Raw genomic sequence first — 54,969 nt, 5'->3', positions numbered from 1 at the left:
CACCCGCCGGATCACCGCGGAGCTGCCCGGCGTGGCCGTGGTGGTGCTGACAACGCTGGCCGACGAGGACAAGATCATCGACGCGCTGCAGGCGGGCGCCCTGGGGTATCTCACCAAGGACGCCGGCAGGACCGAGATCGCCCGCGCCATCCAGGCGGCGGTCTCCCGGCAGGTCACCCTCGACCCCGAAGTCCAGCGCCGGCTGCTCGCCGCAGCCGTACGCGGCCACCGGACACGGGGCCGCCGCGACCAGGACGACGAGACACGGCAGACACCGCCCTCAGCCCTCCAGCTCACACCCCGCGAGGAGGACGTGCTGCGGCTGCTTGCCACCGGACTGCCGAACGCCGCCATCGCCCGCCGCCTGTTCATCGGCCAGGCCACGGTCAAAACCCACGTCAACCACCTGTTCGCCAAACTCGGCGTCACCACCCGCGCCGAGGCGATCGCCTGGGCCCACAGCCACGGCTACGCCACCGGCAGCGCCGACTGATCGCGGCGACCACGGCAATCCACAACGGGCACCGCCCGTACGGGGTTGAGGAACGCTCAACCACCAGAAGGCCCGCCGGGCGAAGCCGACCCCGGGCCGGCTCGCGCAGCTCGCCGAGCACGGCGCGGAGTGGGCGTCCCCTACGTCCGTCGTCCCGGCCGAATCGCGCGACCTGCACCACCTGGCCACCGTCCTGGGCGTCAGCGAGCAGGCCGCCGTACAGCTCCCGCCCGTCACCGCAGAACTCAAGGGACGGCGGATCGCCGCGCTCAGCAGGGCCGACGAGGTGACGCAGCTGACCACCTGGGCTGCCCGGCGCGGGGCGGCGATCGGCGTGCGTCCCTCCAAGACGACCCGCCTGCTGACAGCCGACCCGGACCCAGAGGGGGCGGGTCTTCAAGGGGGCGGATGGCGGTGCTACTTTGAACGCGTTCAAGAATCTTGAACGCGTTCAAAGCATCCTTGGGGGTGGATGATGACCGGATCGTCGTCGTCGCGTTACGCCGAGCCTCGGCCATGGGGGCTCGCCGCGTGGGCCGGTGCCTCGTGGCTGATTTACGCGGTCGCGTACGTGACGGGTGAGGCAGGCGCCGACGGAGAAACCCTCGTCAGGTGGTGTCTGGCCGGCTTCAGCACCTTGATTCCCCTGGCGGTGCCGGGGCGTTGGGGTTTTCGTGTGGCCTGCCTTGTCGTCGGCTGGCTGCAGTTCGGCATCGAGATCCTGCTCTCTCTCGCGTTCCTGCTGATCCCGCTGCCGATCTTCGTGGCCGTTTTCCCGTCCGGCGTCGTCCTGCTGCTCGCAGGTCGGAGGAACGGCGGCCCGATCGGCAAAGTGATCGGTGTCCTGCTGAGTCTGGTCCCCCTCGTGCTCTTCCTGTTCGTCTGGGGAGGCAGGTAGCCGACCTCCCTCCGACTCGCCTGGATGAATGAGTCCAAGGGGTGCCGGTACGGTCAGTAGTCGGAGGCGATCAGTGATCGTCTGACGGGTCGGCCGGTCTGATCGTTGAGCGGACGATGACCTGATGCCGGGAACTGTGGCCGAGATCCGGCAGCACCGGCGTGTCGGCGGACAGGCTCCCAGGACGGGGCCGAAGAAGCAGGTCGAACCGTCATCCGACGGTTCCGCGGGGGCTTCCTGCCGACGCGGTCGGGTCACCCGGTGCGGTGCCGCGTCACCCTGTGTGGTGCTTGGGCGTGTTGGCGCGGATCAGGGTGTCGTCGGTCGGGGGATGGGCGAGGGGTTCGGCGGCCGGGCGGAAGCCGGCCAGCACGATGGCGAGGTGGCGGCGCCAGACGTCGGGGGCGCGGCCTTCGGTGTCGTCGATCAGGACGCGCAGCGCGAGGAGGCAGGCGTACACGTCGGTCGTGGTGAGTTCCTCGCGGACCTCGCCGGCGCGCTTGGCGCGGGTGAGGAGCGTGTCGAGCCGGGCGAGCAGCTCGATGCGGCGCTCGTCGGCCTCCGGTGGGATCGCCGCCCACAGGCGGGTGAGCCAGCCGTGATGGGCGGCCAGCACCTCGCCGGTGTCCCACAGCGCCTGTTCCAGTGCCCGGTCGGGCGGCTGCTGTTCGGCGGCGCGGCGGAAGCAGGCGAAGACCGAGTCGAGGATCTCGTCGCTGAGCGCGGCGAGCAGGGATTCCTTGGTGGGGAAACGGCGGTAGAGCGTGCCCATGCCGACACCGGCACGGCTGGCGATCTCCTCGACGCCCGCGTCGGGGCCGAGTTCGGCGAAGACCTCCCACGCGGCCCGCAGCAGTCGCTCCCGGTTCTGCGCCGCGTCGCGGCGCATGGCCTTGGGCGGGCTGGGTGCGGGCCGGTGGGGGGTGGTCATCCGAGGGTCGCGTCCTTGCGTTCGGTCACCGGCTCGCCATGGCGTGCCGGGGGCGTTCCCACGCTGTGGCCGCTCCGGTGCTGCCGGGCCGCCGGGATGGCGAGGGCCGCCGCGGCGGCGAGCACGGCGCTGCCGGTCAGGAACCAGAAGGTGCTGGTGTAGCCGGAGTCGTGGGGGAACGGGTGGGTGGCCGTGACCCCGGAGGATAGGATACTGGCCGCAACCGCGCTGCCGATGGCGCCCCCGATGGTGCGGATGTTGGCGTTCATGCCGCTGGCCGCGCCGGTCTGGGCCGGTGGGACGGCCTCGACGACGATGGCGGACATGGCGGAGAAGGCGAGGCCGAGGCCGACGCCGACCAGGGCCGAAGCTGTGTAGATCTCCCAGGCGCGGTCATGACCCGCGGCCAGCATCACGAACGGGGCGATGGTGACCAGGCTGCCGGCGATCAGCACGCGCTTGGAGCCGAAGCGAGCGGCCAGGGGACCTGCCAGCACGCCGAGGACGAACATGCCGGCCGTCATCGGCAGCATGTAGATCCCGGACCGGGTCACACTCGCGCTGAAGCCGTAGCCGGCGAGGTGCTCGGGCGTCTGCACCAGCTGCGGCAGGAAGGTCATCGTGGTGTACAGCCCGACGCCGAAGAGCAACGCGACCAGGTTGGCGGTCCACACCGCCGGGATGCGCATCATCCGCATGTCGATCAGCGGGGCGTCCGAGCGCAGCTCGACCACGATCCAGTAGGCGGCGAAGACCACGGCGGCGGCGAACAGGCCCATGATCCGCAGCGAGCCCCAGCCCCAGCTCTGCCCCTGGCTGACGGCCAGCAGTAGGGCGACCAGCCAGACGGAGAGCAGCAGCGCGGCACCCCAGCTGATCCGTCCCGGGGTGCGCACCGGGGACTCGGGGACGAACAGGTGGGTCGCGATGGCGGCGACGCAGATGAGGATCATCGGTGCCCAGAACAGCCAGTGGTAGTCCAGGTGGTCGACGATCGGCCCGGCCAGGATCAGCCCGAGTCCGCCGCCGACGGCGGTCAGCGCGGCCGTGACGCCGACGGCGCCGCGGACCTTCTCGGCGGGGAACTCGTCACGGATGATGCCGAACGCCAGCGGCACCACGGCGCCGCCCAGACCCTGGATGACCCGCGCGACGATCATCAGGCCGATGGAGTGGGAGGCGCCGGCCATCGCGGACCCGGCAGCGAGGGCGACGAGGGTGACGACCAGCATCCGCTCCTTGCCGGTCTTGTCGCCGATCCGACCCAGGATCGGCGTGGCCACGGAAGCGGACAGCAGGTAACCGGTCATCAGCCAGGTCACGGTGTCCTGGCTGGTGTGCAGGCGCTCCATCAGGGTCGGCAGGACCGGGACCACCAGCGACTGCAGCAGTGAGAACGCACCGACGCCGAGCAGCAGCACGGCGAAGGTCAGGTTGTAGTGCGGGCGATTGCTTGTTCGGGGCATGGGTGTGAGCTCCAGCGGAACACATAAGCGGAGATTCGATTCCGGATGCGAGGCTAGCAGAAGCGGAGATCGGATTCCGCATATCGGGTTCCGTGCAGCACCGCACCGAGACCAAGGCTGCCCTGTCACACCTGACGCAACGCAGCACCTCCGCACACAGGCCGCGCCGCGCGATACGGCACCACACGCCGTTGACACCCCCCGCCGGAGAGCACGGCCCGACAATCCGGTGCGCAGGCCACCGCGGATCTCCGCATACGGGCCGACCGCCTACCGTGAGCTGTTCCGTACCAAGGTCGGCGACAACGACCCGGCCCGCGCGGACGAGGAGAGCGCTGACCGGACGGTGCACTGGGAAGCTCCACCCGGCGAAGGACCGCCCCGGGGTGTGACCTGGCCGGGTCGGTGTGGCGGGTCAGTGAATCGCGGGACCGTACGTTGGACGGACGGCCCCCGGAATCACCCGTCGGACGCTGGGGTGGAGGTCTTTCCAGGTGTTCGTCCTCTGGCGATCTCGCGGAATCGCAGTGGTGCGTTTCCGTCGCGGTTGCGGAAGAACTTGGTGAAGTCGCTGGGGTCGTGGAAGCCCAGGCGACGGGATATCTCCGCAGAGGTGGCGTTGGTGTGTGCCAGCAGGCGTCGGGCCTCCAGGAGGATGCGGGCGTCGATGTACTGCTTGGCGGTGGAGCCCGTTGCGGCCTGCGTGGCTCGGGTCAGGGTGCGAACGCTGTAGCCGAGCGTGGCGGCGTAGTCGCTGGCGTGATGGGAGTGGGTGAAGTCCTGTTCGACGGCGGTGCGGAAGCTGCGGAAGACCTCGCCGGCCGCCCCGGGGGAGGCCGGCGAGGGCTGGGTGTGGGCCAGGCTCAGTACCAGGACGCTCAGGAGATGGCGCAGTGTTTCGATGTGGGCTTCGAGGGTGGGGGAGACCGGGTCGCGGTAGGCGTGGACCAGATGGCGCAGCGCGAGGTTGGCGTGGCGGGCATGGCGGCCCGTGGGGCGCATGACCGAGTTTTCCGATAGCGGTTCCGAGGGAATGAAGCCGGGCTGCCAGATGACGATGAGGCCTCGGGGCGTGGTGTGGTCCAGGGGCACGTACCGGTGAACCTGACCGGCCCGCACCCAGAGCCACGAACCGGCGTCCAGTGTGTGGTCGTGGAAGTCCACGGTGTGCCGCACCGGGCCGCGGCTGATGTGGATCAGCTGGTGGAAGGCGGGCCGGAGTGGCGCGGACAGGTCCAGTCCCCGCCGGGCTGCGCGCGCGGCCAGGTCTTCGAAGTCGAGGACGTCCATCCCTATGGGCGCGGTCAGCGCGGGCCGGTATGCCACGTCCGTAACGGAGAGCTGTCGCTTTTTTCCCATGACTCGTCTCCAGGCTACCGCTGGGTGTCGCCCGGCGGACCGTAGCGTCGAAAAGGACGGGGCGTGCAAGCGAGGAGTTGATCCAGATGCGGCGGATCGTGGGGATGGCCGGAGCGACGAGTGCCATGCCCGGGCTTCGGCCGCCGCAGCAGCTGGCCGATCTGCCCGAGGATGGACCCGTCTGATCCTCGGTCATGGGGCGCTGACCACAGTCGAGCTGGAGACCGGCCACCGCGCCCGCGACTTCGCTGAACTCGCCGACGTCGTCCACAACCCGGACGATCACGGGGCCACCATCGCGTCCGGCTCGTTCCGGACCGGGCCGTGCCGCCTACTCGCCGGAGCCGTGCCGCCTACTCGCCGGACCTGCCGCGGGGCCTGACCCCGCCGGTTCCGGAAGACCGCGGCCGACATCGACAACGCCCCGCTGGTCCCCGCACTGCCTCCCATGAAAGCCCGCTGACCGGCAGGCCGTCACAGCCCGCCGACCACGGGCGCGAATCCACCCTCTTTCCCTGACCTTCTGGAGCACTCGTGAGCTCGCACCGGTTCACCCATCGCAAGCTGACCATCCCGGCCGCCGCGACGGCGATCGCCGCAGCCGCAGGCCTTGCGGCCGTCGCCCTGCTGGGCCCGACGGCCCAGGCCGCCCCGGCCCTCACCCACCCCGGCGGGAAGGCCAAGCCGACCATCGTGCTGGTCCACGGCGCCTGGGGCGACGCCTCGGGCTGGAGCAAGGTCACCGAACGCCTTCAGCACGACGGCTACACCGTCATCGCCCCGGCCGACCCGCTGCGCGGCCTGGCCCAGGAGAGCACCTACCTCCACAGCCTGCTCAAGACCATCGAGGGGCCCGTCGTCCTGGTGGGCCACTCCTACGGCGGCGCCGTCATCTCCCAGGCGGCCGTCGGCGATCCGCAGGTCAAGGCCCTGGTCTACATCTCCGCTTTCGTACCGGACCAGGGCGAGACACTCGGCGCCCTGGCCGGCGAGTTCCCCGGCTCGCAGCTGCAGCCGGCCCTGCGACCGGTCCCGTTCGCCAACGCCGACGGCACCGGCGGAGCCGACCTGTACGTCAACCCGGCGGACTTCCGCGCCGTCCTGGCCGCCGACGTCCCGGCCGAGCAGACCGTGGTCATGGCCACCGGCCAGCGGCCCATCGACGCCGCCGTCTTCGGCCAGGCCCCGACAGCCGTGGCCTGGCACACCGTCCCGAGCTGGGCCCTGGTGGCGACCGAGGACAAGGCGCTGCCCCCCGCGCTGGAGCGGTTCGAAGCCCGGCGCGCACACTCCCACACGGTGGAGGTCGACAGCTCGCACTTCGCGATGGTCTCCCACCCCGAGCAGGTCACCGACCTGATAGAGGACGCCGCGCACGCGACAGCCGGGCGATAGGAGCCCGACGACGATCCGAGATCCCCACGGCATCCTTGGACGCCGGCCGGCAGCACTCAACGACAGCACGTCCACCCTCTTCGCCAGGAGCATTCACGATGAACATCGGTGACCTCGTCCCCGACTTCACTCTGCCCGACCAGACGGGCACTCCCCGATCCATGGGCGAGTTCCTCGCCCATGGCCCCGTGGTGCTGTTCTTCTACCCGGCGGCCATGAGCCCCGGCTGCACCAAGGAGGCCTGCCACTTCCGAGACCTCGCCGCGGAGTTCAAGGCCGTCGGCGCGCAGCGCCTGGGCATCAGCCCCGACGCCCCCGAGAAGCAGCACAGGTTCGCCCAGCAGCACTCCTTCGACTACCCGCTGCTGTCCGACCCCGACGGCAAGGTCGCCCGGACCTTCGAGGCGCACCGGGGCTGGGGTCCGCTCAACGCCAAGCGCAGGACCTTCGTCATCGGTACGGACTTCCGGCTGATCGAGTCGATCAAGAGCGAGCTGAACATGAACGTGCATGCCGACAAGGCCCTGGACGCCCTGCGTCGCGAACGAGCCTCTCGTTAGCCGGTGGCTTCGGACGGGAATACCGCTGAGCGGCATGAGACGTGGCGGATGCGGCTGCGCGACGACGACCACCAGGGGCGTCCGCGAGCTCACCCGCGACCTCGACCCCGCCACGCCACGCTGCGCCAGGTCATGAGCCGGCTGGAGCGCACCCGCACCGCGGCCCTCGCGCTGCGCGGCGAGCAGGTCCCGTCCGCTCGGCCCGGGGTACGCGGCAGCCGCCTCTGACCGTCCCCCAGGCCGCCGCGCCTCCCGGACAAGAAGCACCGGTCCACCACCACGGTTGCCGGTGCTTCTTGTCACCAGGCGAAGGACGGGTCACCGGGATCCCGGTCAGGAGAGCATCCGGGTGTAGGGCGGCCGCCAATGGACTCGCCGCCCCGGGGGCCGCTGCTGGTCCTGCCACCGGGATCCGCGCGGCCTCTGAACAATGGGCTAACGCCTGTCCAGCAGTCCGCGCTCGAGGGCCACGACCACCGCGTGCGTGCGGTCTCTGACGTCGAGCTTGGCGAAGACCCGCAGCAGATGGGTCTTCACCGTGGCCTCCGCGATGACCAGCCGCCGGCCGATCTCCACGTTGGACAGGCCGTCGGCGACCGCCCTCAGCACATCCACCTCCCGGGTGGTCAGTGCCACCGGAGCGGGTTGCCGCATGCGGGCGACCAGCCGCTCCGCGACCCTCGGGGCCAGGACGGTCTCGCCGCGGGACGCGGATCGGATGGCGTCGACCAGCTGGTCACGCGTGGTGTCCTTGAGCAGGTAGCCGATCGCGCCGGCCTCGACCGCGCGCTCGATCTCCGCGTCGGTGTCGTACGTGGTCAGGATCAGTACCCGGGTTCCCGGGTGGCGGGCGACGATCTCGGCGGTGGCACTCGCCCCGTCGAGGACCGGCATCCGCAGATCGACCAGTGCCACGTCCGGCTTCAGTCGCTCGACGAGTTCGACGGCCGCGCGGCCGTCGCCGCCCTCGCCGACGATGTCGATGGTGGGCTCGGAGGCCAGCAGGGCGATGACCCCGGCGCGCATGACCGTGTGGTCGTCGACCACGATGATGCGGAGCCCGTCCGTCTCTGTCTGAGCTGTCATGTCGTCACACCCGACTGTTCGTGGGAATCACGGCGAGGACCCGGGTGCCGTCGCCGAGGGAACTGGTGACGGTGAGTTCACCGCCGAGTTCGGCCAGGCGATTGCGCATGCCGTTGAGCCCGAAGCCGTGGGAGTCCTCGACCGTGAAACCCCTGCCGTCGTCGGTTATCTCCAGTTCGACGCCATCCGGAGACGGCGCCAGGACGATCTCCACGGTGGAGGCGGCCGCGTGCTTGCGGACGTTGGCCAAGGACTCCTGGGTGCAGCGCAGGAGCGCGATCCGGGTCGGCTGGTCGCATTCGACGTCCGGCAGATCTGCGGTGACGGTGAGGCCGGTGTCCTCGGCGAACCGGTCCAGGGTCCGGCGCAGGGTCCCCGCGACCGAGCCGAGGGCGGGACCGCTCTGCGGGGCGGAGCCGACGAGTACCCGCGCCTCGGCGAGGTTCTCGCGTGCGGTGTTCTCGATCGAGAGCAACTGCCGGGCGCTCCTGCCGGGGTCGGTGTCGAGGCCGGAGCGGGCCGCTTCCGCCAGCACGATGATGGATGCGAAGCCCTGCGCAAGGGTGTCGTGGATCTCCCGCGCGAGCCGCTCGCGCTCCTCCGTGGCGCCCTGGAGTCTGTGCGCCTCGGCCAGGCGGGACTGGGCGTCCTCCAACTCGGAGCCCAGGCGGCGGGTGCGCTCGTCGCTCTGCTCGACGATCCGGACCACCCCCAGTCCGAGCAGCACGCCCGCGACATAGCCGATGAGGGTGAAGACGATGTTGCCGGTGGAGAAGTCCTCCACGTGCCAGCTCTGATGGCGGACGATGCCGACCATGGTGGCCGCGGCGGCAGCGCCGCTGAGGACGATCGAGTACCGCGGGCTCCTGGCGAAGAGCCAGAAGTGGGGGAGCGACACGATGAACAGCGCCGCGCCGTCGCCGCGCAGGAGGGACAGCGCGCCGAAACCGAGGACGAGCACGCCCGGAAAGGTGTGGGGGTGCAGCACGGGATTGCGGGGAAAGGCCACGACGGTTGCGTAGCAGAGGGCGATCACGGCAAGCAGCGCCAACGACCCGTACCTCGTCGTTCCGGTGTGGTGCAGCGCGGAGACCACCGGGGGACACAAGCCGAGGAGCACCCAGGAGACTGCGTACCACCGGCGCAGGGTTCGGGTGCGGAACCGGTCGTCGGGCTGCGGCCGTTGAATCATGATCGTCAGCCTACGTTCTGCGGCATGCCGGCGGCAGGGGCAGCGGTCTGCGCCCGTCGCGCGGGGCGCAGCGGCCACCATGCCCGCTCGCCGAGGAGCAGCAGCAGCGACGGCAGGACCAGGAGCCGGATGACCACGGCGTCCAGCAGTACGGCCACCGCCAGGCAGAAGCCCATCTGCTTCATCTCGGTGAGGTGCAGGGCGACGAAGGCACCGAACACGGTCACCATCACGATCGCCGCGCTGGTCACCACCTTGGCCGACCGGCTGATGCCGTCCACCACCGCCTCGTGAGCCGACATCCCGTTCTGCCTGGCCTCCTGTATCCGGCTGACCACGAACACCTGGTAGTCCATCGACAGGCCGAAGAGGATCACGAAGAGGAACAGCGGTACCCGGGACGCGATGGCACCGAGGGAGTGGAAGGCCAGCAGGTGCTCTGCCCACGTTCCCTGGAAGAACACGACCAGCAGGCCGAGCGAGGCCCCGGCGGACAGCAGGTTGAGCACGACGCCGATCAGGCCGATGGCCACCGAGCGGAACGCCCACACGGTCATCACGAGGGTCATCAGCAGGAGGAACCCGATGACCAGCGGCAGCTTGCCGTTCTCGTGATCCACGTAGTCGCGGCCTCGGGCCACGTCACCGGTCACCCCCGTCTCCACGCCGGACAGCCTGCCGACCGTGGCGGGCAGATAGTCCTGACGGATGTGGTCGAGTGATTTGATCGCCTCGGCGGAGGGTGCGGGGAACGGGACGGCCAGTTCCAGCACGCTGACCCGGCCGTCGGCCGACGTACGCACCCTCGGCTCGGCGTCCCCGGCGAACAGCGGATCGGCCTGCGCCCGCCGGCCGAGGTCCGCCAGCGCGTGCTGCACCTGGGCCGCTTGGTCCGGAGTGGAGCGGGCGACAACCACGTGCTTGACCAGGAGCTCCGGGAAGGCCGCGTTGAGTCGGTCGTAGACCTGCATGGCCGGGATGCCGCGGGAGAAGGTGTCCTTGCCCGGGTCGACGAGCTTCAGGCCGAGCGTGGGCGCCGCCAGGGCGAGCATGACCAGCACCGATACGCACAGCGTGAGGGCGGGACGCTTCTGCGCGGGCCTCAGCAGGGCCCCGAACACCCGGCCCGTCCCGGCCTCCGCGCGCTTCGTACGGACCGGCATGCCGTGGCTCGCCCGGCGGGCGGCCTTGCCGGCCGCACGGCGCTCGGTCCGCCGGCCGATCTTCACCAGGAGTGCGGGGAGTACGGTCAGCGAGCTGGCCATGGCGACCGCCACGACCAGGATCGTGCCCGTCGCCAGCGAGGAGAAGATGACGTCCGTGGCCAGGTACAGGGTCGCGGTGGAGGCGATCACGGCGAGACCGGAGACCACGATGGCCCGGCCCGCGGTCGCCGCCGCCAGCTCCACCAGGGTCTCGGAGCTGAGCCGCCCCCCGGCGCGGGACCGTTCCTCGCGTTCGCGCTTGAGGTGGAAGAGCGTGTAGTCGACGCCTACCGCCAAGCCGATGAGCAGGATCATGTTGGTCCCGACACCGGGGTCGGGCAGGACATGGGACGCGATCATGGACAGCCCCAGGGCGGCGGCGATCGAGGAGAGCGCAAGCAGCAGCGGCACACCGGCCATGACCACCGACCCGAAGACGATCAGCAGGGTGACGAGCGTGACCGGCAGGGTGATGCGCTCGGAGAGCGTGAGGTCCTTCCCACGCTGGTCGTTGACGCCCTTGCTGATGGAAGGGGAGCCGGTCTCCTCCACGACCAGGTCCGGGTGGGCGCCCTGCACCTGGGCCGTCCGGGCGAGGACCGGGACGACGTTCTTCTTCCCGTCCAGCTCGGGGCCCTTCAGGACCACCGGGACCCTGAGGACCTTGCCGTCCTTGGAGCGGACCGGAGCCGCCACGCCGTCCACCTCGGGCAGCTTCCGCAGCCGCTCGGTGAGGTCCTGCGCCGCCGCTGCGGCGGCGGCCAGGTCCAGCGGCCCGGACCTGGCGTGGATGATGATCTGCTCGGTCGGCCGCTGCTGCATGCCGCCCGCGCTCGCGATCGCCTCGGCCCGCCCCGCCTCACCGACCCGGTAGTCCTCGGTAGTTGCTTCATGGGAGCCGACCGCGACGCCGACGCCGAGGCACAGGATGACAAACGCGAACCAGCCGGCGATCGCGCGCCATGCGTGCCGGGCGCTCCAACGGGCTATCCGCACAGGGAGTTGACTCATACCCGAGATCCTGGTCGGCCGGAGGCCGCGCCCGACACGCCCGGCCGGTTGAACCTCGGGTCCACCGGTCGGTGGACGCCGGGGGGGGGGTGGGGCTGCCGATGCCGACGCCCGCCGACCAGTCATCGTGTCCCCGGTCCGGATCCGACACGTGGTCGACGGGTGGCGGTCCGGCCTCAGCCGCCGTAGCGCCGCTGCCTGGCGGCGAAGCTGCGTACGGCGCGCAGGAAGTCGATCTCGCGGAACGCGGGCCAGTAGGCCTCGCAGAAGTAGAGCTCTGAGTAGGCGCTCTGCCAGAGCAGGAAGTTCGACAGACGCTGTTCGCCGCTGGTGCGGATGACCAGGTCAGGGTCGGGCTGGCCGGCGGTGTAGAGATGCGGCGCTATGTCGTCGACGGTCAGGGTGTCGGCGACATCGGTCAGTGACTCACCGGCTTCGGCCCGCGTGTACATCAACTCGCGTAGGGCGTCGACGACCTCCTGTCGGCCTCCGTAACCAACGGCGAGGGTGACATGGGCTCCGGTCGCGCAGGTGCGGGTCGCCTCGACCGCCTCCTTGAGCGCGCGAGCGGTGCTGTCGGGCAGGGCGTCGAGCAGGCCGGCGAGGTGAACCTGCCATCGGGCGTCCGGCCTGGTGAGGCGGTCGGCCACCACCTGCTCGATCAACTGCATCAGGAAGGCAACCTCGGTGTCCTCGCGGCGCTGGAGGTTCTCGGTCGAGCAAAGGAATACGGTGATGTGCCGGATTCCGAGGGCTTCGCACCAGGAAAGGACCTCCTCGACGTGCTCGGCGCCCACCTTGTGCCCGAGGCTGGGGTTGGCCAGGCCCATCTGCCGGGCCCAGCGGCGATTGCCGTCCATGATCAACCCGACGTGCCTGGGCAGGGGGCCCGCCGTGACCCGGCGGCGCAGGCGGCGAGTGTAGAGGGTGCGGAGCAGGTCGGGCATGAGCACCGTCCAAATGGTTGAGGGCACCCGGTAGCGCGGGCGGGACCGAGTGCGCGGTCTTCGCGGGGGCGGTCGGGCCCGTCGGGGTCGGAGACGGTCAGCCCGGGGCCGTGGCTGGGCGACCGACCCGACGACCGGCCGACCAGCGAGGGGTTACAGCTGTCGGCGCTGAACGGGGGTGCGGGGGCTTCAGTCGACTGAGGGCAGTTCGCGCAGGTCGCGCAGGGTGCCCGCGCACACGGCGGTCAACAGCAGCAGGCCCACGCCCACGGCGGCGCCGAGCGGATGGAAGCCGCCATCGGCTACCGCGGCTCCGAGGATGGTCGCGCCTCCGGTCGCGCTGGCGGCCGCCAGCGTCCAGACGCCGGCGCGCAGCCGTCCGGCGTGCGGCGGCACGACCGCGTCCGCACCGACGCCGGTGAAGATCCGGGGGATCTGGATCGCGCCCAGTCCCAGGGCGATCCACCAGCCGGCGAGCAGGGCGGCCCGCAGGGTGGGCGGCGAGGCCGTCGGGTCGATGCCGCCGTGCACGACCACCACCACGCTCGTGCCGAGCAGCGTCGGCACGGTGAGGCGCCGAACGCCCCACCGCAGCAGCGTGATCGTGGCACTCAAGGTCGGCCGGGGCCGGGGTGCGACCAGCGCGATCCCGATCAGCAACAGGGTGGTGCAGCCGTGCATGATCCCGCTGGCGACACTGGACGACAGTGGGTCGCCCTGTTCAGCCGTGATGTGGCTGAGGAACCAGGCGGCGAGCGCGACCGTGATGCCCATGGTCGCAACCCGCCGCTGCCGCTGGGCCGGGGCGTCGGCGGGCCAGAGCGCGGGGTGCAGCCACATATCGACGATGCCCACGATCAGGTTGGGCCACGACTTCCAGCCCGCGCCCCGGGCTTCGTCCTCCACCATGGCGCCCCAGCGCACGCGGAAGGCGTCCGGGTAGAGCCTGACCAGGCTTCGGGTGACAACGCTCACGCCGGGTTCACCCTCAGGCGCCGCAGCCCGGCGTTCGCCACCCGGGCCATGGTGCGCAGTTCGCGCTCCAGCACCTCCCGGCCCTGGGGGGTCAACTGTACGGGGCGCTGGCGCCCTTGCCCGTCGAGCGGTTCGATCAGCTGCTTGGACTCCAGCCGGGTCAGTGCTCCGTACAGGCTGCCGGGGCCGAGGCGATCCCCGGTCAGTTCCTCGATCGCCGCGTTGATCGCGTATCCGTGCAGCGGTCCGTCGGCCAGCGCGCAGAGCACCAGCGTTTGGGCATCGTTGGCTTGCATGCCGTTCCCTTCGTTCTGGCACCGCACCATACTACGCGGCATGAACTACGCGCCACGTAATACGCGGTGTGTACTATCGCCGCCATGTGCGAGCGACAGGGCGGCGTTTGAGTGACCTGTTGTGCTCTGTCACGCGCAGAACCTGCCCGGGTAGTGTCGGTGGCCAGCGGCAAGTGCCTGAATGTCCCCGGCAATTCGCCCGACAACGAGGTCCGGCTGGACCAGTACACCTGCAACGGCACTCCCGCCCGGCAGAGGAAGTTCGCCAAGCTCAGTTGACCCGTCCCTCCCCGGAACCCACCCACCTGTGGGCTCCTGGGCCCTCCCGAGGAGTCCGAATATCACTCCGGCCGATGCTGGGCCTGGGCGCCGCGCTCGCCCTCATCGCCCCCGCGGGCTCCGCTGCGGCGGAGCCCGCTCCCCAGCCCGCGTTCAAGGTGCTTGTCTTCTCCAAGACCGGCGGATACCGGCACGACTCGATCCCCATCGCCGTCCAGGGCATCGAGGACCTGGGCACCGCGAACGGGTTCACGGTCGACGCCACCGAGGACGACACCGTTTTCACACCTGCCAACCTCGCCGACTACCAAGCCGTCGTCTTCGCCCTGACCACCGGTGACGTCCTCAACGACACCGAAAAGGCCGCCTTCGGGGGCTACATCCGTGCCGGCGGCGGCTACGCGGGCATCCACTCCGGCACTGAGGGGCGGCCTCCAGGTCGGCGTTCCAGGTCGGCGTTCCAGGTCGGCGTTCCGGCTCGGGAGGGTGGCGAGGTAGGCGTGGCGTTCGGTACGCGCCGTGGCGAGAGCTCAGGTGGGGTTCATGCTGAAGAAGTCGAAGAAGACGGCCTGTGGGAGCGCGCCGAGTGTGTCATGGTCAAGGGATGAGTACGAGCAGCGAGGCGCACCATCCCGACGTGCTGGTCATCGGGGCGGGGGTGACCGGGCTGACCACGGCAGTGGTGCTGGCGGAGGCCGGCCTGGACGTCCGGGTGGACGCCGCTCGCCCGCCCGCCGCTACGACATCCGCGGCGGCGGGCGCGACCTGGGATCCGTTCCTGATCAACCCCTGGGCACGCGTCGAGCGCTGGGCGGAGGCGAGCCTGGCGGTGTTTCGGCACCTCGCCTCCGAGGCCCCCGAATCGGGGGTGCGGCTGGTCAGGGGTACACACCAGTCCTCGACTCCTGCCGCGGCGCCGGACTGGGCGCTCGCACTGGGAGCCCGCCCCTGCACGGGCACGGAGCTCCGCGCCGGCTACGTCGCCGGCTGGCGTTTCGAGGCGCCTGTCATCGACATGCCGCGTTACCTCGACTGGCTCGCGCAGCGCCTCGCGCGCGGCGGCGGGCGCATCCGCTCGCACGTTTACCGGTCCCTCGACGAGGCGCGAGGTCAGGCGCCCGTCGTCGTCAACTGCTCCGGCAGCGGCGCGGCCGAGCTGGTGCCGGACCCCGCAGTGATACCGGTGCGGGGCCAGGTCGTGGTGGTCCGCCGCTGCGGACTCGACGAGTTCTTCTGCGACGAGTCGCTCCACGGCGCCGAGCTCCTCTACGCCTTCCCGCACGGGGACACCGCGGTCCTCGGCGGCACCGCCGAACCCGGCGCCAAGGCCCTCACCGCTTCCCCCGCCACCGCCGCGGCGATCCTGCGCCGCTGCACCGCAGTCCTGCCCGAGCTGCGCGGCACGGAGGTCCTCGGCAGCCGCGTCGGTCTGCGCCCCACCCGCTCCCAGGTCCGCTTGGAGGCCGAGCCGGGGCCGCACGGCGTGCTGATCCACAACTATGGCCATGGCGGCGCCGGCGTGACGACCTCCTGGGGCTGCGCGTTCGAAGTGCAGCGGTTGGCGAGCGGGGATGGCGCATTCTGCGGCTGAGTGCCTCGGCGATCCGGTGCTGGCGCGGGCGTTCGGTGACCGATGTCGGGACCAGCGCTCACTTGCGGATCTGGAGCGTTCGCCGGAACTCGGAGATCCCCGACTCCGGGCCGCGCCGCAAGAGTGAGACGCCCGTGCGTCCTGCCAACGCGAGTACCAGCGCCGCAGTCCACGGCCAGCTCGGCGCACCGCAGGCCGCGAGCAGGGCCGAGCCGAGCGGGGCCAGACTGGTCGCCAGGGCGAGCGCACGCGTGAACGCGGACCGGCGGAAGCGGCTGGCGATGGAGAACTCGGAGCGCTCGTAGACGAGCAGTCCGAGAGTGAGCGCCGCGCCCAGCGCCACCGCCGTCCAGGCCGCGCCCGCGAGCTGCGCGTAGGTGATGGGGAGTGAGACCAGGAACGGCAGCACGCCACCGTACTCGGACACGACATTGCCCCACTTCATGATCCTGCCGAAGGCGTTGGCCCTGATCCGCGCCAGCTCGCCGGCCGCGCTCGCGTAGATGATCAGCGACATCGTCGTCGCGAAGGTCGCGGCGATCAGCAGCAAGCGGATGTCATCCGGGTAGCGCGCGGATGCGAACGAGAAACCCACCAGGAATGTGAGCGCGGCCAGGATCGCGCCCGCGAAGGCGATGCCCGCTTGAGCCTCACCCGACTGCAGCGCGGCCGGATCGTCCTGCTCGAACCGCGAGATCTCGAAGGCCGGGCCGCCGGCCAGCCTCGCCAGCGCGGTGACCACCCGGTCGTCGGGCCCGAGCGACTCCACCAACTGCGCGGTATCAGCGATCGGCACCAGATAGCGCGCCTCTGGATCGACGTACTCCGTGCGGGACTGGTGCCGCAGGTGCATCTGAACCCCGTCCCCGGCCACGCCGACGCGCAGGATTCGGTCCCCGATGAAGCCGCACGCCAGCAGGAGCTCGATTCCCGCAGTCTGCGTGGGCTCGACGACGGCCGAGACCGTTGTGCCCCCGTCCTCCTCGTCGTCCGGCTTCGTCAGCAGCCGCTCCACCAGGACACGCCCTACCCCACGGCGGCGGTGGCCGGGCAGGACGCCGATCCCGGTGAGCCGGACGTGGTTGGGTCGCGGCCGCTCCACGCAGAGGTACCCCACCGCAGTATCGTCCGCCTCGGCGAGCCAGACCTCTCCCTCGGCGAGGGCCCCCTCCACACCCCAGGAAGCATTGCCCCCGGCGCCTGACACCGACGCCGCGAGATCGAGTAGCAACTGCTCGTCGCTCCCGACAGCCGCGCGGACACGCAGACCCATGGCCGTCCCCCCTACGTCCCACGCCCGCCTGATTGGCTCAGCCTGCCTTTCCTGCAACGGATTTGACAACCTTCGTGCCGCGCTGGCGGGACGAGACAAGGCATGGTCCTGAGATCGGGGGACTCCGGTACGGCTATGGAGTGGTTGCCCGCGATGGCTCGGTACACCTGGCCGCCCGCCTCCGCCTCGATCTTCTCGTCAGGCCCAGCGGGCCTGCAAGTGCCGCAGGAGGATGGTCGCGGCGGCCGGCGCGGCTTTGACGAACCCCAGAAACGGACCGAAGTCCTGGGTGGCTGCGAATCCGGTGAGATAGAGGCCGGGAACGGTGGTCTGGAAGTTCTCGTCCAGTACCGGGAACCCGTTGCGGGTGGCGATCTGCTCCAGGAGACCGGACAGGTAGGGGACACGTGCCAGATCGGGTGCGTACCCGGTGGCGAACACCACCTGATCGGCTGTCAGGGTTTCGGAATCGGACAGCGTGACCTGCACGGTGTCACCGGTCGAGCCGCAGTCGGCGTGGACGACATCGGTGTTCGGCCAGAGGTGCACCACCGAGGGGTCCAGCCGGGCCGGCAGCCATGGTTCCAGAGTCGCCCGTCCGGCCCGCCAGCACCGCATGACGATCGCTTCCCGCTCCGTGGCCGTCAGCCGACGCCACCACCCGGTGACCTGCAGGGTACTGTCGATGTAGTCGTCGAAGAACGCCCAGCTCACCGGCTCGAAACGCGGAACGGGATGGCGGTGGACGATGTCGACGTGTTCGACATCGTGCTCGGCCAGCAAGGCCGCCCACTCGTACGCGCTCTGCCGACCTCCCACGATCAGCACGCGTCGGCCCGCCAGGGCGTCGAAACGGACCAGGTCACAGCTGTGGGCCGCCCGACGGGCCGGCACACCGGCCGCCCACGGAGGCAACTGCCGGAAATAGCAGACACCAGGAGCGGCGACCACGACCTCGGCATGCATCCGCCCGCCATCGGCGAGTTCCGCTTCGAACCCCGTCCCCCGCCGTGCGATGTCTCGCACGAGTCCGGACCGGACCGGCACCTGCTTGACGCGGCGGAACCACTCGCCGTACTCACGAAACAGTCCCACGGGGACCGGGAGGACCTCGTCACCGGTCAGCCCCTGCTCTTCCAGATAGGCCTGAAGTGTGTGCACTCCCGCGGCGTCCAGATGCCAGTCGACCCCCGAGCGCAGCAGCATCCCGTCGGGCATGTGCTCATGCCAAAAACCCATCGGCCGCCCGACCACCTGCGCGTCAATGCCGTAATCGCGGGCGAGGGCGGCCGCTGAGAGTCCGAACGGTCCCGCACCGATGACGAGCACATCGGTGGAGAGGGTTTCGTCCATGTCAGGCTCCCTTCCGGCCTGCGGATCAGCGGACACCCGCAGGTGCGTGTGACGCGGCCGAGCCGGGACAGGACACCTCGGCCCCGGGTCTGGCCTCTGCGTACCCGGCAGGGTCCGCCCCGGCCGAGACACTCCCGTTCCCTCCCGCCATTCCACCGCACACGGCGCACGCGGGCATCACGGCCGTCGCGGACCGGCGACCGACGAGACGGTGACGGGCTGATCAGCAGCCCGGTGTCCCGTACCACCTGGGAAAAAGCGCCCGTCGGGCCACGCCCCGGACCGCTCCGAGGAGGAGTCTTGTCCGAGTGGACGGTGCCCTGGTGGAGTCGGGCCTGGCCGGGCGCACCCGCGAGGGCCACCGGCCCCGTGGCGCTGGTGCTCACCGCGTCGGCGCCACGGCGCCCGGCAGCTGGGCGGCCGTGATCGGTGACCTGCGAGCACGGCCTGCTCGGGCCGGTGTGGTGGCGCCTCGGCCGTGCCGGCCGGCACTCCCTGATCGAGGCGCTGGACAACCCGAACACCCGCGCCGCCTACGACCAGCGCCAGGCCGTCCGCGAACGTGAGCAGCAGAAGGCCCATCGGGAGCTGATGGACTCCCTGGCCTGCATCGACTGCGGCGACGTACCCGAGCAGGAGAGCACCTGGGTCTACAGCGGCCACAAGTGGACCCGCCGCCCGCACGGCCGCTGCAGGCCCTGCCACCGGGAACGCAAGGAACGGCTGGAACGGGAGGCCGAAGAGCAATCTGTCCTTGTTTCGCGATGTCGTTCTGCTGCGCGTTCTGGCGGCTGGTCGGGTACAGCGAGAGCGAAGTGATCACCAGTGCGCCGAGTGCCGCGATCGACGTCGCCGCCTGTGTCCGGTTCCGATCCCGGTGCTTCGTTCGTTCGAGTCGCCTGCGGAGATGGGTGACTTCCTGGCACACGGAGTACCAGGTGCGAGGCGTGTCATAACTGTGCCGGCGCGCGGCTCAGGTGGAATGAGGACCCACGGGCTGTTCGGCCCGCGGACGTCTCGTCATGCCTTCGCTGCCCTCACACCGCGGCAGAGGCGGAAAGCGACACACATGAACAGTCAGAGTCCGACCTCCGAACGAGCTGGGGTGCGCCGAAGGGCCGCCCTCGCCTGCGTCGGGGCGGCGGTTGCGCTGACCGGGCAGTTGTTCGCCGCAACCGCGGCCACCGCGCAGGTGCCGGCCGGTCACGGGCCAAGACCCGATAAGGTCCGGCACGGCTTGCAGGAGTTCACCGGTAACGGCGTCTTCATGCCCCCTGACGGAGTCACCTCGGTCAACGTCCAGGCATGGGGTGGCGGTGGTGGGGGCGGAGGCGGCGGGGGAGGCGGCCCGGCCAGTGGCACCGTTGCCGGCGGCGCCGGCGGCAACGGTGGTGCAGGTGGTGCCGGCGGCTTCACCTGGTGTGTCATCAACGTCAGGCCTGGGGCGCAGTACACGGTGACCGTATCCCCTGTCGCAGCCTCGGGCTCTGGCGGCACGGCCGGCGCCACCGGTGGTCACAACGGAACCGCCGGCGGCGACGGAGGAACCACATCCCTGGTGGCGCCGAATTCCACGGTGCTGCTCAGCGCCACCGGTGGCGGCCGCGGCGAGGGCGGCGGGGGCGGTCAACCGGGGGGCACGCCCGGTGCCGCCGGCCTCAGCGGCACCGGCGGTACCGGCGTGTGCAGCACGGGCGGTATCACACGGTACGGCGGCTCCGGCTCCGGTACTCAGGGCGGCGTTGCCGTCAGTGGCATCGTCGGCCTGCCACCCGGCAGCAGCGCCGGTGGCGCCGGTGGCACCGGTGGCGTCGGTGGCCAGCCCGGTGTCGCGGGTGGCGTCGGAGGCCCAGGTGACGGCGGCGGCGTCGGCGGCAGTGGGTACCTCGTCGTCTGGTGGTAGGAACACCGCTGCGGGCACCCGGGAGGTGCCCGCAGCAGCAATGCGTTGGCACGGAGTCGAAGTCCGAAGCGAGCACAAGCCGGTCAACGGCTGCTTCGCGATAGCGCGCCCGGACACGGGCGGCCCCGGATCAACCTGCACAGGTGCGGTGTCTCTTCACGCTGCGGTGGTACCGCTGGGCGCGCGCTGGTGGTCGGATCAACTATCGGCCTGGACGGCCTGGAGGAGGAGTTCGGCCGCGTCGGTGCGCAGGTACAGGACCGTGCGGCCGGTGCGGTGGCGCGCGAGCAGGCCGGCGCCACGCAGGGCGGCCAGGTGGTGGGACACGTTCGGGGCGGACAGGCCCGTGCGCTCGGCGAGTTCGCCGGTCGAGGCGGGGGCGTCCAGTTCGGCCAGCAGCCAGGCGCGGGTACGGCCGATCACCCGCGCCAGCCCGTCCGGCACCGCGTTGCCCGCCGTCTCCCACAGCGTCGCCACCCCGCGTGGCGGGTACACCAGGCCCGGCTGCCACGGCGGGTTCTGCTGGGAGAACACGCCTGGCCAGGCGAACACCGTCGGTACCAGGACCAGGCCCCGCTCCCCGTCCAGCCGCCGGTGTGCGTCGACCATCCGGTAGCCGATCCGCAAGGTGTCCCGTTCCCATGTCACCTGCGGGTGCAGGTCGGCGAACAGCGCCGCCGGACCACCCGCAGACATCTGCCGGGCCCGGCGCAGGATCTCACCCTCGGCGAGCCGCTCGATCCGGTCCCAGTGCGGGGCGATCGCGGTATCCCAGTACGCCCGGATCTCCGCCACCAGCCGGGCCAGACCGCGCTCCGGATCACGCGCCAACTCCGCCACCAACGGGGACAGCTCACCCCCGATCCGGGCGAGGTCGCGGCGCACCGCCGCGGGATCGGTGGCGGCCAGGTCGGCCAGCGCCTGCTCGATCGTCGGGCTGGACGCCGTCGGCACCGGAGTCAGGAAGTCCGGCACGTACACCGTCGGCAGCCGCACCAGCTGGGACAGCAGTTCCCAGCCCACCCCCGCCAGCCGCGCTCTAGCCTGTCGCACCCACGGCAGATGGACCGCGTGCCGGCCCGGGTCCTTGAGTACCTCAACGCTCGTCGTCACCTCGCACAGCGGTGAGCGGGCGAACCGCGTCCGGGCGAGGTCTTGTGCGGAGAACTCCCAGGTGAGCACGGGCCCTCCGTGAGGATTCGATCAGGATGGAATATCTGGGCGGCAGTGATCATTCCAGAGAGCCTCGGTGCATGACCACCGCCACACCCCTGCCATTGCGCGACCGCCTCGGCCTGCCCGACACCGCCGGCCGCGCCCGTCTGATCGGCGCCCACCTCGTCGACAGCCTCGGCACCGGGTTGATCCTCGCCTTCGTCCTCGTCTACTTCACTCACACCACCGACCTCCCCCTCGCCACGGTCGGCGCCGCCGTCTCCACCGCCCGGCTGCTCGCCCTGCCCACCGCCCTCGCGGTCGGCCCGCTGATCGACCGCCACGGCGCCCGCGTCGTGGCGATCGGCGCCAACGCGCTCTCCGCGCTCGCCTACTGCGGGTTCCTGCTCACCCACCAGGCATGGCAGATCGTCCTGGTCTGCCTGCTCGCCCAGATCGGCCACGTCGGCTACTGGACCGCCAGCACCGGCCTGGTGGTCCTCGCCTCCCACGAGGGCGAGCGCACACGGTGGTTCGCTTTGGTGCAGACACTGCGCAACACCGGTATGGGCCTCGGCGGGGCGCTGGGAGCGGTCCTGATGACCGGCGGCGGTACCGGAGTGCTGCGGCTACTGGTGGTGCTCAACGCGGCCAGCTACCTGCTCGCGTCCATCCTGCTGGCCACATGGCGGCCCGCCGCCGCGCCCGCGCGGGAGGCCAGGACGGCCGAGCCGGGCGGCTACCGGGAGGTGCTGCGGGACCGGCGGTACCTGCTGCTGGTGGCGGTCAACCTCAGCTTCGTCTTCGCGTCGATGATCCTCAGCATGCTGCTGGCCGTCTACCTCACCGTCGGCCTGCACCGCGACGCCTCGGTGGCCGGCTCTCTCCTCGTCCTCAACGGCGTGCAGGTCGTACTCACCCAGAGCGTCGTCGCCCGCCGTCTGGAGGGTCGGCGTCCCACCCGGGTGGTCGCCGCCGGGGCACTGCTCAATGCGTTCGCCTTCGGCCTCTTCGCGCTGCTCGCAGCCGCCCCCGGCTGGGCCGTCCTGCCGGGCCTGTACACCGCGATGCTCGTGTACAACCTCGCCGAGACCGTCGCGACCCCCTGCCGAGAGGATCTGAGCGTCTCGCTCGCCGACCCGGCTCAGCGCGGCCGATACCTGGCCGTCTACCAACTCTCCTGGAACGTCGGCCAGGCCGTTGCCCCCGGCCTGCTCACCCTGCTGCTCGACCGCGGCGCCGCCTGGCCCTGGCTCTTTCTGCTCGTCCTCAGTCTGGCCGCGGTGCCCGGCCTCCTACGGCTCGGCCGGCGCCCTGACGCTTCATGTGCCCGACATGTCTGACGAGCCTTCGGACAGCCGTGAGGGACGGGGCGAGTCTCCGGCTCCTCAACTCAACAACCGCAGCCGAAGCATGAGCTCCCTGATCCCCACCCCGCACCCGGGCGACGCCCAGCGAAAAGGCCACCGCAACTCCCGCACCTGCGCACCGCGACCGCGCCCGTGTCAGCCCTGGCCGCGGCCGCCGAGCTGATCGCCTCGCCACTGGAGGACCCGAACCCGGCCACCCGAGAACGGCGCCTCTCGCTCAGCACCCGATTCCGCGACGCCGAGCTCGCTCGCCACGAAAGCCCCGACGCCGTCGAGGACACCGCCCCCTGAACCCGGTGGTCAAACTTCGCTGAGACTCGCCGAACTTCGGTGGGACGGGTCAGTTGGGGCACCTTCAGTCTGTGGACAGCACATTCACCTGCCCCCCTGGCTCACGACAGACGCGAACCGGGAGCGAGCAACCGACGCAGCACCGTGGGTGTGTGTCCCACGTGCTCACGGATGGTGCGAGTCAGGTGCGCCTGGTCGGCGAAGCCGAGCTGTGCCGCCAGATCGGCGAGGCTGGGCTCACCCTCGGCGATCCGGTCCATGGCCCGGGTGACGCGTACGCGGTTGCGGTAGCGGGTCAGCGAGACACCCGTCTCCCGTGAGAACACCCGGCTCAGTCGGTAGGGCGACACCTCCAGCAGCGCGGCCAGTGCGCAGAGCTCTCCGGCCTCCGGGACCTCGTCGGTGATCGCCTCCCGCGCTGCGGCGGCCAGCGCCCGATCGGCCGGCCGGGAGCGGACAGCCGGCTCACCGGCCGCGGCCGCCACGAGGCGGAGCAGTTCCTCCGTCAGCGCGTAGTCGATGTCGCCGGTGCCCGCGGCGGCAACCAGACGACGGTGGGCGAGATCGACGCGCGCGTCCACGTACACCGCCGTCACGGCGGGCGGGTACCCGAGGAGGGAGGGCTCGAAGCTGACCGACGTACAGACGTCACCGCCGAGCGGGTGCGCAAAGCGCTCCTCCTCACCGGGCGCGCCCAGGTAGGCCATGGTCGGGTCCAGATCGGCGTCGGTGCCGTCAGCCGATCGCCGGAACCTGCCGCGCTGCACCAACACCAGGCGGTGGTCGTCGCGGGTCTCCGGCTGCGACCACCGGGCGTGGTCGGAGCGGCACCCCACCACTGCCACGGTGAACTCCGGCCGGGCGGCGAGGATCGAAGCGGACAGCATGCCGCGAACGGTACCGGCCGGGTACGACAGAACGGCCCGCAAGGATCTTCAAGACCTTCGGTGCCGTTGCCCCGGATGCTGGGGCCCACGTGATGACACGAAGGGAGCCATCCATGGCCGTTCACGCGGAGCTCACCGCGATCACCATCGACTGCGCCGATCCCCGGGCCCTCGCCGAGTTCTACCGCAAGGTCACCGGCTGGGACGTCGGGCAGGCCGACGACGACTTCGTCCAACTCGGCAGGGGACCGGTCCGGTTGGCGTTCCAGCGGATCAGCGGCTACCGGGGGCCTGGCTGGCCCGACGCCGCGAAGCACGCCCATCTCGACTTCACGGTCGCCGATCCTGAGGTCGCGGTGAAGGAACTGCTCTCGGCGGGGGCGACCAAGCCGGAGTTCCAGCCCGGCGAAGGCGAGTGGACCGTTCTCGCCGACCCCGAGGGCCACCTGTTCTGCATCGCTTCGGCCTGACCAGGAGTCGATCACCCATGGCCTCGATCCACAAGGAACTCGTCATCGGCGCCCGCCCCGAAGCGGTGTGGTCGGTGCTCAGCGACTACGGCGCGGTGCACGAGCGGCTGGCGCCGGGGTTCGTCACCGACACCCGCCTGAGCTCGGACACCCGCACCGTCACCTTCGCCGATGGCACGATCGTGCTCGAACGGCTCGTCGACCTCGACCACGAGGCGATGCGGGTCGCCTATACGGTCATCGGCGGCAGCCTCCACCCGTCCCACCACCACGCGTCCATGCAGGCCCTTCCGGAGGCCGGCGGCCGCACGAGGTTCGTCTGGCACATCGATGTCCTGCCCGACGCTCTGGCCGCACCGATCGCCGAGTTCGTCGAGCACGGTTCGGCGGTGATCCGCCGCACGCTGGAGGCCGCTTCATCGGCCCCGCCCGGACCGGCACCCGCCTCGACCGCGGCTCGATGACACGACGGCTGAGCGCCGCCCCGGGATCGGAAACACCCTCGGGACGGCGCTCAGCGCATGTCAGTCGGTGAGCGGGAGGTGACCCGGTTGCCCCGGGCCTTGAACTCCTCGGACTTCGCCTTCATGTCTTCGAGCGCCTCGGCGTCAACGTCGCTGCGCGACAACAAACAAGCCGTCGGCCCGGGAGCGGCGGGTCACACCAGCCAGTTCCGCCGCACCCTGGCTTGTGCACACTCGGTCAGTGACCAACCCGATGGCACGCCGTGCCTGTTGTCGCCGTGCTTCGTCTACGACACTGACCTGAACTCGTACTTCCATCGGGTGAACCTCTTGGAAGGCCCGCTCAACAGCCAGCTCAACCGAGCGTCGGCCTTGTGTCGGCACCTGAACTTTCTGCACCGGAGCCGGGGTGGGAAGGACTGGCGGGACGCGACCGAGGCCGATCACATGGCCTGCCACTACTGGCGACGCCTTGATCCCCGAGGGCCCACGCGGCCGAGGGCCGGCGGTGGGTCGTGGAGGAGGCGCGCGATGCGGGCCGCTACCGCAAGATCCGGCGGCCGATCAAGAGGTCGCGCAGATAGGTGCTGTGGGGGCCTCGGCGGTCCTACACGGCTGCGCGTGGACACCGTCCGCTTCGGCCGGATCGACACCCCGCTCCTGCGCTCGCGGCTGGACTCCGACGACGCGATCACCGCCGCCGGGTCGACCACTCCTTTCGGCTGCTTCGGCACCGCCGAGGAAGCCGCCGCCTCGGCCCTTTACAACGGAGCGTCCGTCTGCTGGCATGCCGGGGTCGAGAAGGCGGCGAACGCAGTGTCCAGCAGTTTGCCGAGGTCCTCTTGGCCGTCGCTCGCACTCCATTGCCCGAGGACGATCCACAAGATTTCGAGCGCCGCCGCTACGCGAACGTTGGCGATGACCGATGACCCGTCGGTCGAGGGGGTTGTCTTCTGCAGTCGGGCGACGATCTCTGGTCGCCATTCAGTCTGCTTCTCGCGGAGGCGTGCGCACAGGGCTGGGGTCTGTTCGATGAGGCCGAGGATCGTCACGAGTTCCTGGACGTCGCGCACGAGGAACCTCACGGCTGACTCCAGGGCGTTGCGCAGCCTGCTCCAGTCGTCCTGGTCGGCCCGCTCGGCATCGAGCGCGTCAGTGATGACGTCACCGACAGGGTCGAAGACGAACAGGACCACGTCTTCCTTGGTGCCGAAGTAACGCAGGAAGGTGCTCCGCGACACTCCGGCGGCTTCGGAGAGGTCGGCGAAGGTGACCTGGTTGAAGCCGGTGAGGCAGAACCGGTTGAACGCGACGCGGGCCAGCTCTGCTCGCACCGCGTGGCGGCTGATCTCACGGGTACCGACTGGCGCTGCGCTCATGGGGACGAGTGTACTCCGACACACTTGTTTGCTTCTTCGGATACAGGTTTCTAATCTGATACTCAGTGTCAGTCGCGATGCTGAGATTCGCGACACTGTCCGCAGCCGGCGGCCCGGTCACGGGCCGTCGCTTACCGCGATATGGAGCCACCTCATGAGCTACGAAGACCTTCCCGCCCTGACGATCGACGTCTCGGACGGGGTCGCGACGGTGACAATCGATCACCCGCCGCTCAATCTGATGGACGCGGTTCTCCTGCCGTCACTCCGGGCATTCGTCGCGCGTGTGCGGGACGACGCCGACGTCCGCGTCGTTGTCTTCGAGAGCGCTGACCCGGAGTTCTTCGTTGCGCACGGTGACATGGCCTACCTCACCGACCCTGACGCGCTGCCTGCAGCCACTCGCGCTGCGATCGCGGCCGCGCCGGGTTCGACCGTCCCGGAAGGCCTGAACATCCTCCAGGCGATGAGCGAGGAGGTCCGCTCGCTGCCGCAGGTCACCATCGGCAAGCTGGCGGGCTTCGCGCGCGGCGCGGGCAACGAGTTCTTCATGTACCTGGACATGCGATTCGCGGCGATCGGCAAGTCGGGGCAGGGGCAGCCGGAATCCTTGATGGGGATCCTCCCCGGAGGCGGCGGCACGGTGAACATGACGCGCCTGGCAGGAAGGGCCCGCGCGCTGGAGCTCATCCTCGGCGCCGAACTCGTGGGCGCGGAGCTCGCGGAACGGTACGGCCTGATCAACCGTGCCCTGCCCGCCGCAGAACTCGATTCCTTCGTCGACACCCTCGCCCGACGGATCGCCGGCCTCCGGCCGGAGGTGATCTCCATCACGAAGGCTGTGGTCGACACGGTTGCGCAGCCGATTCCGCGTGCGGCGTACGCCGTTGAGAACGAGGGCCTGTTCGCGGCGTTCGGCGATGAGGTCACCGAGCTCGCCCACAAGCTGCTCGCCGCTGGTATCCAGACCCGCGAGGGCGAACGGGACCACGAGCGCATCGCCAACAGCATCTGAGTGCCCAAGCTCTCGCCATCCGTGCGCAGAGGCTCCGTGGGAAGAATTCCTCAGCCATTGCCGGCCGCGTTGTCGAGTGCTCAGGTCGACCACCCTGGTTCGCCGGGCCTGTCGGGAACACGACCGGCTGAAGCGCCGGAAACGGCGGGCAGGGGAGTGGATGGCGCAAGTAGCCGTAAGCTTGACAACGCTGTTCGGCCGCGCGGATAGGCGCGGTTGGGAAGGTAGGTAGCCGAGCGGGCACGGGTCCCGTTGATCACGGAGTTGCTGACGCTCTGTGATCACCGAGGAGACCCGTGCCTGCGCTCCCATCATGGCTGACCGAGCCGCTCCGGGACCAATTCGCGGTCCTGCTGCCCGAGCGGCCGGAATACCACCCGGACAATCCACTTGGCTGCCACCGCCGACGCATCAGCGGCCGGATCATCTTCGACAAGATGCTGCAACTACTGCGCTTCGGCCGTTCTTACGAGGCGATCGCCGACACAACCTGCTCGGCCACCTCGATCCGCAGCCGCCGCGACCAATGGATGCGACTGGGCGGCCGGGCGCTGCAGGCCGGCCACCGGGCCGCCGACCGCGGCCAGGACGTCGACCAGGGCGCCGACGCAGAACCGGCCTGGTGGTGAACCGTCAGCCCGGTTCACACCCGGGCTGACGGTGCCGACTGGGATGCCGGCGGCCCGCTCGACGGTGGCGTCGCCGAGGGCGACGTACACCATGGTGGCCTCGAAGGGGCGCTGGGCGAGTTCCCGGAGCAGGTCGAGCGCGGGGCGGTAGCGGCACATCCCGACAGCCATGACGATCCGATGGGCGACGCCTCGCCCGCCCCGACTGGTCTTGCTGCCCGGCATGGACGGTCACCCGCAGCAGCCCGGCGCGGCGCGCGCCGGCAACGCAGGCCTCCCAGGCCGGGGGCGGGTCCGTTAGAAGGTGAGGGTCTGGCCCGGGGCGGAGGCCTGTTGCCTGGTGTAGGCGACCCCGTGCACCTTGAGGCCGGCTGGGTCGAGGAGGGAGATCACTCCGCCGTCCTCGCCGAGTCGGAAGCCGTTCGCGGCCGGGACGGTGGTGGAGTCGCCGGGCTGCAGCTCGGTGTCGGGCAACGGGAGCAGGTTCTTCTGGTCGCTGAGGCGCCAGCCCTGGAGGTTGACCGGCGTGGCCGAGGTGTTGACCAGAGTGACCGTCTCGGTCGCCGAGTCGAGCGGGTTGACCAGTGCGGCTGCGATCCGCACCGGCTCCTGGCGCGGGCCGGTGGGCCGGGCCGGGGCGAGGGCGTGGCCGGTGGTGTCGTCGGTGTGCCATGCCTGGGACTGGAAGGCCAGGAAGATTGCGACCCAGCGGTTCTCCGCAGCGACGTGCAGCAGCAGGCCGCCGTCCTGCCAGACCCCGTCGTCGCCGGCGTGCGCCGCGTCGTTGCCCTGGTTCATGTGGATGTCGTGGACGCCGTTTCCGGGCTGGAAGCCGAACACCGTGTCGGCGGCATCGGTGGGCCAGCGCTGGCCGAAGGCGTAGAGGGCGATGGTCTGGTCGGTGATGGCGCGCTGGACGTAGTGGTCGAGCAGGTCCTCCAGGTCGTTGTCGAGGCCGGGGACGTCGGGCGGGAGCACGCGCATGGTGGCCGGGTCGAAGAGGTTCCCGCGGATGAAGTCGAGGCTGGCCGTGCCGGGCTGGGATGGCTCCAGGTGCCACCCGCTGCCGGCCGGCGGAAGCAGCTGGGTCAGCGGGTGGTGGAAGTCGTCGATGGCGACGTACAGCAGGTTCGGCGGTGAGTCCTGGGACCTGACGTTCACGGCGATCCGGTAGTCGGTACCGCCGTCATCGCGCGCGTGGATCTGGTAGTGCGGCGTCGGGACGCTTGCTGCCTGGCGCTGGCTCTCGACGGCTCTGGCGGCGAGCACACCGTAGTTGGTCACGGGCATCTGTCGTCCTCTCGGCTGAAGGTGCGGGTGGTGGCGACCCGGGTTGCCTCCCGTTATCGCCGATCGGCCGCCGAGCGGGGCGGAGAACCACGAGGTGTTCACCCGGCTGCCGTCCGACGACCAGCCGAAAGCGCCCGGGCTGCGCCGTCCCGCGATGGGTACTCCGGGCGGTCCGGCTGAACCGAGCACCGCTACATCCCCGGCACAGGGCTTCTGTGCCGACCAATCAAGTCCGCCCAGGTCACCAACTCACAGGGGACTGACTCCGTTGTCGAAGGGCATCTTGATCCGAGGCAGGTCAGGGAACCGGTCGGCTGCCGCCTGGACGAAGCGGGAGTCCATCTGCAGGCTGAACGCGGGATTCCCGGCGAGGGCGACCGCCTGGTCCTCGGTCAGGGCGGCGGTACCGGGCGGGCGGGTGCCGCCCTCCTTCGTAGGGCAGTCGAACATTTCGATCTCCACGTCCCTGCCGTCGGGGTGAGCGACGGTCACAGTGACGGTCCGAGTGCAGCTGCCGCCGGCGCTCGGGATGTGGGAGATCCTGACCTGCTGGCCACGGCTGTCGCGGAAGCACCGGACGGACGAGTCGCCACCGCTGGAACTGCAGACACGCTCTGCGTAGGGGGTGGTGAGGGTGACGGTGATCTGTCGGGTGCCGCGGGCATCGGTGAGGTAGGCCTGGGCGGTGGGGTAGTCGCCCGAGTTCGCGGCGAAATCGCCAGCTTTCTCGCCCGGCGGTAGCGCGTCGAGCAGCACGGCCAGGAGCGCTGGACCGGTCGTGGCGACACGTGTGTCGGCGGGTCCAGCGGCATCGGCGGTCGGCGCCCCGGTGGCCGGGGCGGAGCTGGGCCCGGGCCCGGAGGCAGGACCGTCGGCGGACAGACCGGTGTCCTGCGAGGAGGCGGGCAGCAGCGTGGCGGCAGCTACGGCGAGTGCGATCACGGGCGTGGCCAACGCGGCCGCGCGGATCCGCCGGGTACGGCGGATCCGGCGCTGAACCCGTGGCATGCGGTCTTCTCCCGCCGGCGGCGTGGAGCTGCCATCGGCATCCGCGCGTCGCATGTACTCCACGAGCGCGCTCAGCTCACTGCCGTCGACGTCGTTCTCGTTCATCTTCATCGGGTCACCTGCCTGCCATGTGTGCTGCGAGGGCCTGCTCCGGCAGCCGCTGGCGCAGCGTGCGCAGCGCCCTGGACGCCTGGCACTTGACCGTTCCGGTCGAGCAGCCGAGGATCGCGGCGGTCTCCGCCACACTCAGATCCTCCAGGTAGCGCAGCACCACCACGGCCCGCTGTCTCTTGGGTAACTTCCTTAGGAGCAAGGAGAGTTCGTGCTCGCTGTCCACCTCGCCGTAGCGGTCCCGGGCGGTGGAGTGGTCCGGCATGTCGGCGTGCGGCAGCTCGCGCCAGGCCCTGCGCCACCAGCTCACATAGGTGTTGACCATCGCACGGCGGACATACGCCTCGGGCTGCTCGATCGGGATCCGCCCCCACTTCGGCCAGGTGCGTGCCAGGGCGGTCTGCAACAGGTCCTCGGCCTGATGCCAGTCGCCGGTCAGCCGCCAGGCCGAACGCAGCAGCCTCGGCCCGCACGCGACCGCGAACTCCTCGAAATCCGTCCAGCTGTTGGTCATCTCGCCCCTGCGCGGCTCGCACTTCTTCCCTCGTCAGTCCCACGCCTGCTTGACCGGGAAAGCCCGCATCAGGTTGACGACTGTGACGCACGACACAGTGCGCCCGGTCTGCAGCCGGGCGCGCACGGCAGGCGCTCACGCCCTGCGCCGCTCCGGCGGACATCCGCCGCATCTGTGGGCATCGGACCGGCCCGGCGGCGCAGCCGTTCGTCGACGCGCACGGTCCAGCCCTTCCCCTCGACGTGCTCCAGCAAGCGAGCGGGTCGACATCCCTGCTCGCAACGGCCGGGCTCTGCCCCTCGCAACGGATCGGACCGCAGGATTCGGCCGCGCCCGGGCGGGATTTCTCTCACCACGCTCCTGACCAGCGAAGCCGCCCCGGAACCAGCCGCACCCGAGAACGTGTCGCCGGCCGCTTACGGCACACCGGCCGCCCCGGCCATCCCCGAACCGGTCTTGCGCATCTGACGGAGGCTCTGCATAGTTACTCCACATCCCGCCGGTCACATCCCAGCGGATCTGGCTCGCCCTGCATCTGTCATGGGCATGTCAGTCTTTATTTCACTACTCCGAGGCACCTCCGGCGCCGCAGGCCCGGGACGCGCAACAGCTCGCGTCTCCCAGTGCCACCGCTGCGCCGGCATTGTTCCGCAGCCTCGGGGAAACGGCGGTACCGCAATCCACTTCTCAACGTCAGGAGTAGACGCATGCGCGACTCCGCACATCCGCACGGATCCACCACGAGCACCACGCCTTCCAGCACCGGACGCCGCCTGCGCGGCGGCCTCGCCACGGCCGGCCTTGCCGCGGTCCTCCTCACCGCGATGCCCGTGGCCTCGGCCTCGGCCGCCCCGTCCAAGCTGCCGCCCGGGTCCGTGATGATCCAGAGCGCCGGGTTCCGCGGCTACGAGCTGTGCGCCAGCCCGGACGACCAATCGGTCTACCTGAAGCCCATCGACACCCACAACCGCTACTGCGCGTGGCAGCAGATCGCTTCCGGCCCCGCGACCGTGCTGCAAAACGTGGGCAAAGACCAGCAGGTGATGGCCTACACCGGCGGCAACCAGGGCGCAGTCGTGATGGAGGACGCCAAGACCGACGACAACGGCAACACCCCGAACACCGAGCTCTGGTCCTGGGGAGGCGAGGAAGGCTGGGGCGGCTTCGCCCTGCAGTCCTTCTCCGACAGCGGCCAGAACGTCGACGCCAAGGACCCCAACAAAGACGCCCCCCGCACCGACGCGGTCCACACCCGCGGCTGGCGCCACGGCAACCAGCGCGAACTGACCTGGAACGCGGTCCCCGTACGCTGACACCGTCACCAGGTCCACGCCGCAGTTCGAGCCGGACACCAGGCCCGGCTCGAACTGCGGGGTAAGCGCCAACAAGATGTGCGGGCGCAGCGGGCTGGGGGCCTCGCCGCACTTGTGGGTGAGGTAGTAGGGGGTTTCCCCGGGGAACTCCCCCGCGGAAAACCCCACCACTTCCACGTCTTCGCGGTCGGCACCGACGGCAAGGTCTACGGCCGCGACGGAAGGCTCGGCGACAGCTGGACCCCGTGGGTCGAGGTCCCCGGCGGCGCCACCAACACCAAGGCCGTCACCGCCACCACCGGCTGACCGCTCGGAAGCCGGTGGGCGCCCGGCCGATGCCCGGGTGCCCACCGCGCCGATCCGCGGGACCGGCGGCTACTCCTGCGAGGTTCCGGACAGTGCCTGGTGCCGGTGCTCGCTGGGGGAGAGCCCGTACGCGGACTTGAAGGCGCGGCAGAACTCCGGGGCCCGGGGAATGCCACAGCGGGCGGCGACGACGTGGATCGGCACGGCGCACAGCGCCGGGTCGGCCAGCTCGCGGTGAGCCTTCTTCAGCCGTTGGCCGCGGATCCAGGCGGCGACGGTCTCGCCCTGCGACTCCTGGGTGAAGAGGCGGTGCAGGTAGCTGACGGAGATGTGGTGGGCGGCGGCAACCTCGGACGGGGTCAGACCAAGGTCGTGAAGGTTGTGCCGGATGAACGACCGGACGTTCTCCACCAGGGCCCGCCGCCGGGCATCCGGCGACAGTGTGTGCTCGGCGTCGAGCTCGCGGGCCATCCACGCCGCCACCAGGTCGACCAGGACCACCCCGATCCGGGATGCCTCGGCGGGCCGCAGCACAGCGGCCTGTCGGCCCAGGCCGCGCAGGAACTCCAGGAGCAGTGCACCGGCGCCATTGCGCCCGAGAAGCCCCTGGCCCAGCAGACCGCGCACCTGACGCCGGGGAATCGACAGCATCGCCGCCGGGACGTCGATGCCCACGCCTTCGACCCGGGGTTCCGCCACGCCGGTGACGCGGGCGCTGGTGGCGCGGGCGCTGGTGGCGCGGGCTTCATACGGATGTGAGCTGTCGGCCAGGAATATGTCGCCGGGCCCGTAGACCTCGGTCCGGTCGGTGCAGTGCCTCATCGCCATGGTGCCGCTGAGCATCAATGTCAGGTGGACCAACTCCGGATCCGACTGCCGTACCATGCGCTCGGTCCGCCGGAACCGTGCGGACGGGAACGACGTCCCCAGCAGGACCACCGGCCCCAGCTCCGAACGCTGCATCTGTGCGGTGAAGTTGCCGGCGTGAGCGCTGCTCATCTCGCAGTCCCGCGTCCTTGTGATCGCCTCCCGCCAGTAGTCGAAACGGTCCTCCGCAGGCACACCATCGGCGCGCAGCGCGCCCTCCGTCCCCATGGACATCTCCGCCCCCTCCATGTCCGATTCCTTGCCGAACAGGCGAGGCCTCCCCGACGACATCATGAGGTTCTCATGGCGACCCGGCCAAGTAGGGGCTTCGGACACGACGCGGCCGGTCTCGGCCGGGGCCAGGGCGTGTTGGTTGCAGCACGGCTGCCGGGCAGGGCGGCGTCTTCGCGCGGATGTTGCGGAACCCGCGTCGGACCCGGGCGGGTGTGAGCCTGTTCGGCGGGGAGGGTCTCTCCCAGGGGCGACGCGGGTCCTCGGCGAGGGGACGGGCGGGACGGACTCACGTCGTAGCCGGCGTCCATGACGATCAGGATGTCCGGATCGCCTTGGCGCCAGTGGCCTGCCGCGATCAGACGGTCGACGACCTCACGCAGCTGGGCCGCGGTGACGGCGGTCGCGTCGTCGGCCGGCCCCAGCCGGACCGCAGCGGATGCCTGGTCTCGCGAGATCCCGTTCTTCTCGTGCGGGCGCAGGCGGCCCCCGTAGCCGATTGCACTTCACAGGTGCGGCAACAGGGCCGCAGCAGACGCAAACCGGTTTAGTTTCAAACGATACCGTATTGAATGAAGTAGTCTGGGCTCATGGCCGCCGACGATCCTCGCCGAACCACCGCCTCGCATGCGACTGACCGCCCCGGGGATGCCTCGCCTTTCGCCCTCGGCTTGCTGCTGCGCCGGGCGCACTGGCGCGCGGTCGCGGTGATGGGGGAGGCGCTTCGTCCGCTCGGCATCGAGTTGCGGCATTTCGCGGTGCTGATCGAGCTGGTCAACCACGGGCCCACGGTGCAGCGGGACCTGGCGGCGGCGACGGGGTCGGACAAGGCGGGAATCATGCGGGTCGTGGACGACTTGGAGCGGAAGGGCCTGGCCGTACGCAGGGCCGTCCCGGGGGACCGGCGGGTGCGGGCGGTGGAGATCACACCTCAGGGACTCGAACTGTTCGACGCGGCCCATGTGGCGGCCGGGCCGCTGGCTGAGTGCCTGGTCGCCGAACTGGGACCCGGCGACACCGAGCAGCTGACGGCCTTGCTGACCCGGCTCGCCCATCCCGGAGACGACGAGGCGTAGGCCCGCCCGCGCACCGGTTGCGGCGCGCTTCGTCCCGTGCGGCTTCCGCAGCGAACCTCCGGCCTTGAGAGCTTCGGCCGTGGTCGCTACGCGCCGGCCTGCCGACGGGACGGGCGGATCGGTCAGGGCTTCGTTGCCGACGGGGCGAGTCGCCCACAGGGCTGTCGTGCCGCATGCCCGGCCGGTGGCGTGCGCGCGCTTCATCCGCGCCCGGCATCACCGTCGTATCGACGGGCGTCTCGCCGACAGGGCGAACGCCCGGCCCTCCTCGGCGCGGGGCTGCCCGACCCAGGCGCAGGGATGCCGCCCGCACCCTCGGAGAAGGCGCAGACCCCGGGGACGCCGTGTGACGTCCCGGGTGAGGCGTCACATGGCATCCGCCGACCGCGAGGGTTACGCGGCGAGACGCTCCGCGAGTTCCTTCGCCTTGGCGGTCGCGTCCTCGAAGGCACGGTTGCGGGAAGCCTCGTAGAGGGGGACCAGTTCTGCCATGGCCGGGTTGCGGGGGGCCATGGTGAGTTCCGGGACGATGAAGTCGAGGTCCAGGCCGAGGGTGCCCTTGAGGACGGCTTCGAGGTAGTTCTGTACGAACTCGTAGCCCTCGCGCGGGGTGCCCGTCGCGTAGGAGCCGCCACGGCTGGCGACGACGATCGCCGGGGTGCCCTGGGCCGAGGGCGTCTCGCCCGCGGTGCGGCCGAGCAGAAGTACGCCGTCCAGCCACGTCTTGAGGGTCGACGGGATCGAGAAGTTGTACATGGGGGCGCCGATCAGGACGGCGTCCGCCTCCTCCAGTTCCTCGATGAGCTTCACGCGCGCGGCGAACGCGGCGGACTGCTCCGGGGTGCGCTCGGCGGGGGCGGCGTAACCGGCGGACCAGGCGTCGGCGGTGATGTGCGGGACAGGGTCGGCGGCCAGGTCGCGGTAGATCACCGTGCCCTCCGGGTGCCGCTCCTCCCAGGTCCGGCGGAAGGCGGCCGTGACCGAACGGGACGAGGACGCCTCGCCCGGGAACACGGACGAGTCGATGTGCAGCAGCGTAGCCATGGGCTTTCTCCAAGGGATGGTGCCCCGAGCGGGAAACCAGGGGCTGAGGATTCATGCTCGACGATAGTCGCACACGATACGGTATCGAATGATACTGTTGTGAGTGTGATGAAGATGGACCCGTTGAGCAGATGGAGATGGGTGATCATGGACGTCTATGAGGCGGTCACGAGCCGACGGGCGGTGCGTCGATTCGCCGACCGGCCCGTCCCGAGGGAGACGCTGGAGCGCGTGCTGTCCGCCGCGGCCTGGGCGCCGTCCGGTTCGAACCTTCAGCCATGGCACGCCTATGTGGCGACCGGTGCGCCGTTGGCCGAGATCAAGAAGCGTGCCGGCGAGCGCCTGGCCGCAGGTGACTCCTGGGACGAGCCGGAGTACGAGATGTACCCGCCCGCGCTGAAGTCCCCCTACCGTGAGCGCCGGTCCGCCTTCGGTGAGCAGCGCTACGGAGCACTCGGCATTGCGCGTGAGGACATGGAAGCTCGCCAGCGGGCCGCTTCCGCGAACTGGGACGGCTTCGGCGCACCCGCCGCCCTGTTCTGCTACATCGACCGCGACCTGGGGCGGCCCCAATGGTCCGACGTCGGCATGTATCTGCAGACCGTCATGTTGCTGCTGCGTGCCGAAGGGCTGCACAGCTGCACGCAGATGGCATGGGCGAAGTTTCACAAGACCGTCGCGGAGGTCCTGTCACCCCCGGACGAGCTCATCCTCTTCTGCGGCATGTCGATCGGGTTCGAGGACGTCACGGAGGGTGACACCCGTACGGGCCGGGCGCCGCTCGACGAGACGGTCACGTTCGTCGACGGCTGCTGACACCACCCGCCCTCGGTCGACCGGCGCGCCGTTCCTTGCCGCGCCCATATAGCCGTCCATATGCCATTGCGCACAAAAAACGGACGAAAGGCATGTCATGAAGACATGCCCTGACCAGCGGAAACACAACCGGCCTGGAACGCTGGAACGGGACGCTGCGCCCTTGGGATCACCGCCGGAGCCACCCGCTGAAGCGTCGAGAAAGGTCACGCTGCCGGCCCTGCCGGGCACGTGCGCACACCGCCGTTCGCCGCCGGTTGGTGGTGCCCGAGCAGGGCATGGGGGCGCCGCCCCGACCGCGAGACCGGCCCTGTCTCCGGAAGGCCGTCGAGCGGTACACCGGTGGGTCGCCCCCCGAACCGACGGGTGACACGAAGGGGATCGGTGACGCGGTGGCCGAGCTCCTGGGCCGACAGCGCGAGAAGGCCGCCGTCCGGGACGTACCGGACGGCGGCATCACCACGTGAACCACTGAACCATGCCCGACCGTGCGGCTGCGCTGCGTGTGTCAGACCTTCGCCCGGGCGATCGCCTGCACGGTGATCTCACGCATCCGGTCGAAGGCCGTCTGCGGATCGTCGTAGTTGCGCCAGGGGCCGGCCACCTCACGACCCATCACCTGGAACAGCTCGAACGCCAACACCACCCGGGCGTTCATGACCAGTGACCAGGCGGCCCAGCCCCGGGCGGCCTGGAGCTGCGGATGCGCCGGATCGGCCTGCTCCAGGTCGGCCAGCAGAGCGTCTACGGCTGCGGTGAACTCCGGCGTCCGGTAGGCGGCCGCCCCTGCCCTGTCGCGGGTGTTCTGTTCGTAGTACGCCCGCACCCGCAGGGTGGTCAGCAGACTGCCGGCCGGCGCATCGGCGAGCGCGGCGTCGACGAAGGCGTGCATCAGCTCGTGGCTGCCGTGCCACTTGGCGCACCAGTACTGGAGCGCGCCCTCGTGTGCCCGCAGGTGGTGCGGATCACGGGCCGTCACCTCGGCCCAGAGCTCACGGAAGTCCTCGTGCGACCAGCTCAGTCCCATGGCGACGGCGATCTGCGCCACCCAGGGGTTGGGGTCCTCCGACGGTGCCAGCTCAACGGCCTCCCGTGCGGCCTGCTCCGCCTCGCGCAGGACGCGGTGGAACCCGCGGGCCTGCTCCATGGTCACCTCGGAGGCGTACCTGCTGGTACGGATCTCCCAGGCGAGCTGGACGAGCGCATCGGTCTGCAGCAGGGCGGCCGCCGCGCTGCGCGGCTCCTCCTCGCGCCACAGCCGCAGCCAGTGGTCCTCCTTCGCCGCTGCCGTGCTCAGCGGCTCCATCCGCATCCAGCGCCGGTTCGCGTCACGGTCGCTGTCGGCTTCGGCCAGGTACTCGGCCACCGCGCGCCAGTCGCCGCCCCCGGCCGCATCGAGTACGGCCGCCAACTCCGCGGACGGCTCGTCTCCCCGAAGCACGAGCTGCTCGCGCGGTGCCAGCCTGCGCCGAAGCTCGGTCTCCCGGCGGCTCCGCCGCTCCCGAGAGACCCGCGAGACGACGAACTTGCCCGCGACGAGCACGAGCACCACGAGCGACAAGAAGACCATGAACTGCTTTCCTAGCGGACGGGGAGGGACCGCTTACCCGCACCCGAGCGGTCCCTGAGCGGGCACCGGGCACGGACGAAGACAGAAGACAACGCGGGCTCACCGCGCCCCACCCCCCCGCCCTCGCACCTGCGTGCGCGGCGAGCAGGATCGTACCGGCACGGTGCACCGCCCCCGTATCCAGGGCCCGGGCCCCACCGTCCCGGTGGCACGGACAGCCACAGCGGTCCGAGGCACTCGGCCTCCCGGACCTCCACGCAGTCCGGGCACTCCGCGGCCTCCGGCGGGGCCTCGACACGCCGGGTCCGGGGAGACCGCGCAAAGCCGTTGGACGGTTCCGCGCCGAACGTGGGATCTTGAAGGTCACGCAACGGCCCGGCAGCACGACGGGCTGCCTGTGCGACGGCGCGCCGTGTGTCGACAGGACGGACCGGGGGGCGATCCTTCGCCACCGACCGCTACACCGAGAGAAACCGACGATTCCTCATGGACATCACCGCGACGTTCCGGCTGACCGAGGCCGACTTCCGCAAAGCGATACGCAACAGCCCGGCGGTCCGAGGCCTCTCGGTCTTCGGGGTCCTGTTCTTCATGGTGGGCCTGCTCACCCTGCTCGTCGGCACCGAGCCGAGGATCTGGCTGGTGATCGTCGGCCCGGTGATCCTGGCGTTCGGCGAACTGGTCGTCGTCCGCCAGGCCGCCCGCAAGAGCGCTCCGCTGCTCGCCGAGCCCTGGACGGTGCGGATCACCGAGCACAACTACGCCCTCAGCACCGCCGTCAGCCAGGCCGAGGTCGCCTGGAGCGCGTACCGCCAGGTGACCGCGCGGTCCGGCTTCTGGTACCTGCAGCAGACCAACAAGGCCGTCGCCTTCATTCCGCAGCACGCCTTCGACGCGGCGCAGCTCGCCCAGGTGTCGGCCTTCTTCGCCGACCGGCTGCCGCCGCTGAAGCGCCCCTGGTACCGCCCGTTCGCCTGATCCCGCCGCGGTGCGCCCGCCTGCGGCACCGGCGGGGCTGGGTGTCCGGCGCTGCTGAAGGCCGTCGCGGTCGCGGCGGCCTGACGGGCGGTCACCGGTACCCCGCGCCCGCCAGGTCTCCCTGGACGAACAGCACCAGCCCCAGGCAGGCCAGGCCCAGGGCGGGCAGGAGGCCGAAGGCCATAGCCGCCAGGAGCGGCATACTGCCCGGCGGAACGAGGACCGCGCGCTCGGGCCGGGAGAGCCGGTAGTACACCTGAACCTCGTCACCGATCCGGCGCCACCGGCCGGAGCGGTCCACGAGTTCGAGCTCCCGGCCGTCCTCGGTCGTGAACACCAGGACCGGCCGCACCGGCCGGCGGCGCCGCAGGCGCGGTCCTTCGGCGACCCGCCGGAACCCGGCACACCGGGCGGTGGCCGTCCGCGCGTCCGGCCGCACCCGCCCGCCGACCGTGATCCGCTGCCAGAACGCACCGGCGACCGCCGCGCCCACCGCGCCGACGGCGGCGCCGAACAACCCGAGCATCACCCCGGGCAACCCGCTGACCCAGACCATGGCGTCCCTCCCCGCCCCGAGCGTGCCCGCGGCGACGCCCCGGCACACGGACGCGCTCCGCATGCATCGGCCCTCGGCGAGGACGCGTCCCCCGCCCCGGGGCCCGTCGCGCGGAAGACCACCGCCGGGGTCGAGCCGCCGAGGCCGGACGCGCCGGGCGTACGGGACCACGGGAGCCCGGGTGCGTGCGCTCAGTGGCGGAACACCCGTGCGGCGTTGTCCAGCCAGGTCCTGTTGACCGGCGTGTACTGCTTCTTCAGCGCCAGGCGCCCGGAGCCGTAGCCCTTGAGCGCGGTCTCGACGGCGGCGGGCAGGGCGTTCATGACGAGTGGTACCGCTTCTCCAGTTCGGGATCCGGCGCTGTCCGGCACTGTCTCACTCCCGGGGCTTCCCACCCGACAGACCCTCATGAACCGGACACCATCCGACTACGCCGAAGCCCTGGCCATAGCCCCGCGAGCCCACAACCTACGTCATCCATGCACTCGGGCTGGGGGTGGATGATCGGAGCGAAGGCCGTGGGGACGAACGTGTCGTGTGACGGGATCGGCAGAGGCGCGTTCGCCACCACAAGGTCGGCGCCAAGCCCCGACGGACTGGACGAACGGCATGGCAGGAGCCTGTTCCTGAACCCCCTCCGGGGCAGCTCGGGGAGCCCTTCGTCGGTCCGGGGCGTGGAACGCCTGCTCCGAAGACGGCAGGGGCCGGGGGTGGGACCTCAGGTCGGCGGTGGGGCCGCTCCTGAGCCGGGGGCGGCCCAGGAGCGGCGGTCTACCGAGATGCGTCGGGATAGGCGGCAGTGGCGCGAATTTCGACGAGCAGCCCCGGACTGGCGAGGGCGCTGACACCAATCAGCGACCAGGTCGGGAAAGGGGCTTTGATGAGGCGCTGCTTGGCTTCGAGGAAGCCGGGCATGTGCCGGTGGATGTCCACGTGGTAGCTGGTCACGTCCACGAGGGCGGACAGGTCGAGGTGCTCCAACCGGAGGATCTCCTCGATGCGCCGGACGGCGATCTCGGTCTGCTCTTCGATGGTGTCCGCGATGGTTCCGTCGGCACGGCGGCCGATGGTTCCGGCGATGAAGAGCAGACCGTGCGCACGGACCGCGGCGGAATAGCCGAAGCGGGCGAAGGCGCCGCTGGTCTCTCCGAAGACTTCGGAGTCCTCGGGGATCTCGACGGTGTGGATGGTCATGGCAGTGCTTCCCTCTCTCCGTTGACTGGTCGTGGGATCCGTGACGTCAGCTGCCCCAGCGGGACGAACGACAGGCGTGCTCCAGTCGGGTCCGGCCGAAGGTCTCACGTTCTCGGAGGAATTCACCGGGAATCGTGTAGCGGGGTGCGTTCCTCGGGTTCTTCGCGGCTTGCGCGACGATCGCGTCGGTGAGTGAGCGGATCATCTCCAGTCTCGGGTAGGCGGCATGCACTGCGTCGGCCTGCTCGTCGGTGACGGCTTCGACGTGACCGGTGCCCAGCGGGCCGCCGAAGTCGAGTGCGACGCCTTCGCGGACGAGCACGCACAACGTGCCGCGCCGTTCCGCGATGCCTGGGGAGGTGTGCAGGGCGATGGCCTGCCAGACCTCATCGGCGTCAGCCGCGGAAACTCCGCGCGCGACGAGGAACTCGGCGGCCCGGTCGGCGCCCTCGACCTCGAAACGCTGACAGTGCGCGCCGTCCGACGCGACGCCGAGGTCGTGCATCACGCAGGCGGCGAACAGCAGGCTCTCGTCGTAGTCACGGCCGACGGCCAGGTCGAGGCGGCCGGCCACCAACCTGGCGAACAGGTAGCTGCGGACGCTGTGGTTGAACACGGAGGGCGTTTGCACCGTCCGGACGAGATTCACGACGGCGTCGGCAAGTGGTGTGCCGGGCAGCCTGATCAGGTCCGCGGTCACCTCGCGGGTGGATCCGTTCATGACTTCATCGTGGCCGCGACCGCCCTGACCTGGCGAGAGGCAAAATTACCCGACTTCGATAGGATCCTGCCATGGCAGTGCACCGAGTCGCAGTCCTGGCGCTGGACGGGGTCACCCCGCTCGATCTGGCGATCCCGACGCAGATCTTCAACGCCCGACCGGAGACCCCGTACGAGATGACCGTGTGCGCGCTCGACGCGAAGGTGACCACCAGCGCGGGCTTCGCACTGGTCGCCGGTGGGGAATTGGAGCAGGTACGCCTCGCCGACACGGTGATCGTTCCGGGGTTCGAGCCGATCCTCCAGCTTCCGAACGCCGTACTCGACGCGCTGGCCGAGGCCCGCGACCGTGGTCGGCGCGTGGTGTCGATCTGCACGGGAGCCTTCGCGCTGGCCGCGGCGGGCGTGCTGGACGGCCTGCACGCCACGACCCACTGGAAGCACATCGAGGAGCTCGAACGAGATTTCCCCGCCGTCACGGTCGACCGCGACGTCTTGTACGTCGACGAGGGTGACGTGCTCACCTCGGCCGGGGTCTGCTGCGGCATCGACCTCTGCCTGCACATCGTGCGCCGCGACCTCGGGGCGGTGGTGGCCAACCAGATCGCCCGCGGCTTGGTCGCCGCCCCGCACCGAGACGGCGGGCAGGCGCAGTACGTACCCGCTCCGGTCGCAGTGACCGGCGAGGCCTCGCTCTCCACCACCCGGGGATGGGCCCTGCAACGACTCGAGGAGCCACTCACCCTGCCGGTGCTCGCCCGCCACGCCGGCCTGTCGCAGCGCACCTTCATCCGCCGGTTCGCCGAGGAGACCGGCACGACCCCGCTGCGGTGGCTGCTCAACGCCCGAATCAGCCGGGCACGGGAACTACTGGAAACCACGAACCACCCGGTGGACCGGGTGGCACGCGACTGCGGACTGGGCACAGCCGCCAACCTGCGCCTGCACTTCCGCCGCGCACTCGACACCACTCCCACTGCCTACCGACGCACCTTCTGGTGTTCGGACCACACACGCAAGCCGGACCCGTCGCCATGACCCGGACGCCTCACCACTGCCTCGGACAGCCGTCGCAGTCCGCCCGGGCTCTTTTGCCTCCGCCCAGTTCGCCTCCCTCCACGCGGCCACGACCTGCTCGTCGCGTTCCGCGGCCCGGCGCGCGGGCACCTGCGGGGTGAAGCCGAGCCGGCGCATCAGCCGGGTGGCCCCCGAGACGCTGTAGGAGACACGGAACCTGCGGCCGATCGGCATCGCCACCCGAGTGCCGGTCCACACCCGGTCCTGGTCCCAGCCGTGAACGGCCGGTCCCTGCTCGATCCAGCAGCAGGAACGGGCACCAGACGGCACGGCCGGGGCGTTCTCGAAGCGCACCGGGGAAACCGCCCCGCTGCGCGTGGAACCAGCCCAGAACACCCGGCGGCTCCGCGCCTGGAACAGCAAGGAGCTCCGTGCCCGACGAACTCACCGGCGCCGCCGCACCGGTCATCCGGCTACGACCGGACTTCCGCCCTACGGCATTCCTTTCCCGAACCGACAAGTCCCTGCTCATCGCGGGGGACTGCGAGGACGGACCGGCCGTCGCGAAGCTGCTGATCACCCGAGAACCACTCTGGGTCGAGAAGTTCAGCGCGGAGATCAAGGCCTACCAGACCTTCGCCGAGACACCCCCGCCAGTGCCGGTCCCCGACCTCATCGCCGTGGACGACCGGCACCACGTGCTGGTCATCGAGCACGTCCGAGGCCATTCGCCCGCCCGGGGCCGCGACCGGTTCCCGTCACAAGCACTGGACCCCGCACACGTCACCGCCATGCTGACGGCCATGACCGACCTTGGTCGATGGAGTCCCCCCGCAGGGGCGTTCACCCGCACCCTCGACTACCTCGCACGCCTGGACCGCGACCACCGCCAGGGCCTGACCACCCCGCAGGAACACCAGGCCCTGACCGGCCTGTTCCATCGGGCCGGTACCGACCTGGTACCAGGCCACGGCGACCCCCTGCCGACCAACTTTGTCGTCAGACCCGACGGACGGGTCACAGTGATCGACTGGGAGCACGCGGGACACTACCTCCCAGGACACGACCTGGCGGTTCTATGGATCGTCCTGGCCGCCACTCCGGAAGCCCGTCCACAGATCGAGGAACTGGTGGCTGCCGGATCCCCGTCCGTCCGCGCCGCCTTCACCCTGAACCGGGCCATGCTGCTCGTACGAGAACTCCGCAACCACCGTGCGGTGCCCCCGTCCACATGGAGGGACGAACGGGTGGCGGCAATCGAACGTGACTGGCATGACATGCGCGAACTGGCGCAGGCCGGGTGACAACGGACTGATCTGGCATCACAGAGGGCCGGTGGAGTGCACCACCGGCCCTTCGCACGGCGGGAGATTTCAAGTCCAGTGAGACGGCCGTGACGCTATGAGGTTTGTGGTGCGGGTTCCCTGCGCTCGGCATGATCTGGTCGAAACTCGCCAATTACGTGCTGCAGTTCGGCCACATCGGCTACGGCATCCGGCCGTCTTCGCGCCGGCGTGGACTGGCCTCCTGGGCGCTGGGCCGGATGCTCGGTGAGGCGCCGGTGCTCGGCCTGGACCGGGTGCTGATCGTCTGCGAGGTCGACAACATCGCCTCGGTGATGACGATCGAGCGCAACGGTGGTGTTCTTGAAGGCGTCCGGGACACCGAGCACGGTGCCGTGCGACGTTACTGGATCAAGATCTAGCTTCGTGATCTCACGGGTGGGGCCGATGCGGGCATGGCTGCGGTCACCGTTGATCATCGCCCCTCCCCGACGACCGGTGATTCAGCTCAGGGAGTCCTCCGCAGTGGGACGACGTCGGTGCGGAGGTGGGGCATCGTGGGTCGCGCGGTTTCCGGTGTGGCCGGCAACGAGACGATGGTGACCGGTTGTTGGCAGTGCGGGCAGTTGCGGGTCGCGGTCGGTTCCAGCGGGTCACGCACCGCTGCGGGCCGGCGCGAGGTGGGGCGGGCCGCAGGCGGCGGAGGAAGCTCGGTCCGGGCCGACAGTGCGAGTGGCGGCGCCTGGCCGAGCCGGCGGGCCCGTTGCTCGTCGAGGGCCTGGTCGCGGCGGCGCTCGGCGTCGCGGCGGCAGACCATCGAGCAGTGGACGGTTCGGACGGTCTTCGCGGCCTGGAAGAGGTTCTCGCGGACGGGGCAGGTCCGGGTCTCCATGCAGGCCTCGCTGCGGCGTGACGCGGTCCGGCACTCGGCCGAGCAGAACTTCCGCTTTCGGCTCAGGTCGGTGGTGAACCCCGTGCCGCACTGGCCCTCGGGGGTTGTCCGACGGACCACGTCGGACATGACGACAGCGGTGGTCGCCAGGCGTGCCGAGCCCGGTGACCGTCGCGGGCGGCCTGGACGGAGCCCCCGTCGAGGCACCCCTCACCCCCCGTCGTCCGGCCCCAACCTCGGGATGTCGGCCGGAAAGAGGCTGACCAGCAGGCCGTAGGCCTCAGCGGTCGGACTCTCGCCCGCCCCCAGCTGTGCTGCCCGCACCCCGGCGGTCTGCAGTTCGGCGGCGTGCTCGCGGAGCCGGTCGGCGACCAGGGCGGCCTGTTCGGGGGTGAGCCAGAGGTGGCGGAGCTCGGTGTGCTCGGGCTGGCCGGGCGGTACCGGGCGCATCTCGGCGAGGGCCGAGTTGTAGAGGAAGCCGGCGGCCATCGTCTCGCCCTCCTGGAAGGCGAAGCCCTTGGTGACCAGTCCGAAGTACTGCTCGGTGCCGCCGCGCACCTGGCGGCTCTCGGCGAGCTCGACCAGCCCGGCCTCCCGCAGCACCCGTACGTGGTAGCCGAGGGTCCCCTTGGCCATGCCGAGCGCCTCCGCCAACTGCCGCAGGGTGGCCGGGCGCTGACGCAGCATGTTGACCAGGCGGTGGCGCAGCGGGTGCCCGAGGGCCTTGAACTGGGCCGGCGACTGGATGACCAGTGGCGGCGGGCGGTCGTCTTCTGCCATGCCAAAAGTGTCCATAAATCTCAACGCTTTGACAAACGCCGAGCTCGGTGCAGAGAATCTGCCCCGGCGAAAGCGTCGATGATCATCGCCGCTTGACTCGACCCCCACATCGCACTCGACCCCCCCACCGCACCGCCCCAGCGAGAGGAACCCCGATGCCGCTGTCCATCGCCCACGTCACCACCGACCGCCCCGAGCGCTATCTCAAGCAGCTCGTCTCCCACCTGGGCCACAAGACCAGCACCACGTTCGACTCCCAGGGCCGCGGCACCGTCACCCTCGGCAGCGGCGCGAACTGCGTCATGACCGCCCGTCCGGGACAGCTGGAACTGATCGCGGCCGCGGCCGACGCCGAGGCGCTGAGCCGGGTCCAGGACGTGGTCGCCCGTCACCTGGTGCGCTTCGCCACCCAGGAGGAGCTCATCGTCGAGTGGACCGCGCCGGTCGACGGCGCCGAGCTGGAGCAGCCGGTCCACCCGCTGGTCGACGGCTACCTGTTGCGCCACTGCACCCCCGCCGACCAGGTGCTCCACGACCTCGCCGAGCGGACCAGGGAGGCCACCGGCCGGGCCGCCGGGATGCAGGTCACGGCCGACGAGGGCGCGCTGCTCACCATGCTGGTGCGGATGCTGGGCGCGAAGTACGCCGTGGAGGTCGGGGTCTTCACCGGCTACTCCTCCCTCTGCATCGCCCGCGGCCTGGCCGAGGACGGCCGCCTGCTCGCCTGTGACACCAACGCCGAGTGGGCCGCCATCGGCCGGGAGCACTGGGAGCGCGCCGGGGTGGCCGACCGGATCGACCTGCGGATCGCCCCCGCCCTCGACACCCTGCAGGCGCTGCCGGACGAGCCGCACATCGACATCGCCTTCATCGACGCGGACAAGCAGAACTACCCCGCGTACTACGAGGAGATCCTGCGCCGGCTGCGCCCGGGCGGGGTGGTCGTCCTCGACAACGTCCTGCTCGGCGGCCGCTCCCTGGACCCGGCCTACCAGGAGGAGCACCACCTGGCGATGCGCCGGCTGAACGATTTCATCGCGGCGGACGACCGGGTGGACGCGGTGATGCTGCCGGTCCGCGACGGGGTGACCCTGGCGCGCAAGCGGTGAGGTCGCGGATGCCGGCTACGGCGACATCGCCCACTTCCGCAACGCCCTCGACGAGCGCGGCCTGCGATGGATCGTGCAGGTCAAAGGCCTGGCAACCGCCCACCCGCTGGACGTGATCCCCCACCAGCCGCCCTACGGCGGACTCGGCCCCCGCCCCGAGCCCCGCTACCGCACCCGGCCGATCCCGCTGGCCGAGCACGTTCGGGCCGCCCCTGCCGGAGGTTCTCGTGCACCCAGCAGAAGAACGGATGACAGCGACGCCTTCACTGGTTCCCGGAGACGGCCTGGCAGCCGGCGACACCGCCCGGCTCGACGCCTCAGCCCGCAGACCACCCTGGCGACCGCCGAGCCCCGGACACGGCGAACAACCGGGTGAGACCGGGAACGCGGTACCGACCTCGGGCCGGGGCGTCCAGCAGCCCCGCATCGACGAGGCCTTCCAGGATCCCGGTGGCGGCGGACTCCGTCACGCCCAGGGCGGCCGCCGCCTCCGGGGGCGAGCAGTCCGGGAGCGCCGCCAGGCGCGGCAGCGCGCCGGCGAGGTCGGCCGGCAGGCGCTCGTGGGCCTGGCGCAGCTCGGTCTCGACGGCGAGTTCCCCGAGGCGCAGTTCGTCGAGCCGGCGGGTCTCGTCGGCCAGCCGGTCGGCGAAGGCGGTGACGCTCCAGGCGGGTCGGGCCGCGAGTTTGGCGGCCGCGACGCGCAGGGCGAGCGGGAGCTGGCCGCAGGCCGCCGTGATGGTCGCGGCGGCCTGCGGCTCGGCGGCGAGGCGGGCGTGGCCGGCGACGGCGGCGAGTAGTTGCGCCGACTCCTCCGGGGTCAGCCGGCCGAGGGGCAGGGCGAGCGCGGGGGCGAGGCCGGTCAGGCGGGCGCGGGCGGTGACAAGCACGGCGCAGGTGGAGCCGCCCGGCAGGAGGGGGCGCACCTGCTCTTCGTCGCGGGCGCCGTCCAGCACGATCAGGACGCGCCGCCCGGCGAGCAGGGCGCGGAAGCGGTTGCCGCGCTCCGCGAGCTGCTCCGGGATCTGCTCGAGGGGCTCGCCGAGCGCACGCAGGAAGCCCGCCAGGATGTCGGCGGGCTCGGCGGGTTCGCCCCGGCCGCCGTTCAGCTCGGCGTAGAGCTGGCCGTCGGCGAAGGCGGCGCGGACGGTCCTGGCGGCGCGGACGGCCAGGGTGGTCTTGCCGACGCCGATGGCGCCGGAGACCAGGACGACGGGGGCGGCGGAGCCGCTGCTCTCGGTGAGGGCGTTCGCGATCGCCGGGACCTCGGCCGCCCGGCCGGTGAAGTCACCGACGTCGGCGGGAAGTTGGGCCGGGGGCTCGGGTGCGGGTGGCGCCGTCGGCGCGGGTGGGGAGAGTTCGGGGTCGGCGCACAGGATCCGCTGGTGCAGCCGCCGCAGCTCGGGCCCGGGCTCGACGCCCAGGTCCTCGGCCAGCACCCGGCGGGCGTCCGCGTACACCTCGAGGGCCTCCGCCTGCCGGCCGGCGCGGTAGAGGGCGGTCATCAGCAGACCGCGCAGGCCTTCGCGCAGCGGATGCTCGGCGCACAGCGCGGTCAGTTCCTCGACCGGTCGCGCGTGTTCGCCGAGGCCGAGCTCGAGGGCCAGGCAGTTCCGCAAGGCCTCCAGCCGTTGCCCGGCGAGCCGCTCGCGCTGCCGCTCGGCATCGGGGCCAGGGACGCCGGAGAGCGCGGAGCCCGTCCAGAGCGCCAGGGCCTCGCGGTACCGGTCGACGGCGGCGGGCGCCTCCCCGCACTGCCGGTGGCGCTCGGCCACCTCCGCCAGGCGCTCGAACTCGGCGGCGTCCACGCTGAGGCCCGCGCGTTCCAGGACGTAGCCGCCGCCCCGGGAGACCAGGACGGCCGCCGCGTCAGGCCCCGCGGCGCCGATCCCGGCCCTCAGCCGGGAGATGTGGTTGCGCACCACCGCACCGACGGAGGCCGGTGCGCTCTCCCCCCAGACCAGGCGCGCCAGCTCCTCGGAAGTCACGACCTGCCCGGCGCGCAGCGCCAGCACCGCCAGCACCGCCTGCCGCTGGGCGGACCCGGCGACGTCCCTGCCCCCGCACTGGATGCGCACCGGCCCCAGCAGAGAGACCCTCAGCCCCTCCATGTCACGCGTTCCCCCTCGACCGACGCTGCTCCACCCGGCACCGCTCGGCACCAGCCACCCTGATCAGCGCCACGCGGTCGTGATGCGTCACCGCCGCCGCCCGCACCTGCCCGATGCGCGGCTTCGGACGGATTGTCCCATAACCACCGGACGCGCCCGCCCGGCATCGTGGCCGAGCCGCGCAGCTCACGGCGGGTATGTTGGCCCATCTCGCCCCGGCTCCCGCGCCGCCGAGGGCAGACACCGGATTGACGGACCGACGGACGGACAACGCGTGACCAACGTACGAATAGCGCTGCTCGGGCCCGTACGGGCGTGGCGCGGCGATGCGGCGTTGCCGCTCGGGCCGGCACAGCGGCGGGCCGTACTGGCGATGCTCGCGGCGGCCGAGGGCCATGTGGTCACCACCGAGGAGCTGATCGACGGTCTGTGGGGCGAGGCCTCGCCGAACCGCGCCGTCGCCGCGATCCGCAACCACGTCTCCCAGTTGCGCTCCGTACTCGAGCAGGACCGCACCGAGCCGCGGCTGCTGGTCTCGGCGGGCGGCGGCTACGCCCTGCTACTCGCGCCCGGGGCGACGGATCTCGCCGTCTTCCAACGGCTGACGCAGGACGCCACCCGGCTCCGGGCCGGGGGCGACCCGGCCGGGGCAGCCGGGCGACTGGCCGAGGCGCTGGAGCTGTCGACGGGCGAGCCGCTGGCGGGTGTCCCCGGCGGTCACGCGGAGCGCTGGCGCGAGCGGTTCGCCCAGCGCCGCGTCGCCGTTCGGCGGGAGCGGCTGGAGCTGGAGCTGGAGCTCGGCCGACATGCCCGGGTGGCGGACGAACTCACCACCCTGGTCGGTGAGTTCCCGCTGCACGAGGGGTTCGCGGCGCTGCTGATGACGGCGCTGTACCGCAGCGACCGGCGAACCGAGGCCCTGGCTGCCTTCGCCGCCACCTGCCGCGCCCTGGACGCCGAGCTGGGCGTCGAACCAACCCTTCCGCTGCGCGAGTTGCACGAGCGGATCCGCAGCCGCGACCCCGAACTCGCGGCGCCGGCCCCGGCCCGGCCGGCCTGCGCCCCACAGCCCGCGGCCCGCCCGTGCCCGGAGCAACTCCCCGCCGACATATCGGAGTTCACCGGCCGCCGGGAGCTGGTCCACTCGCTGGAGCAGCTGGTCGACAAGCCATCCGCCTTCGCGCCCACCATCGTCGTGGTCTCCGGCATGGGCGGAGTCGGCAAGACCGCGCTGGCCGTCCACGTCGCCCAGAGGGTCCGTCACCGCTTCCCCGACGGGCAGCTCTACGTCAACCTGCGCGGCGGCCGCCCCGACCCGATGGAGCCCGGCGCGGTACTGGTGCGCTTCCTTTGCTCGCTGGGCGTACCCGAGAGCGCTGTGCCCGAGCAGACCGAGGAACGGGCGGCCCTCTTCCGCTCGCTGCTCGCCGAACGCCGGGTGCTGGTCGTGCTGGACGACGCCCGCGACCTCGCCCAGCTGCGCCCGCTGCTGCCGGGCTCCGAGCACAGCGCCGTCCTCGTCACCAGCCGCTCGGGGCTGCTCGGCCTGGCCCCCACCCGTCAGGTGGACCTGGACGTCCTGGAACCGGAGGAGTCACTGGAGCTGTTCGCGCGGATCGCCGGCCGGCAGCGGGTCCGGACGGAGCCCGAGGCCGCCCGCGACCTGCTCGAGGCTTGCTGCCATCTCCCGCTGGCCACCCGGATCGTCGCCGCCCGCAGCGCCCTGCGCCCGGACTGGTCGCTCGCCACGATCGTCGAGCGCCTGGCCGACCGGCGGCAGCGGCTCGCGGAGCTGAGCGTCCACGACCTGGCCGTCGAGGCCTGCTTCCAACTCAGCTACGACCAGTTGCCGGCCCGCGCCGCACGCGCCTTCCGGCTGCTGGCCGTCCCGCAGACCGCCGACCTGTCCCTGTCGGCCGCGGCCGCGGCCCTGGAGCTCGGCGAGGGCTGCGCCCTGGACGTCCTGGAGGACCTCGTCCACGCCGGTCTGCTGGAGTCCCCCGCCCCCGACCGGTACCGGTACCACGACCTGCTGCGCCTGTTCGGCCAGGCCAGGGCCGAGCAGCTCGACCCGGAGGCGGTGCGCGCCGGGCTCATCCTCCGGATGGTCGACCAGGCCCTGGCGACGGCGACCAACGCGTACCGCGCCGTGCGGCCCGGCCACGCCATCGCGGACGTCCTCGGTCCGGTGTCGGTACCCGGACTGCCGATGGCCTGCCGTACGGACGGCCACCGCTGGCTGACCGAGGAGGGCGGCAACCTGCTGGCCCTCACCGAGCAGGCGCTCGACCTCGACGGCGCCCACGCCCCGGTCGCCGATCTGCTGCTCGCGCTCGACCCGCACCTGGAGACCGGCTTCCTGTGGCGGGAGATCATCGGCGTCTGCCGCCGCACCCTGCGGCTCGCCACCGCCCACGGGGACGCGCGGGCCGAGGGCCGGGCCGGCTACATGCTCGGCGGCGGCCTGATGCAGCTGGCGCAGGACGAGGAGGCCGAGGCCATCGCCGCCCGGGCGGCCGAGCGGGCCGGAGCCTGCAAAGACCTGCCGGTGCTGGCCGAGACCATGAACGTCCGCGCCATGATCGCCCACGATCTGAACCGCACCCGGGAGGCGCTGACGATCCACGAGGAGACGATCCGCCTCGCCGAGGAGTGCGGCAGCACCTGGACCACGGCGAACGCCCTGGCCAGCAGTGTCATCTGGCTCCTCGCCAACGAGGAGGGCGATGCCGCGGTGCGGGCGGCCGGGCGGAGCCTGAAACTCTTCCGGTCCCTGGGCGATCCCCTGGGCGAGACCTACGCGTTGCACTCGGTCGCCCGCGCGACGAGAGTCCTGGGCGAACCCGACCGGGCCCTCCCGCTGCACGAGGAGGTGCTGGCCCTGGCCCGCGCCGAAGGATTCGTGCTGTTCGAGCCGGGGAGCCTGGTCCACATCGCCGAGTGCCACCTCGCCGCGGGCCGCCCGGCGGCTGCGGTCGAACGGGCCGAGGAAGCCGTGGCCGAGAGCCGCCGACTGCACCACCGGTTCGCGGAGGCCGCAGCCCTCGACGTCCTCGCCCGCAGCCGCGCCGCGTTCGAGGCCACCGAGTGACCCTCAGCGCGTGAGCCACTACCCGTCGAGCGCCTCGGCCAGGCCCCTACGCCCGTCGATGCCGAGCTTCCCGTAGGCATGCGTCAGGTGCACCTCCACGGTGCGCACGCCGACGAAGAGCTGCTGGGCGATCTCCCGGTTCGTCATGCCCTTGGCGGCCAGGGTGGCCACCCGGTGCTCGCTCGGGGTGAGGGCCTCCACTCCGTGGAAGGTGCGGGTGCGTGGGCGGTCGCCGGCCGCGCGGAGTTCCTCCAGCGCGCGGTCGGCCACCAGGACGGCTCCGCACCGGTGGGCCCCGGTGACCGCCTCCTGGAGCCGCTCGCGGGCCTCCGTCACCCGCCCGGCACGGCGCAGCTCCGCACCGAGGTCGCCCAGGGCCTGCGCGTGGCGCGCCCGTGCGGGGGAGCCGGCCAGCGTTCGGGCCGCCTCCCGCAACAGGTCCGGCCCCTCCGGGCCGTCGGTGGCGAGGGCCAGCGCACGCAGGGCGACGCCGACGTGCTCGGGCACGCCCCACCCCCGGGCCAGCTCCAGCTCCTCCGCCGCCAAGGCCCGGGCCTGCTCGTGCTCGCCGAGCGCGACATGGGCGAGGGCGGCCTCGGAGCGCCAGGGGTAGATCCACGGGCAGCGCATGCCGCGGGCCTCGGTCCGCCGTCCGCACTCCCGGAAGGCTGCGATCGCCTCGACCTGCCGCCCCTGTGCCGCCCGCAGCCTGCCGCGGACCAGGTAGGCGTGGTCGTTGATCCAGTGCCCGTTCAGGTCCGCGGTCAGCCCGGCGCTCCCCAGGAGCGCCTGCGCCTCGTCGAGCCGGCCCTGCTGGACCAGCGCGTCGGCCAGCGTGGCCGTGGCCAGGACGCTGTGGATGTGCCGGGGGTCGATGCCGATCTCCCGGAGCGTCATCAGGGCGGCCTCCGCCTCGGCCTGGCACTCCGGCACCCGGCCGACCTGCAGGTAGACGTTCGCCCGGATGACGCGGCTGTGCGCAAGCGCGAAGGCGGAGCCTCGGGTGCGGGCCTCCTCGACCGCCGCATCGGCGTAGTCGAGGGCCAGCTCGGCCTCGCCGGCGGCGCCGAGGAGGAGCACGGCGCCCGAGTAGACGAAGGACTCGTCGTCGGCCGGGTACATCCCCTCGGTGAGCCCCTGCCGGACGAAGGCCACGGCCTCGGCCGGAGACTCGCCGCGCATGAGCGCGCGCAGGCCGAGCAGCGCGGCCAGCGGCCGCTCGGCCGGGGTGCCGGCGGCGTCCTCGATCCGCAGCTGCATCAGGCGGGGCAGCACGTCCGGCGCCGACTCGGCCTGGTTCAGGCCGGCGAAGATCTGGTCGACCTCCAGGCGCAGCGCGAGGGCGGGGTCGCTCTCGCGCAGGGAGGCGGCGGTGCGTTCGAGCACGGCCAGCCCGTCCGGGTAGCGGTCCACGGCGAACAGCGCGCCGGCCAGGCGGCGCGCTGTGGCGGCCAGTGCGGCCGGGTCGTGGGTGAGGTCGAGGCCCAGCCACAAGTTGCGGACCGCCTCCGGGACGTCGAAGGAGAGGCCCGCCTCACCCAGCCGGATCACCAGGCGAGCCCGGGTCTCGTCGGCGAGCGGCTCACGCAGCGCGCGGCGCAGCAGGACGGCAGCACGCTCGGCGGCGCCCGCCCGCATCGCCTCCGCGGCGGCCCGGTCCAGCACCTCGGGCACCCAGGGGAGGCCGAGCGGCGCGTGGACGGCGTGGTCGGCCGTCCGCTCCACGGGCGCGCCCTGGGCGTGCAGCAGCTCGGCGGCGCGCACGTGCACCTCCTGTCGGGTGCTGGGCAGGACGTCCTCGGCGAGCGCGGCCCGGATCATCGGGCAGACGAAGGCGGCGGTGTGCTCGGCCCGGCGCATCAGGCCGGCCCGCTCCAGCGCGTGCACGGCGTCCTGGACGGCCGGCTCCGGCAGACCGACGGCTCCGGCGACCAGGTCCAGCGGCGGGGTGCCGCCGAGCACGGCGACGGTCCGGGCGACGGCCCCGGTCTCCGGCCCGGCCGCCGTGGCGAGCAGGTGGAACACCTGGCCGAGCTCGGCCGGGACGAAGCGGGTGAGCTGCGCCATGGCCCTGCTGTCGGGTGCCTGCCCGGAGGCCTGGAGGGTGCGCAGCAGGGCGTGCAGCAGGAAGGGGTTGCCGCCCGTGGTGGTCCGTACGGCCGCGCGGAAGCGGTCGTCCCCGGAGGTGCCGAGCACCCCCTCGATGACGGCGGCGACGCCCTCGCCGTCCAGGGCGGTCAGGTCGAGCCGGTGCCGGAAGAGCGGGGTCAGTCGGGCGAGGGCGTCCGCGTCGGCGGAGGCCTGGGCGGGGCCGACGGTGGCGAGGACGAGCACCGGCAGGTCGCCGGCCCGGCGGAGCAGGCGCTGAAGCCAGAGCAGGGAGGCCCGGTCGGCGCACTGCAGGTCGTCGATGCCGAGGACGAGGCGGCCGCGGGCGGCGAGTCGGGCGGCCAACCGGTGCAGCCCGCCCGGAGTCACCGTGCTCGGGTCCTCGGCGGGCGTGGTCAGGGGTGCGGGCCGGCCGGGCCGGAGTGGTCCGGCCGACGGGGTGTCGGCTCCGTCGAGGGCGCCGAGGAGCACCGGTTCGAAGAGCTGGCGGGCGACGCCGAGTTCCATGCCGCTCTCGGAGGGGTCGGCCCAGGCCGAGACGACGGTGTCACCGGCTCGGCGGGCCCACTCGAGCGCCTCGCGCAGCAGCGCGCTCTTGCCGCTGCCGAACCCGCCCTGGATCAGCACGAGGGCCCCGCGGGCACCGTCCTGCTCCAACATCCTCTCCAGCGTGTCGAGTTCACGGGCCCGGCCGAGCAGCAGGGGGTCGTCGGCGGGACGGCCTGGCCGGGTGAGGACGGCCGCGCGGTCGCCTGCGCGGCGGTGGATCGTGCGGGGGACGGACGTCGGGGCGGTGAGTTCAGGCATCGGTGCTCAAAGGTGCTGGTCGGAGCTTCGGACCGGCCGGCGGCCGGTGCGCCGGATGCCCGGGCGGGTCCTCGAGGGCCTGTCCGATCCGGCGTTGACCGCATCCTGCCGGGCGCGTGTAACTGCCCGATAATTTCGTGCCCCGGGCGGCGGTTGCCGCCCGGGGCACGGTCCGCCGTGTCAGCGTGTTCAGCCGTTGCTGCCGGAGGGTGGGAGCTGGGCCTGGATCTGGCTCATCACGGTGCTGTCGGCGAGGGTGGTGGTGTCACCGACCTCGCGGCCCTCGGCGATGTCGCGCAGCAGACG

At 71.4% G+C, this 54,969-nt stretch carries 52 protein-coding genes and 5 pseudogenes (1 of these 57 only partly in view); 26 read left to right on the top strand and 31 right to left on the bottom strand.

Going from position 1 to position 54,969, the window contains the following annotated elements:
* Positions 1 to 493 carry the 3' portion of a response regulator transcription factor gene (locus ABZW30_RS29705; protein ID WP_355674287.1) on the top strand. It extends 197 nt beyond the left edge of the window, so 493 of the gene's 690 nt are visible here — the last part of the coding sequence; its start codon lies off the left edge, out of view; its stop codon occupies positions 491 to 493.
* A gap of 472 nt (positions 494 to 965) precedes the next feature.
* Positions 966 to 1,391: a hypothetical protein gene (locus ABZW30_RS29700; protein WP_355674286.1), complete on the top strand. Its 426-nt coding sequence runs from the start codon at positions 966 to 968 to the stop codon at positions 1,389 to 1,391.
* 274 nt (positions 1,392 to 1,665) lie between these two features.
* Here the strand turns inward: ABZW30_RS29700 and ABZW30_RS29695 are convergent, their stop codons facing one another.
* The 3 genes from ABZW30_RS29695 to ABZW30_RS29685 all read right to left on the bottom strand — a co-directional run bounded on the left by ABZW30_RS29695 (position 1,666) and on the right by ABZW30_RS29685 (position 5,147).
* Entirely contained in the window at positions 1,666 to 2,322 is a 657-nt protein-coding gene (locus ABZW30_RS29695; RefSeq protein WP_355674285.1) for a helix-turn-helix domain-containing protein, read from the bottom strand.
* Positions 2,319 to 3,788, bottom strand: coding sequence for an MFS transporter (locus tag ABZW30_RS29690; RefSeq protein ID WP_355674284.1), 1,470 nt, complete (start codon positions 3,786 to 3,788; stop codon positions 2,319 to 2,321). The genes ABZW30_RS29695 and ABZW30_RS29690 overlap by 4 nt, the downstream gene beginning before the upstream one ends.
* Before the next feature lie 459 nt (positions 3,789 to 4,247).
* On the bottom strand, positions 4,248 to 5,147 hold the full coding sequence (locus tag ABZW30_RS29685) for an AraC family transcriptional regulator (protein ID WP_355674283.1): 900 nt from the start codon (positions 5,145 to 5,147) through the stop codon (positions 4,248 to 4,250).
* A gap of 534 nt (positions 5,148 to 5,681) precedes the next feature.
* Between ABZW30_RS29685 and ABZW30_RS29680 the strand changes: the two genes are divergently transcribed.
* Entirely contained in the window at positions 5,682 to 6,542 is an 861-nt protein-coding gene (locus ABZW30_RS29680; protein ID WP_355674282.1) for an alpha/beta hydrolase, read from the top strand.
* A gap of 98 nt (positions 6,543 to 6,640) precedes the next feature.
* On the top strand, positions 6,641 to 7,102 hold the full coding sequence (locus ABZW30_RS29675) for a peroxiredoxin (RefSeq protein ID WP_355674281.1): 462 nt from the start codon (positions 6,641 to 6,643) through the stop codon (positions 7,100 to 7,102).
* A 435-nt stretch (positions 7,103 to 7,537) separates the two neighbouring features.
* Here the strand turns inward: ABZW30_RS29675 and ABZW30_RS29670 are convergent, their stop codons facing one another.
* The 6 genes from ABZW30_RS29670 to ABZW30_RS29645 form a co-directional block, all read right to left on the bottom strand.
* Positions 7,538 to 8,188 carry a response regulator transcription factor gene (locus ABZW30_RS29670; RefSeq protein ID WP_355674280.1) on the bottom strand — a complete coding sequence of 217 codons (651 nt, stop codon included), beginning with the start codon at positions 8,186 to 8,188 and terminating at the stop codon, positions 7,538 to 7,540.
* A 4-nt stretch (positions 8,189 to 8,192) separates the two neighbouring features.
* Positions 8,193 to 9,380, bottom strand: coding sequence for a sensor histidine kinase (locus ABZW30_RS29665; RefSeq protein ID WP_355674279.1), 1,188 nt, complete (start codon positions 9,378 to 9,380; stop codon positions 8,193 to 8,195).
* Positions 9,381 to 9,385: 5 nt separating this feature from the next.
* A complete protein-coding gene (locus ABZW30_RS29660) occupies positions 9,386 to 11,596 on the bottom strand; it encodes an MMPL family transporter (protein ID WP_355674278.1) in 2,211 nt (736 codons plus the stop codon).
* A 176-nt stretch (positions 11,597 to 11,772) separates the two neighbouring features.
* On the bottom strand, positions 11,773 to 12,549 hold the full coding sequence (gene uppS, locus ABZW30_RS29655) for a polyprenyl diphosphate synthase (RefSeq protein ID WP_355674277.1): 777 nt from the start codon (positions 12,547 to 12,549) through the stop codon (positions 11,773 to 11,775).
* Between the two features lie 183 nt (positions 12,550 to 12,732).
* Complete coding sequence (locus ABZW30_RS29650) at positions 12,733 to 13,518, bottom strand: hypothetical protein (protein ID WP_355674276.1); 786 nt, start codon at positions 13,516 to 13,518, stop codon at positions 12,733 to 12,735.
* Complete coding sequence (locus ABZW30_RS29645; protein ID WP_355674275.1) at positions 13,515 to 13,814, bottom strand: helix-turn-helix transcriptional regulator; 300 nt, start codon at positions 13,812 to 13,814, stop codon at positions 13,515 to 13,517. Before ABZW30_RS29645 ends, ABZW30_RS29650 begins: the two co-directional genes overlap by 4 nt.
* 153 nt (positions 13,815 to 13,967) lie before the next feature.
* Between ABZW30_RS29645 and ABZW30_RS29640 the strand changes: the two genes are divergently transcribed.
* From ABZW30_RS29640 to ABZW30_RS29630, 3 genes are all read left to right on the top strand, one after another.
* On the top strand, positions 13,968 to 14,093 hold the full coding sequence (locus ABZW30_RS29640) for an RICIN domain-containing protein (RefSeq protein ID WP_355674274.1): 126 nt from the start codon (positions 13,968 to 13,970) through the stop codon (positions 14,091 to 14,093).
* A gap of 74 nt (positions 14,094 to 14,167) precedes the next feature.
* Positions 14,168 to 14,701 (top strand): ThuA domain-containing protein, encoded by a 534-nt coding sequence (locus ABZW30_RS29635; protein WP_355674273.1) that lies wholly within the window; start codon positions 14,168 to 14,170, stop codon positions 14,699 to 14,701.
* Positions 14,698 to 15,684: an FAD-dependent oxidoreductase gene (locus ABZW30_RS29630; RefSeq protein ID WP_355674272.1), complete on the top strand. Its 987-nt coding sequence runs from the start codon at positions 14,698 to 14,700 to the stop codon at positions 15,682 to 15,684. The genes ABZW30_RS29635 and ABZW30_RS29630 overlap by 4 nt, the downstream gene beginning before the upstream one ends.
* A 58-nt stretch (positions 15,685 to 15,742) precedes the next feature.
* Here the strand turns inward: ABZW30_RS29630 and ABZW30_RS29625 are convergent, their stop codons facing one another.
* Positions 15,743 to 16,957 (bottom strand): GNAT family N-acetyltransferase, encoded by a 1,215-nt coding sequence (locus tag ABZW30_RS29625; RefSeq protein ID WP_355674271.1) that lies wholly within the window; start codon positions 16,955 to 16,957, stop codon positions 15,743 to 15,745.
* A 198-nt stretch (positions 16,958 to 17,155) separates the two neighbouring features.
* Positions 17,156 to 18,310, bottom strand: a complete 1,155-nt coding sequence (locus ABZW30_RS29620; protein ID WP_355674270.1) for an FAD-dependent oxidoreductase — start codon at positions 18,308 to 18,310, stop codon at positions 17,156 to 17,158.
* Positions 18,311 to 18,739: 429 nt separating this feature from the next.
* Here ABZW30_RS29620 and ABZW30_RS29615 point away from each other — a divergent pair, with 429 nt between their 5' ends.
* On the top strand, positions 18,740 to 19,129 hold the full coding sequence (locus tag ABZW30_RS29615; RefSeq protein WP_355674269.1) for a hypothetical protein: 390 nt from the start codon (positions 18,740 to 18,742) through the stop codon (positions 19,127 to 19,129).
* 418 nt (positions 19,130 to 19,547) lie between these two features.
* Entirely contained in the window at positions 19,548 to 20,213 is a 666-nt protein-coding gene (locus ABZW30_RS29610) for a hypothetical protein (RefSeq protein WP_355674268.1), read from the top strand.
* 198 nt (positions 20,214 to 20,411) lie between these two features.
* Here ABZW30_RS29610 and ABZW30_RS29605 read toward each other — a convergent pair whose 3' ends face one another.
* The gene (locus ABZW30_RS29605) at positions 20,412 to 21,395 is read right to left on the bottom strand and encodes a DUF5937 family protein (RefSeq protein WP_355674267.1); all 984 of its coding nucleotides are present in this window, start codon (positions 21,393 to 21,395) and stop codon (positions 20,412 to 20,414) included.
* Between the two features lie 71 nt (positions 21,396 to 21,466).
* Between ABZW30_RS29605 and ABZW30_RS29600 the strand changes: the two genes are divergently transcribed.
* The gene (locus ABZW30_RS29600) at positions 21,467 to 22,711 is read left to right on the top strand and encodes an MFS transporter (protein ID WP_355674266.1); all 1,245 of its coding nucleotides are present in this window, start codon (positions 21,467 to 21,469) and stop codon (positions 22,709 to 22,711) included.
* A gap of 159 nt (positions 22,712 to 22,870) precedes the next feature.
* Positions 22,871 to 23,029, top strand: a complete 159-nt coding sequence (locus tag ABZW30_RS29595) for a hypothetical protein (protein WP_355674265.1) — start codon at positions 22,871 to 22,873, stop codon at positions 23,027 to 23,029.
* Between the two features lie 101 nt (positions 23,030 to 23,130).
* Here ABZW30_RS29595 and ABZW30_RS29590 read toward each other — a convergent pair whose 3' ends face one another.
* Positions 23,131 to 23,916: a helix-turn-helix transcriptional regulator gene (locus tag ABZW30_RS29590; protein ID WP_355674264.1), complete on the bottom strand. Its 786-nt coding sequence runs from the start codon at positions 23,914 to 23,916 to the stop codon at positions 23,131 to 23,133.
* 113 nt (positions 23,917 to 24,029) lie between these two features.
* Here ABZW30_RS29590 and ABZW30_RS29585 point away from each other — a divergent pair, with 113 nt between their 5' ends.
* A complete protein-coding gene (locus ABZW30_RS29585) occupies positions 24,030 to 24,386 on the top strand; it encodes a VOC family protein (protein WP_355674263.1) in 357 nt (118 codons plus the stop codon).
* Positions 24,387 to 24,403: 17 nt separating this feature from the next.
* Positions 24,404 to 24,850, top strand: coding sequence for an SRPBCC family protein (locus tag ABZW30_RS29580; protein WP_355674262.1), 447 nt, complete (start codon positions 24,404 to 24,406; stop codon positions 24,848 to 24,850).
* A 761-nt stretch (positions 24,851 to 25,611) separates the two neighbouring features.
* On the opposite strand, the gene ABZW30_RS29575 is transcribed toward ABZW30_RS29580, so the two are convergent.
* On the bottom strand, positions 25,612 to 26,229 hold the full coding sequence (locus ABZW30_RS29575; protein WP_355674261.1) for a TetR/AcrR family transcriptional regulator: 618 nt from the start codon (positions 26,227 to 26,229) through the stop codon (positions 25,612 to 25,614).
* A 154-nt stretch (positions 26,230 to 26,383) separates the two neighbouring features.
* Here ABZW30_RS29575 and ABZW30_RS29570 point away from each other — a divergent pair, with 154 nt between their 5' ends.
* Together ABZW30_RS29570 and ABZW30_RS29565 are read left to right on the top strand one after the other, a co-directional pair.
* Complete coding sequence (locus ABZW30_RS29570; protein WP_355674260.1) at positions 26,384 to 27,244, top strand: enoyl-CoA hydratase/isomerase family protein; 861 nt, start codon at positions 26,384 to 26,386, stop codon at positions 27,242 to 27,244.
* Positions 27,245 to 27,540: 296 nt separating this feature from the next.
* A pseudogene (locus ABZW30_RS29565) lies at positions 27,541 to 27,786 on the top strand (IS5/IS1182 family transposase); the annotation flags it as partial.
* A gap of 384 nt (positions 27,787 to 28,170) precedes the next feature.
* Here the strand turns inward: ABZW30_RS29565 and ABZW30_RS29560 are convergent.
* The 3 genes from ABZW30_RS29560 to ABZW30_RS29550 form a co-directional block, all read right to left on the bottom strand.
* Positions 28,171 to 29,163, bottom strand: coding sequence for a DUF2278 family protein (locus ABZW30_RS29560; RefSeq protein WP_355674259.1), 993 nt, complete (start codon positions 29,161 to 29,163; stop codon positions 28,171 to 28,173).
* 249 nt (positions 29,164 to 29,412) lie between these two features.
* Positions 29,413 to 30,282 carry a hypothetical protein gene (locus tag ABZW30_RS29555; protein ID WP_355674258.1) on the bottom strand — a complete coding sequence of 290 codons (870 nt, stop codon included), beginning with the start codon at positions 30,280 to 30,282 and terminating at the stop codon, positions 29,413 to 29,415.
* A 4-nt stretch (positions 30,283 to 30,286) separates the two neighbouring features.
* Positions 30,287 to 30,796, bottom strand: coding sequence for a SigE family RNA polymerase sigma factor (locus ABZW30_RS29550; protein WP_355674257.1), 510 nt, complete (start codon positions 30,794 to 30,796; stop codon positions 30,287 to 30,289).
* Between the two features lie 707 nt (positions 30,797 to 31,503).
* Here ABZW30_RS29550 and ABZW30_RS29545 point away from each other — a divergent pair.
* Complete coding sequence (locus tag ABZW30_RS29545) at positions 31,504 to 32,109, top strand: hypothetical protein (RefSeq protein ID WP_355674256.1); 606 nt, start codon at positions 31,504 to 31,506, stop codon at positions 32,107 to 32,109.
* 114 nt (positions 32,110 to 32,223) lie between these two features.
* The gene (locus ABZW30_RS29540) at positions 32,224 to 32,415 is read left to right on the top strand and encodes a hypothetical protein (protein WP_355674255.1); all 192 of its coding nucleotides are present in this window, start codon (positions 32,224 to 32,226) and stop codon (positions 32,413 to 32,415) included.
* Positions 32,416 to 32,484: 69 nt separating this feature from the next.
* Here the strand turns inward: ABZW30_RS29540 and ABZW30_RS29535 are convergent, their stop codons facing one another.
* The 3 genes and pseudogenes from ABZW30_RS29535 to ABZW30_RS29525 all read right to left on the bottom strand — a co-directional run.
* Entirely contained in the window at positions 32,485 to 33,531 is a 1,047-nt protein-coding gene (locus ABZW30_RS29535; RefSeq protein WP_355674254.1) for an AraC family transcriptional regulator, read from the bottom strand.
* 100 nt (positions 33,532 to 33,631) lie between these two features.
* Positions 33,632 to 33,802: pseudogene (locus ABZW30_RS29530) on the bottom strand (transposase); the annotation flags it as partial.
* Positions 33,786 to 33,938 (bottom strand): annotated as a pseudogene (locus tag ABZW30_RS29525) (transposase); the annotation flags it as partial. The pseudogenes ABZW30_RS29530 and ABZW30_RS29525, both read right to left, overlap by 17 nt.
* Positions 33,939 to 34,103: 165 nt before the next feature.
* Here ABZW30_RS29525 and ABZW30_RS29520 point away from each other — a divergent pair.
* Entirely contained in the window at positions 34,104 to 34,589 is a 486-nt protein-coding gene (locus ABZW30_RS29520; protein ID WP_355674253.1) for a MarR family transcriptional regulator, read from the top strand.
* 393 nt (positions 34,590 to 34,982) lie between these two features.
* On the opposite strand, the gene ABZW30_RS29515 is transcribed toward ABZW30_RS29520, so the two are convergent.
* On the bottom strand, positions 34,983 to 35,633 hold the full coding sequence (locus tag ABZW30_RS29515) for an NAD(P)H-dependent oxidoreductase (RefSeq protein WP_355674252.1): 651 nt from the start codon (positions 35,631 to 35,633) through the stop codon (positions 34,983 to 34,985).
* 147 nt (positions 35,634 to 35,780) lie between these two features.
* Here ABZW30_RS29515 and ABZW30_RS29510 point away from each other — a divergent pair, with 147 nt between their 5' ends.
* Positions 35,781 to 36,449 carry a nitroreductase gene (locus ABZW30_RS29510; RefSeq protein WP_355674251.1) on the top strand — a complete coding sequence of 223 codons (669 nt, stop codon included), beginning with the start codon at positions 35,781 to 35,783 and terminating at the stop codon, positions 36,447 to 36,449.
* A gap of 508 nt (positions 36,450 to 36,957) precedes the next feature.
* Here ABZW30_RS29510 and ABZW30_RS29505 read toward each other — a convergent pair.
* Positions 36,958 to 38,019 carry a hypothetical protein gene (locus ABZW30_RS29505; protein WP_355674250.1) on the bottom strand — a complete coding sequence of 354 codons (1,062 nt, stop codon included), beginning with the start codon at positions 38,017 to 38,019 and terminating at the stop codon, positions 36,958 to 36,960.
* 414 nt (positions 38,020 to 38,433) lie between these two features.
* Here ABZW30_RS29505 and ABZW30_RS29500 point away from each other — a divergent pair, with 414 nt between their 5' ends.
* Positions 38,434 to 38,997: a YcxB family protein gene (locus ABZW30_RS29500; RefSeq protein ID WP_355674249.1), complete on the top strand. Its 564-nt coding sequence runs from the start codon at positions 38,434 to 38,436 to the stop codon at positions 38,995 to 38,997.
* A gap of 91 nt (positions 38,998 to 39,088) precedes the next feature.
* On the opposite strand, the gene ABZW30_RS29495 is transcribed toward ABZW30_RS29500, so the two are convergent.
* From ABZW30_RS29495 to ABZW30_RS29480, 4 genes are all read right to left on the bottom strand, one after another.
* Positions 39,089 to 39,553, bottom strand: a complete 465-nt coding sequence (locus ABZW30_RS29495; protein WP_355674248.1) for a DUF3592 domain-containing protein — start codon at positions 39,551 to 39,553, stop codon at positions 39,089 to 39,091.
* A gap of 191 nt (positions 39,554 to 39,744) precedes the next feature.
* On the bottom strand, positions 39,745 to 39,876 hold the full coding sequence (locus tag ABZW30_RS29490) for a hypothetical protein (RefSeq protein WP_355674247.1): 132 nt from the start codon (positions 39,874 to 39,876) through the stop codon (positions 39,745 to 39,747).
* 448 nt (positions 39,877 to 40,324) lie between these two features.
* Positions 40,325 to 40,747 carry a Rid family hydrolase gene (locus ABZW30_RS29485; protein WP_355674246.1) on the bottom strand — a complete coding sequence of 141 codons (423 nt, stop codon included), beginning with the start codon at positions 40,745 to 40,747 and terminating at the stop codon, positions 40,325 to 40,327.
* Positions 40,748 to 40,793: 46 nt separating this feature from the next.
* Positions 40,794 to 41,468, bottom strand: a complete 675-nt coding sequence (locus tag ABZW30_RS29480) for an HD domain-containing protein (RefSeq protein WP_355674245.1) — start codon at positions 41,466 to 41,468, stop codon at positions 40,794 to 40,796.
* A gap of 71 nt (positions 41,469 to 41,539) precedes the next feature.
* On the opposite strand from ABZW30_RS29480, the gene ABZW30_RS29475 reads away from it, so the two are divergent.
* Positions 41,540 to 42,505: a helix-turn-helix domain-containing protein gene (locus ABZW30_RS29475; protein ID WP_355674244.1), complete on the top strand. Its 966-nt coding sequence runs from the start codon at positions 41,540 to 41,542 to the stop codon at positions 42,503 to 42,505.
* 84 nt (positions 42,506 to 42,589) lie between these two features.
* Here the strand turns inward: ABZW30_RS29475 and ABZW30_RS29470 are convergent.
* Positions 42,590 to 42,742, bottom strand: a pseudogene (locus ABZW30_RS29470) (winged helix-turn-helix domain-containing protein); the annotation flags it as partial.
* A gap of 173 nt (positions 42,743 to 42,915) precedes the next feature.
* Between ABZW30_RS29470 and ABZW30_RS29465 the strand changes: the two are divergent.
* Both ABZW30_RS29465 and ABZW30_RS29460 read left to right on the top strand, forming a co-directional pair.
* Entirely contained in the window at positions 42,916 to 43,788 is an 873-nt protein-coding gene (locus ABZW30_RS29465) for an aminoglycoside phosphotransferase family protein (RefSeq protein ID WP_355674243.1), read from the top strand.
* A gap of 131 nt (positions 43,789 to 43,919) precedes the next feature.
* Entirely contained in the window at positions 43,920 to 44,189 is a 270-nt protein-coding gene (locus tag ABZW30_RS29460; RefSeq protein ID WP_355674242.1) for a GNAT family N-acetyltransferase, read from the top strand.
* An 86-nt stretch (positions 44,190 to 44,275) separates the two neighbouring features.
* Here ABZW30_RS29460 and ABZW30_RS29455 read toward each other — a convergent pair whose 3' ends face one another.
* Together ABZW30_RS29455 and ABZW30_RS29450 are read right to left on the bottom strand one after the other, a co-directional pair.
* Positions 44,276 to 44,788, bottom strand: a complete 513-nt coding sequence (locus ABZW30_RS29455) for a hypothetical protein (protein WP_355674241.1) — start codon at positions 44,786 to 44,788, stop codon at positions 44,276 to 44,278.
* 81 nt (positions 44,789 to 44,869) lie between these two features.
* Entirely contained in the window at positions 44,870 to 45,439 is a 570-nt protein-coding gene (locus tag ABZW30_RS29450; RefSeq protein WP_355674240.1) for a winged helix-turn-helix domain-containing protein, read from the bottom strand.
* Between the two features lie 155 nt (positions 45,440 to 45,594).
* Here ABZW30_RS29450 and ABZW30_RS29445 point away from each other — a divergent pair, with 155 nt between their 5' ends.
* Positions 45,595 to 46,548, top strand: a complete 954-nt coding sequence (locus tag ABZW30_RS29445; protein ID WP_355674239.1) for a DUF2218 domain-containing protein — start codon at positions 45,595 to 45,597, stop codon at positions 46,546 to 46,548.
* A gap of 13 nt (positions 46,549 to 46,561) precedes the next feature.
* A pseudogene (locus ABZW30_RS29440) lies at positions 46,562 to 46,924 on the top strand (transposase); the annotation flags it as partial.
* On the opposite strand, the gene ABZW30_RS29435 reads toward ABZW30_RS29440, so the two are convergent.
* Positions 46,866 to 48,656: a BTAD domain-containing putative transcriptional regulator gene (locus tag ABZW30_RS29435; protein ID WP_355674238.1), complete on the bottom strand. Its 1,791-nt coding sequence runs from the start codon at positions 48,654 to 48,656 to the stop codon at positions 46,866 to 46,868. The pseudogene ABZW30_RS29440 and the gene ABZW30_RS29435 sit on opposite strands and share 59 nt — an antisense overlap.
* A gap of 274 nt (positions 48,657 to 48,930) precedes the next feature.
* Between ABZW30_RS29435 and ABZW30_RS29430 the strand changes: the two genes are divergently transcribed.
* Positions 48,931 to 51,747, top strand: a complete 2,817-nt coding sequence (locus ABZW30_RS29430; protein WP_355674237.1) for a BTAD domain-containing putative transcriptional regulator — start codon at positions 48,931 to 48,933, stop codon at positions 51,745 to 51,747.
* Between the two features lie 18 nt (positions 51,748 to 51,765).
* Here the strand turns inward: ABZW30_RS29430 and ABZW30_RS29425 are convergent, their stop codons facing one another.
* The gene (locus ABZW30_RS29425; RefSeq protein WP_355674236.1) at positions 51,766 to 54,663 is read right to left on the bottom strand and encodes an AAA family ATPase; all 2,898 of its coding nucleotides are present in this window, start codon (positions 54,661 to 54,663) and stop codon (positions 51,766 to 51,768) included.
* Positions 54,664 to 54,969: the final 306 nt, after the last annotated feature.

It is taken from the genome of Kitasatospora sp. NPDC004669 (assembly GCF_040609455.1).
Lineage (GTDB): Bacteria > Actinomycetota > Actinomycetes > Streptomycetales > Streptomycetaceae > Kitasatospora.
Note: the sequence above shows the minus strand (reverse complement) of the source record. Positions and strands in the feature narration are given on the sequence as shown.

Coding starts and splice junctions, on each gene's coding strand:
- ABZW30_RS29690 (WP_355674284.1), bottom strand. CDS start 3,788: ATGCCCCGAACAAGCAATCGCCCGCACTACAACCTGACCTTCGCCGTG.
- ABZW30_RS29645 (WP_355674275.1), bottom strand. CDS start 13,814: ATGCAAGCCAACGATGCCCAAACGCTGGTGCTCTGCGCGCTGGCCGAC.
- ABZW30_RS29580 (WP_355674262.1), top strand. CDS start 24,404: ATGGCCTCGATCCACAAGGAACTCGTCATCGGCGCCCGCCCCGAAGCG.
- ABZW30_RS29630 (WP_355674272.1), top strand. CDS start 14,698: ATGAGTACGAGCAGCGAGGCGCACCATCCCGACGTGCTGGTCATCGGG.
- ABZW30_RS29695 (WP_355674285.1), bottom strand. CDS start 2,322: ATGACCACCCCCCACCGGCCCGCACCCAGCCCGCCCAAGGCCATGCGC.
- ABZW30_RS29590 (WP_355674264.1), bottom strand. CDS start 23,916: ATGCTGTCCGCTTCGATCCTCGCCGCCCGGCCGGAGTTCACCGTGGCA.
- ABZW30_RS29535 (WP_355674254.1), bottom strand. CDS start 33,531: ATGGAGGGGGCGGAGATGTCCATGGGGACGGAGGGCGCGCTGCGCGCC.
- ABZW30_RS29515 (WP_355674252.1), bottom strand. CDS start 35,633: ATGGCTACGCTGCTGCACATCGACTCGTCCGTGTTCCCGGGCGAGGCG.
- ABZW30_RS29575 (WP_355674261.1), bottom strand. CDS start 26,229: ATGAGCGCAGCGCCAGTCGGTACCCGTGAGATCAGCCGCCACGCGGTG.
- ABZW30_RS29560 (WP_355674259.1), bottom strand. CDS start 29,163: ATGCCCGTGACCAACTACGGTGTGCTCGCCGCCAGAGCCGTCGAGAGC.
- ABZW30_RS29685 (WP_355674283.1), bottom strand. CDS start 5,147: ATGGGAAAAAAGCGACAGCTCTCCGTTACGGACGTGGCATACCGGCCC.
- ABZW30_RS29450 (WP_355674240.1), bottom strand. CDS start 45,439: ATGGCAGAAGACGACCGCCCGCCGCCACTGGTCATCCAGTCGCCGGCC.
- ABZW30_RS29475 (WP_355674244.1), top strand. CDS start 41,540: ATGGCAGTGCACCGAGTCGCAGTCCTGGCGCTGGACGGGGTCACCCCG.
- ABZW30_RS29550 (WP_355674257.1), bottom strand. CDS start 30,796: ATGACCAACAGCTGGACGGATTTCGAGGAGTTCGCGGTCGCGTGCGGG.
- ABZW30_RS29425 (WP_355674236.1), bottom strand. CDS start 54,663: ATGCCTGAACTCACCGCCCCGACGTCCGTCCCCCGCACGATCCACCGC.
- ABZW30_RS29545 (WP_355674256.1), top strand. CDS start 31,504: ATGCGCGACTCCGCACATCCGCACGGATCCACCACGAGCACCACGCCT.
- ABZW30_RS29660 (WP_355674278.1), bottom strand. CDS start 11,596: ATGAGTCAACTCCCTGTGCGGATAGCCCGTTGGAGCGCCCGGCACGCA.
- ABZW30_RS29485 (WP_355674246.1), bottom strand. CDS start 40,747: ATGACCATCCACACCGTCGAGATCCCCGAGGACTCCGAAGTCTTCGGA.
- ABZW30_RS29555 (WP_355674258.1), bottom strand. CDS start 30,282: ATGAAGATGAACGAGAACGACGTCGACGGCAGTGAGCTGAGCGCGCTC.
- ABZW30_RS29675 (WP_355674281.1), top strand. CDS start 6,641: ATGAACATCGGTGACCTCGTCCCCGACTTCACTCTGCCCGACCAGACG.
- ABZW30_RS29480 (WP_355674245.1), bottom strand. CDS start 41,468: ATGAACGGATCCACCCGCGAGGTGACCGCGGACCTGATCAGGCTGCCC.
- ABZW30_RS29505 (WP_355674250.1), bottom strand. CDS start 38,019: ATGGTCTTCTTGTCGCTCGTGGTGCTCGTGCTCGTCGCGGGCAAGTTC.
- ABZW30_RS29445 (WP_355674239.1), top strand. CDS start 45,595: ATGCCGCTGTCCATCGCCCACGTCACCACCGACCGCCCCGAGCGCTAT.
- ABZW30_RS29585 (WP_355674263.1), top strand. CDS start 24,030: ATGGCCGTTCACGCGGAGCTCACCGCGATCACCATCGACTGCGCCGAT.
- ABZW30_RS29435 (WP_355674238.1), bottom strand. CDS start 48,656: ATGGAGGGGCTGAGGGTCTCTCTGCTGGGGCCGGTGCGCATCCAGTGC.
- ABZW30_RS29700 (WP_355674286.1), top strand. CDS start 966: ATGATGACCGGATCGTCGTCGTCGCGTTACGCCGAGCCTCGGCCATGG.
- ABZW30_RS29510 (WP_355674251.1), top strand. CDS start 35,781: ATGGACGTCTATGAGGCGGTCACGAGCCGACGGGCGGTGCGTCGATTC.
- ABZW30_RS29455 (WP_355674241.1), bottom strand. CDS start 44,788: ATGTCCGACGTGGTCCGTCGGACAACCCCCGAGGGCCAGTGCGGCACG.
- ABZW30_RS29460 (WP_355674242.1), top strand. CDS start 43,920: ATGATCTGGTCGAAACTCGCCAATTACGTGCTGCAGTTCGGCCACATC.
- ABZW30_RS29490 (WP_355674247.1), bottom strand. CDS start 39,876: ATGAACGCCCTGCCCGCCGCCGTCGAGACCGCGCTCAAGGGCTACGGC.
- ABZW30_RS29670 (WP_355674280.1), bottom strand. CDS start 8,188: ATGACAGCTCAGACAGAGACGGACGGGCTCCGCATCATCGTGGTCGAC.
- ABZW30_RS29570 (WP_355674260.1), top strand. CDS start 26,384: ATGAGCTACGAAGACCTTCCCGCCCTGACGATCGACGTCTCGGACGGG.
- ABZW30_RS29665 (WP_355674279.1), bottom strand. CDS start 9,380: ATGATTCAACGGCCGCAGCCCGACGACCGGTTCCGCACCCGAACCCTG.
- ABZW30_RS29600 (WP_355674266.1), top strand. CDS start 21,467: ATGACCACCGCCACACCCCTGCCATTGCGCGACCGCCTCGGCCTGCCC.
- ABZW30_RS29625 (WP_355674271.1), bottom strand. CDS start 16,957: ATGGGTCTGCGTGTCCGCGCGGCTGTCGGGAGCGACGAGCAGTTGCTA.
- ABZW30_RS29620 (WP_355674270.1), bottom strand. CDS start 18,310: ATGGACGAAACCCTCTCCACCGATGTGCTCGTCATCGGTGCGGGACCG.
- ABZW30_RS29495 (WP_355674248.1), bottom strand. CDS start 39,553: ATGGTCTGGGTCAGCGGGTTGCCCGGGGTGATGCTCGGGTTGTTCGGC.
- ABZW30_RS29520 (WP_355674253.1), top strand. CDS start 34,104: ATGGCCGCCGACGATCCTCGCCGAACCACCGCCTCGCATGCGACTGAC.
- ABZW30_RS29635 (WP_355674273.1), top strand. CDS start 14,168: ATGCTGGGCCTGGGCGCCGCGCTCGCCCTCATCGCCCCCGCGGGCTCC.